The sequence below is a fragment of the Frankia nepalensis genome (genome assembly GCF_016786325.1).
Lineage (GTDB): Bacteria > Actinomycetota > Actinomycetes > Frankiales > Frankiaceae > Pseudofrankia > Pseudofrankia nepalensis.
Genome location: NZ_JADWYU010000245.1, coordinates 1 through 57,042, shown reverse-complemented (window position 1 = coordinate 57,042; position 57,042 = coordinate 1). Strand labels below are relative to the sequence as shown.

Here is a 57,042-nt window from a genome sequence, read left to right as displayed (position 1 = left end):
ACCCCTGTCGTCTTCTGTGGGAAGTCTACGCGCAGCCAGCCAAGACCCCGTGCTCGGGCCGTACTTCGTCTTCAAACGCGTAAAAACGTCGTTGAACTCGTACTCGCGCAGTGCCGCTTCGACGAGCCTGCGAAGCGGCGCCTCGACTCGCCCTGCGCACATGTCTCTGACCATCTCCCGCCAGGCGGAGGCCGGCGTGCCCAGACCGAACCTCCGATGCGCGGGGAGCAGCCCCACAACGTCCAAGATCATGGAGCCGGTGGTGGGCTCCCCGAACAGGGCCGCGAGTTCGATGATCAACTCTTCGCGTTCATCAGGGGTCAACGGCCAGTCAGGGGATGTCGCATCCGGGCTCCGGGGCCTCGTTCGTGGCTCGGACCTGACGCCGTCACGGTCGAGTTGCGCTACAAGCTGCCGGGTCTGAGATACCTGCGTGCGGACCACCTGAACCAGGTCGAGGGCATCGGTCAGCACATCGCGGAACCACTCGCTCAGAGCGCGGTCATCGGCGAACAAACCGCTCTCGATGCTCGCGCCCAGGGCCGCAGTCATGTTCGCCCGAGCGACCTCGACCGCCTTGTGCATCCGCTCTAGCGCAGCCGACATCTGGATCACGGTGCCTTCGACGCCGATGAGAGCGTCGAGGCGGTCGTCCGCGACCGGGAGCGTCGAGCCGGTACCGGTCGTCCGGTTGGAAAGCGATCGGGCGACCGAAGCCGACAAGCTTTCGGCCCGCTGGCGCAGTCGCGCCACGTCTCTCCCGCCGTCCCAGACCCGCAGCTGATAGCGGATCTTCGCGGCGTGGACCAGGTAGCGCGTGAATGGAGCGACCTCGGGCACACCACGAGACCACGCCCACATGCTCACCTGCTCCCTCACAGCGGATGGCGCCACGAGCGCGATCCGACGCTCGGCGCGGTCATCCGGCGCAGACAGGATTTCCCAGACCACGAATCCTGATACCGCAGTCGAGGTTCCCAACCACGCATCGGCGGTGAACGACCCGCCCAGATCCTCGCCCACCTGCTGCGCGAGGGCGCGGCACACTTGCACTCGTGCGTCGTCGGTGCTGGTGACATCGCCGGCCAAGAGTCCGATGTACAGCCGAACCGCTCCGATGAGCTCCGCCGGCGCGGTCGTACCGACCACGCGAGACCACGCCTGGTCGAGAGCACGCCAGCCGTCGGCTCCCGTGCCCTGGGCCGGCGCCAAGGCCGCAGACAGCGTCACCACATCGTGGTGCCTGCCGAAGACAGCCTGGAAGAGGCGCTCGTCCGCGGGTCGCCCAATGGCGGCGAGAAGTACCGGATCCGTGCCGGCGTCGGGCAGCAGGTTCAAGGCCCGCGGAGGTGAGGTCGGCAAGCCGACGCCGTCGACTGGACAGTCCATCCCAAGCTCGTGGCGGCAGGCATCCCACACATCGAGTAGGTGACCGAAGGCTCGGTCGGCGCCAGGTCCGCTCACGGGCGCGAACAGATGCGTGACCAGGAAGTGGAGCCCCACGCCATCAGCACGATCCTCATCTGGACGGGCAGCCGCAGACCCGTTGGGCTCCTCGCCTCGCACGAGCACCCTCCCAGCCACGCGCAGAATCGGGTAGACATCATCGCTCCGACCAGCGCCCGCTGCGCGACCGGACCCCCTTCTGGGAGCGAGACTGTACCCATTCGACACGGCTTACGGGAGGGCCCGCTGGCTTGTGTCAACGGTTTCTGAATCTTGACCCCGTGTGGGTCGGTGGGCTCAAAGGCTCGTCGCAACGCCTGCTAGATCAGGGGCGTGTGGATGGGGCGGCGAGGGCGTAAGCGGCGGCTGAATCTGGAGACGGCGTACTGGCTGTGGCGGGTGGAGGAGTTGGTTGGTTGGGCGGAGCCGCTGCGGGTGCAGCGGCTGCTGACGACGTTCCCGCCCGCCCCGCCTGGCCACGTGCCTGATGGTCGGCGGGCGCATAGTCCGGCGGGTCTGGCTGTGGAGGCGTGGCCGGCGGGGGCGTGGGTGGAGCGGGTGGATTGCCGGCCGTGGCGGGCGAGCCGGGTCCGGGTCGGTGGCGGCGAGCCGGTCAGCTACGGCCGGCTCCTGCATGCCGAGCGGCCGCGGCGGACCTGGAGTTCGGGTGAGGTCCGGGTGGATCTGCGTGGTTGTCGCACAGGTAGAACGCGGCGGCGTAGATCGCGTCGTGGGGGTTGTAGCGCGACGGCGGGCTCGCGCCGCCGGCTGGTAGTGGGTGGCGGGTGACGACCTCGATGAACGTCGGGGCGAGAAACTGCATGGGACCTGCGGCCCCGGCGCTGTTGGTGCCGCTGGCTACACCCGGCAGCCGGCTGCGACCGTGATCAGACTCTTCTCCGGACTAGAACTTGATCGATCACGGACTCGTCGTTCAGACGAGCTTGCGGGCCATGACCCAATGCCGTGAAGCCTAAGTGGATCTTGCTGGAATTTGGTCATGCTGCGCGCGGGTTGAGTGGGTGGAGTCGGATCGTCGGCGGGCCTGGGTGGCGGACCGAGCCTGGGTCGCCGGGTTTCTTGACGCGGTAGCTGTTGTGGCGGGCGCGTTTGATGACTCGTGGGCAGGTGCGGTGGCGCCGGGGCGGGTTGAGCCGGCGGGTGATCTCGGTGTGGATCCGGGGTAGCTGGGTGTGCCAGTCGTCAGGGGGAAATGTCCGCCGTCCCGGTGGCGGAACGGCGGACCAGGCGCAGCGTCCGGGCGAAACCGACCCTGTCCGGGTCGACGTCGGCGGCGTGGGCGGCCTGGGCGATCAGGGCGGTCAGCGCGTACTGGACGATCAGCCAGGACCACATTTCCTGGACCACCAGATCGGGCAGCCGGGAACGCAACACCCGGCCCGGGCCGCGCAGATGGGTCTTGAGCTGGTCGTTCGCGGTCTCTTCCTCCCAGCGCTCGTTGTAGCCGGCGGCGATCTCGTCGGCGCGGGCGTCGGCCGGGTCGAGGATGGTGGTGAGCACGACGACCAGTTCGCCGCTGCCGGCCCGGTCGGGGATGTCGTACTCGACGACCCGCGCCAGGTGCGCCTCGTCCGGGTCGAGGTCGTCGCCGGCGGCCGCGGCGGCCAGCAGCGCGGCGCGCCGCCGGCCGCCGCTGACCCGCGGGTTGATCAGCACGGTGAGGAACGTGCCGTCGGCGAGGACCTTCACGACCGGCAGGCCCAGCCCGGTCGGGGCCCGCCAGATCAGGTCCGCGCCGGTGCCGGCCGCCAGCGTCCAGTTGTCGAACGAGTAGAACCCGCGATCCGCGGTCAGGACCTCGTCACGGCGAAGCCGCATCAGCAGCCCGCGGGCCAGGGTCTTCTCCCCGGCCGAGTACCCGCCGATCTCGGCGGCGCGGAACGCGTGCGTGCCGCACTCCGCCAACGCGACGACCCGCAGCTTCGGGAACGCCGACCGTTTCTCACCCGTCCCGGCGTAGCCGAACTCGGCGGCGTTCTGTTCGGTGTCGGGCACGTCGACGTCGAACCCGTCGACCGCGAGCAGCAGCCGGCCCCGCAGCCACGCCCCCCGCGTCGACATGGTCGCGACCTGTCCCGCGACCCGCTCGAACACCTCGCCCAACACCGCCCGGCCCAGCCGCTTACGCGCCTGCGTGATCCCGGACGCGGACGGCGGCGCCCACGCCGCGTCCCAGCAGCCGAACCGGTCCAGCGACCCGGTCACCTTCGCCGCGACCTCGGCGTAGTCGTCGTCCGGGAACAGGCACATCCCCAACGTCAGATACGACGTCACATGCGGCGGAAGCTTCCCACCCCCGCGCCGCGCGCCCACCCCGCAGACCGCGACCGCCTCGTCCACCGCGTCGCGCGGCACCGCCGTCACCAACACCCCGACCGACACCTGATCCGCAGACACCATCGAAGCCACGAACCGTGACCAAACCACCCACCAGCACCGATGCCACGCCGCCACGCCGCACCAACCCAGAGCAGCCCCCGAACCAGAGATCAACGATTCAAGATCGACTTAAGCTTCACGGCATTGGGCCATGACCACCTCGGTATCGCCTGGACAGTCCCAGAAGATCCCTTCGGCGGAACGGTTCGCGAGCAGCGCACGCACCTCGCCGACGAAGTCTTCCAGGCGATCACCGAAAAGGCGCCGAGAACGAGAGGGACAAGTACCCGCCCTGTCACGGTGTGGACGATGAATGCCAGCGCAACCACCAGGGCTCCAGTGGTCCAGTGGAACGACTTCGGATGGGTGGTCCGGGCGGCGAGTAGCGAGCGGTTCGCGCGTTTGCGGACGCCGGTCTCGGTGAGGCTGTCGAGGCCGACCCCTGCTAGGGCGACCGAGCGTGCGGTGACGACCAAGACAACGATCCCGGCGATGTTCCAGCCGAGGGTGGCGTATTCGAGGCGAAGCCGCAGCGCTTCATGGCCACCAACGTTCTACCGCTTTAAGTGAATCGCGTGTCTGCATCGCAAGCAGCGTATCCTCCGCGTGTGCGATGCGGCCGAGAATGCAGGTGAGTACGAGATCGCGCCCAGATTGCGCGGCGGCTTGCAGTGCCGAGTGCCAGATCTCGATACTTGTCAGGCCGTCGACGCTTTTACCACGAGTGGAGGCCGCGACCAGCACCGCTGCGCGACTACTCGGATCTTCGAATCTTGCAGTGAGAGCGTTGGCGAGTAGGTTCGATGGTAGGTGGGGCACAATCGCTTTCAACATCATCACACGGCTTGGTTCGTCATCAGTGGACAATGTGGCAGCGAGCGCCTTGGTGAGAAGCGCGGGAGGCAGGTGCGGTGCGAGCTGGACGAACGCATACGCTCGCCACGACGGGTTGTCGGCGGGAGCGACAGCGACGGTCAGCGCGTCGGCGAGCAAGTCTGGCGGTAGAAGCGGCGCCAGGTGCTTTAGCGTCTGCGCGCGGAAGTACACGTCGTCATCGGCTGCGGCCTCATCGAGCGCCTGCTTGAGGTCATGCGCGGTCGGGGGCTGCCCCAAATCTGCCAGCACCCTCATCCGGAGCGCGAGGTTGTCGATGGTGGTGACGGCGGTCATCGCCTGGGAAACCAGGTCAGCGGGCAGGCACGGCGCGAGCTGGGCCAGCAGGGCTCCCCGTCGGTGCGGATTGTCGATGGCTGTTACGACGGCGAACCCGTGACGGAGGAGGTGGTCCGGCAAGTGAGGCGCTAGGGCAGCAAGGGCTCCTTGCCCGAAGAACGTCCGTTCGGCAAGGGCGAGCGAAAGGGCGTCGGTAAGGACGTCTTCTGGAAGGTGTGGTGCGAGTGCCGCGAGGCCGTGCGCACGGGCGGTGGGCGAGTGGACCGCGAGAGCAGCGGACTGGGCCTCGGCCAGAGTCCGTGTGCCGTATTCGGCCGGGAGGTGTAGCGCCAGGGCTGTCAGCGCCTTCGCTCGGGAAGAGGGGGATGTGACTCGTACCGCTGCGGCCAGCGCAACGGCGACCAAGTCCGCAGGCAGGCACGGTGAGAGTCCTTGCAAAGTCAGTGTCCGGATAAACGGATCTTCCATGGCTATCGCCGCGTCTAGCGCGTCCGTGAGCAGATCCGGTGGCAGGTAAGGCGCCACTTTCGCCAACGTCTGGCCCTGCACAAGGTGGTCGTCGATGGCGAGCACAGCCGCGACAGCCTCGCGGAGCCGGTCCGGAGGTAGATAGGGCGTGAGGCCCGCCACCGCCCATCCGACGGCGTACGACTGATCGAAGGCGATTCCTGTGGCCAGCGCGTCCGAGAGCAGGTCCGCGGGGAGGTACGGGGCCAACCAGGCTAGCGCCCGCGCCTGGAAGGGCGGATCGTCGAGATTCATGCAAGCGGTCAGTGCCTCCGCCAGGCTCGGGCCGGGGATGTCCTCGGGCAGGTGTGGAGCAAGCCCGGCCCACGCAAGCGCGCGGGAGAAACCATCGTCGAACAGGTCGACGGCGGCTACAGCCTCGACGATCAGGTCCGGGGGCAGGTGAGGTGCCAACTCCGCCAACGCCTCAGCTCGGAAACGCGTTTCGCTGACGGCGGTCGCGGCGGCAAGCGCCTGCTCCAGCACCTGTCCCCGCCTTTCTGCCGGCAGAAGCGGTGCCACCTGCGCCAACGCCCGCGCCCGCAGGTGCGGGTTGTCGACCGCGGACGCGGCAGTCAACGCCTCCTCGACTACCTGCTGGCGTCCGTCCGGCGGCACGTGCGCCGCCAACTCCCTCAAGACCGCCGACCGGTGAGCGGCGTTGACGACCGATCTGCCCGCGGCCACGGCAGCCGGAAGCAAATCCACCGGCAGGTGCGGCACCAACCGTGCCAAGGCCGAGGCAAGCACATGCGACTCGGTAGCGGCTGCCGCCCTCACCGATGCCGTCGCCTCTGCCTGGACCTGCTCATGTTGGTCCGCAGACAGGTAGGGCGACAGCGCGGCCAGTGCTTCCGCGCGAGCTGTCGCAGCGGGGACGCTTTCGGCGTAGGCCAAGGCCCGCCGAGGTTCCCACAATTGTTCCTCGACAGCGCGGACAAGGAGTGCGGGAGGGATGTTTTCCGCGATGCTCGCGACTGAACCGAGCCTCAACGCATAGTGGATCATCCGACCGGTGGTGTCGTTGTTCTCACCGTAGACGACGAGATCAGCCTTCTGCGCGTGGCTCAGCGCCGCCCGGAAGTTTGCGAGGCAAACGGCGGTAGTGCCAAGGTTTTCGTGGACTGTGAACCAGGCGTTATCGGCTCGCCCCGGCGCCGCTGGCCATTCCGCGCACAGCACCGCGTCAAGCACGTCAGCCCGGTCGGCGTCGAGCAGGTGCGCGACCAGGTGGGCTGCACCGTACCGGTCCGCGACGGCGAGGCCGTCGACTGCACGCAGTGCGGGCAGCGCCCGGTCGAGTCGACCCCACCGTTCGAGGAATGCTTGGCACAGCGTCAGGTGGAGCTGGGCGAGTTGTCCGGAAGGCAGGCCGGAGCGAGCATGGTCCAGCAGCAGGTCGTGGATAGTGAAGGTGTCGCTGTGTGGATCGAGCTGGACCAGGCTGCGCCGCGCCAGCATGCGCAGCAGTTCGTCAGCGTCGAGGTCGTCCAGGCCGGCTGTAGCCTGCCACAGCAGGACCGCGACCGCTGAAGGCACCTGCCCACGGCCTTCGAAGACGGCGAGTTCCCGGAAACGGTCGGCCGTCTCGGTGTCGAGGGCCGAGACAGAGACGTCCAGAGCCGCAAGCAGATTCAGGTGAGGGTAGTCGGCGAACCGACCTGACAGGCGTGTCCGATCGGTTCGCTGCAGCCGTTCCGCCACATTGGCCCACGGCCTGCCTTCGGCGATCATCCCGCCGGCCAAGGCGAGCGCGAGAACCAGCCCGCCGCAGCGAGCCGCGACCGTCTCGGCTTCGGGCGGCAACGACGCGACCGGCAAACCTGCGTAGCTGGCCAGCAGCCGCTGGGACAGGTCCGCGTCGACCTGGCCGAGCGGGTGGACCTGGCTGTCGGTAAATAGCGCGTCACGGCTGCGGGTCGTTACCAGTAACCGACTGGCACCGGTGACTGGAAGGGCGCGGAGAACGTCGACCTGCCACACGTTGTCCAGGACAACCAGGCAGGCCGCGCCGTCGAGGAGCCGCCGGAGACGTTCGGACCCGTCGCCGAGGTCTAGCACTGGTGCACGGTCCCCAAACGCGCGCAGTATCTGGGCCACTATGGCCGTCAGGTCGGGGGCGGGGTTGACCTCGACCCACAGCAGGCCGCCGGGAAACGCCTCGCGCACCGCCGGGTCATGGACTACGGCACGTGCCAACGTCGACTTGCCGGCACCCCCCATACCGACCACGCCCACGACCTGACCGACCGTCTTCGTGAGCAGGCCCCGCACGGCCGCGACGTCATCATCACGGCCTACAAACCGAGCTGGTAGCGCTGGCAGCAACCCGAGAGAGGGGCATAGTCGAAACGCTGTCGAGTCGTCCGAGGTTCGGACCGCGCCACGGAACACACTATTGCCTGGATACCAGACCGATGCCTTCGCCAACAATTGGCGCCGCCCATCGACCACTGCCCCGTGCTCGACGAGCTGGGCGACCTCGTGCCAGAACCCGAGTGCCGACCCCGAACCCCACCCGGGCTGTCGCGCGCGTGACATACCAGCTTCGACGAGCAGTTGTCGAGCTGCTGCCTCGTTGCAGAAGGCGCTCGCCAGCGCCGCCACCTCGTCTGCCGCCAACCGCGCATCGGGACCCACACCCCTATCGTCCCGCGCGGGTCGAGGGCGGCTGCGTCGTCCTCCGGCGCAACCGCGCCCGCGTGCAAGGGAGCATCGCCTGCGCGCTGGCGGCGCTGTGAACGAAGTGTGATCATCCGGTACGCTTTGGCGTTTCTCCTCGTATGGGGGAACAGAGGTGCAGGTAGCGATCTCGCTAGGCCCGCCTTACCAAGCCGGACGCTGCGGCCGAGTTGCTGGCGACCCGGACCACGGTGCATCACTGATCGACACAGAAGGGTCCCCAGTCGCGCCGCGGCTCCCGCCGGCGCAACAGCAACAACCAGGACTTGCGCCATCTGTCCTACGAGTTTGCGGGCTGCATAGCTCGCGGAGCACGCCGGAGTGGGCTGACGACGCGGTGAAGTTCCTCCTCCCGCTCACGCAGCCGATCGGTTGTACGGATCCGTGTGCCAAGTCCGAGGACGAACAGCTGGTAGGCCAGGCGGAGGGCGATCTCCTTACGCGAGTCCGGCGCTTCCGGCGGTACCGGAAGGATCTGCTCTCGCCGGAAGCCGACCTTCCGCCAGACATCTCGGATGCGCAGACCATGGTGGCGGTGTGCGACGACCGCGAGCGGAAATGCCCGGGAGTATTTGTCGATCGGTGTCAACCCTTCCTCGACGAGGATTCCGACCTCGTCGACGGTACTAGTCGCGTAGGCGCGCCCAAGTGGTTGGGATGGGTTCGGAATGACCAGCTCCTGTGGAACGCCTTGCTCGACGACGAGCCGTGCGATGTGCTGCGCCTCCGCTTGGTCGCCGACGTCCGCCATCATCTGCCGTTTTCCTGGGCGTCCTGCCACGCAGATCACCCGCATCCGAGGTGCACACTCGGGGTCGAGGCCGGCGTATTCATCGTCGTCACTATCCGAGTTGTGGTGGTGCCAGTAGTCTGCTGCAAGTTGGGCTCGTTCCGCAGCAGCCGGGGAAATCTGCAGGCGACCCTCCGGGTCCAGTCGGGAGCCGGGTGCGCCAAACACCACGATGTCGACAGCCCGAGGAGCATCTACCCAGGCTGGCCTTTTTATCTTCGCGCGCGCCACGAGCGCTTGACGTAGGAGGTCGTGGCGGAACTCGTAGGCGATTCCCGCTTGTCGGAGGACCCCAAGGTCGTGAGCTTCCTCAAGAGATCCAAAAAGATCCGTCGGGAGCTTCTTCCGGAAGGCCAACCATTTCCAGGCGACCGCGTTTCGCGTCGAAGCCGCAAACATCAGGCAAGACGTGATCCCCGCAGGCCAGAAACTAATCCAGGCCGGAGCTAATACTTCATCGCACCAAGACCACGCGATTATCGTCGCGCCGAGCGAGCACGCAAGGACGCCGGCCAGTCCGCGGCGCACTCGTACAAACATCCTGTCTGTCGCAGTGGTGCGCGCCGGCGGACGTAGGACGAGACCCGGCGCTGCGGCTACCGCGTTTGCGACGGCTATCAGAATGATCCACCCAAAGGCGAGCCGGTCGTCAATCCAGAACCAAAGAACCGCGGGCACCACGAAGGCACCAGCAAGTACGCCGGCGAGCGCCGTGCCCGTCCCAGCGTTCTTCAGATCGCGAACGAACGATTCCTTCGCCGACATCGCCGTAGCGCCAGACAGCACCGTGTCCTCGTCGGGGTTCGCCTGGAGACGCAAGCCGATCACGGTCGCCGCCGCGAACCCGGCGAAGGCGGCTGCCAAAGTGCCCGCTGCCAGGCCGATCAGCAGCTGCCGCGGGTTGCGACCCGGCCAGACAAGGTCCGAGGCGGACGGGTCGCTCCACCAGGGCACCCGCATCACCAAGCCGGCGAGCACCGCGGCTGCCAGCACATAGATGACCCCAGCGCCAACTCGCTGCAGGTGAACCACGAATCCGGGATCGTTTCCCGACTCAAGATCCGAGTAGCCAGTCCGCCCCCGCCGTCGCTCTTCTGGATCGTTGGATCGGGACATGGAGTATCCCCGCCCGAACGACACCCCGCAGACCAGGCCGAAGTACAGCGACAAGAGTAGGCCAACCGCGAGCACCGGCTGCCGAGGAGCGAGCAGACCTAGCAACGCCCCCGCTCCGAGCGCTGAGGACAGGCCCAGCCACTGGGTGGGTGCCAGAGCAGTGATCTGCCACCAAGCCACCTCATGCAGCGGGCGCCGTTGCATGCCCTCGGCGAGGAATGACAGCCAACGCAGTGCTGCGCGCGCATCACTTCCTTGCCGCGAACCTCCTTGCTCGGCGCTCACCCGACCGCGCCTGTACAAAGAGGTTACTAGTCCGTCGAGAAGACGGTCTTTGAGGCGATCGCCCGTGGAATCCTTGGTGTCGTTGATGACTCTCCGAGGGTCACCGTCGTGCTCGGCGGCTAGCCAGGCCATGAGCGGAGCGCACAGCACTCTCTCCTGCGCTGCGGTCGTGGCACCCAGAGCGCCAGTGAGCGCTTCGGCCCACCGTCCGTCCGCCTCCACGAGGTACGTTCTCATCACCTCACGTTGAAGCGGTCGAACGATGGCGATGGAACCGCCAGGAAGAGGCTTCCTGCTAAGATACATGAACTCCCTGGTGCGACAGGTGGCAATCACCGGCCGCCCGCCGACAAAAGTATGAGAAATCGCGTCGGAAGCTTCGTCTATCACCTTGCCGCCGGCCTCGTCGAGACCGTCCAGAAGAGGTATGACCAACTTTCTTACGAAGATACGCAGCAGATGGTCGGCGTGAAGCGCGTCGAAATCCTTCTTCATTCCAGGGTATTGAGAAACTATCCGGCGTTCGATCCACTCCTCGATGGTGAAGACTCTCGGACTCCACCCGGCAAGCGAAATGCGTACTGGGACTTTTTCCGCCTTCTCTGTCATGGACCGGAGTATAAGAAGCGCAAGTGTCGTGGTTTTTCCGCAGCCCGGACCACCGATGATCGACAGCTGTTTCGCGCGCCCAGCGCGAAAACTCATAAGAAGATCGTCGACACTGTCGACAACCAGTTCTGGTCGCGCCGCCAGTGGCGTGGAATCGTCCAAGCCGGTCCGCTGGCCACGGAAATGATACGACAGAGGCATGGCCCTGTCTTCACCTCGGGTCAACAAGTCAACAAGCGCACCGATGTCGTGCTCAACGTACATTGCAAGCTTCCGTGCTACGCCCGTGAAATTCTTCGTCAGATCTTGGCGGAGGGCGGCACTCCCGCCGGAGACCCGTTCTGCCGCTGCCAGCACGGCAGAACGGTCTCCGTGCACGCCACCATGTTCGACAATCTCGTTAATCCTGTGCCACAGCGAGAGCCCATCATGTGCCCCTTGCGGGAAACGCCCTCGTGGGAGTCCCAGGCCCCTGAGCACCGGAGCGGCCGACTCAAGGTCCGGGAAGATGTCTGCGAGTGCAGCGAGGTCTTCCCAGGAAAGGCTCTCATGCCCACCTCCGGACGACGCCTCCGCCACAGCATCCCCCGTTGCTTTAGACATCTGATCGCGTGTTTCGCCCTGAACTGTAGCAGACGTCTCCCATCGGGCGAACGGCTACTCATCCCTGGCCGGAGAGCACCAGCATGCGAGAAACCGACCCCAATTGGCCGCAAGAGCCAAGGCTGGATCCCCACCGATGTCATGACTTAAGACATCCTTGAGGACCCCGACGACCGCAGGTTCAGGCCGGTCGGGCTCGCCAGATCAGGTCGGCCCCGGTCCTGGCCGCGGCCGACCAGTTGGCGAACGAGTAGAACCGCGGTCCGCAGTCAGCTCCTCGTCTTGCCGTAGTTACATCAACAACCCGCGCTCCAAGATCTTCTCGCTGGTGATGTCTCATTTCCGGTTCCCGCCCCTACCGCTCGCTGGCGGGTTCGCGCTCGTCCAGGCGGCCTGCGGCGACGCGTCGGTGGGCGGTCATCCGGCCGCGGCTGATGGTAGCCACGACGGTGTCGCGGGATGTTGCGGGTCCGGGCCGCGCGGGCGGGCGCCGCCTCAGTTTGACCGGTGATCACTGTCCGTAGCCCCGGAGGCGTGGCGACCGGGGCCGGACCGAGGCCGAACCGAGGCGTAGCTGACGGCACAGGCCGGCACCGGGAGGCATGCCGCAGGATCACGGCTTGCCGAGAATCCGTACGGGCCGGCCAAACTCGGCACGAGATGACAGGAGGCGTTACGGCGCGGAAGCTGGGAACAGACCGGGGGAGCTGACTCATAATCCTCCAGTCCTCAGCGATGGTGGCTGGATTAGAGATCAAGTTCGGCGGTCGGTGGCGGTGGTGGCGCCGTACCTATGGCCAGGTCAGCGACATCCCGAGGCGCTGGCGTGATCTTGTTGGGGAGGTGGAGGGCGGTGAGGGCGGCGAGGGTGAGGTGGGGTTCCTGGCCGGTCAGGTCTATCCGGTGGGCGATCGTGCCGAGGATGTGTCGGAGGTCGTCGGTGGTGTGGCGCAGGGCGCGGGTGAGGTCGGAGGTCGGGCAGCGCAGTGTGCCGTGGTCGCGGTCGTGGATTTCGGCCCATCGCGGTTCGGTGGAGATGGTTGGTTGTGGTGGTCGGGTGTCGGTGGCTCGCTGAATGTGGCCGGTCGAGGAGGGCCTGGCGGCCTGGGCGCCGAGGTGGGTGGCGAGGTGGGGTCGGGGTTGGGTGCCGGGGAGTTCGGTGAGGCGGGCGACGAGGGTGGTCGAGGCGGTGAGTGCGTCGGTGTAGGCCTGGCCGAGGCGGGCGGCGCGTCGGTGGTCGAGGTGGGTGTAGGTGTTCTTGCTGGCTCGGTAGGTGAGCAGGTCGCTGCCGAGTAGCCGCTTGACGGTGACGGCGCCGCTGACGGCGAGGTCGGGCAGGATCAGGGCGGCGCGGCGGAACGGGGTCAGGCCTTGTGGGTTGCCGGCGGCGAGGGTGGTGGCGAGGTGGTGTCGGGTGTCGTTGGCGAGTCGGATGGCGATGTGGCCTTCGGTTCCCAGGGAGACGGTGTTGGTGAGGACTCGTGCGATGGGTTCCCAGGCTGCGGCGGTGGTGACTGCTTGTTGGCTGGCCTGGTCGTAGGGGGAGGCGGTTCTCCTGCCGGGGTTGCTGTAGGGGCGTAGGGCGAGGTTGGTCTGGCCGGCGACGATCGCGGCGAAGTCGGCGAGGGCGAGCAGGGCGTGGTGGGTGGGGGAGGCGTCGGGTTGGCTGAGGACGAACGCGGCGAGGCGGAGTTGTTCGAGCCTTCGGTCCAGGACGGGCATGTCCTGGCTGGGGAAGAGGGGTTGGAGGTCGTCGAGCGGGCCGGGGCGGTCGGGGCCGCCGCACTGGTCGACGAGGTCGGCGGCTGGGACGGCGAGGCCGGAGATCAGCCACAGGGTTCGCGTTGCGGGGGGTAGTTGGCTGCTGGAGACGACGGGTGTCCGTTCCGGTGAGCCCGGTGGTGCGGTGGTGCGTTGTTCGGTGAGTAGTTCCTGGGCGGTGCCAGCGGCGAGTGCTGTCAGGGTCGCGACCCGGCCTGTTGCCGTGGTGGTGGCGTTGCGGTCGGCAAGGTGGCGGGCGTCGGGGCCGAGGTCCTGGCCGTCGGGGCCGATCTGTTGGGCGAGCAGGTCGTGGGCGAGCGCGAGCTGGTCGGCCGCGGTGTGCCAGGGGCTCGCCATCTGCGTGCCTCGCGGTGGGGGATCAGCTGGTGGGAGGGTGGCGAGTGCCGCCTCGGTGAGGTCGGCGAGGCGCGCCGCGGGGTGGGAGGTGCCGAACCGCTGGGACAATAGCCGGGCGTGGCGGCCGGCGACCCGGACCAGGGCTACGAGCCCGGCGATGTCCGCCTCGACGGGTCGGGGTGCGCGCCGGCCCGCGGCGCGAGCGGCGGTGTGCACAGCCAGGTCGGCGAGGTGGCCGTAGGTGACCGGACTACTCATGGCCCAGGGCCGAAAGCGCCGAGAGGGCCTGGCGGGTGTGGATCGCCGCGAAGGCGACCGGAACCGGATAGGCGACGGTGTCGACCGTCGCGGCCAGTAGGAACGCCGCCCTTTCGAGCAGTGGCCGGACGTCGCTGGTGGTGACCTGCTCCGGGCCGGCCTCGAACGCCGGGGGGACAGTGATCCCGGCGGTGTCGAGTTCGTAGACGGCCAGGTGCACGTCTGCCCGTGCGGTCAGCCCGGCCAGGGTCTCGCGGGCCGGGGCGTGCAGCAGCCCGGACGCGGCGTGTTCGAGCAGTATCAACGCGGCCCGCGCCCCGGCCTCGTCGTCGCCGTTGGTCAGTTCCGCTGCTCGTGTATGCCAGCCCATCGCGTCTCCCTTGGTCTTCCGGGCAGTCAGAGCCCACCGCTGCCGGGGTGTCTGGTCTTCGGTGAATCCACGGCACCATCACCGGGCCCGTGATGGCAGGCCGCGGCGGCTGTCTGTGCACAACCCTGGAATTTCCACACCTCGCAGCGGCCCTCGCGCGAGCCCTCCCGCCGGTCAACCTCTGAGCCGGGTCGCTGTGGGCGCGGCGCCCCGCGATGTCGGCGGCGATGTCCTTCGCGAGGCCGTCGACGATGCCCTCGACGAGTGGGTGTACGAGGCCGTCTGGCTGTCGAACGCATTCGCGACGCCGGACTCTCGCTGTTCGACGAGACCCACAAGATAGTCAACACTGTTGACGCATCCTCACTTGAACGTGATCAAAATGTTTCCTGGGGACTGTCGAGTCGTGAGGCGGCATTGTCGTCAGCCCGGTCATCGTGTCGGCCCTCGCGCATGACACCCGACCACGCATCGCGGAATTCCGTCGTGGTCGGCGGGCCTCGCGGGGCGGGTCCAAACAACACAGTGACGTTGTTCGGGTTGCCCCGACAGACTGTTGTGGAGGGCTGGCCGGTCGCCGTTGGCCCGCGAGACGACAGTGAGACCGGCGTGCCCGCCGGATGTCGGAATGCGCGGCGATGTCCGGGGCGATGGCCTTCGCGGTGTGGGTGGCGATGACATCGGTTCGGATCGTGCGGTGCCATGACGACGATAGGCCGGCCGGTGAGGCCCACCCAGGCGAGGACGCCGGCGCCGCGGACCGATCAGCGGGTGCTGCTGACCCTCGAACAGGTGCTCGCGGAGTTGGGTGGTCCCGCCGGTCCGTTGCCGCGGTCGACCTGGCATGACTGGCAGCGCAAGGGCAGAGGGCCGAAGGTCATCAGGCTGCCGAATGGGCAGGTTCGGGTCGCCCGCGACGATCTGAACGGCTGGCTGGACGGCCTGACGTCTGACCCGGCGGCGTCATGAGTCCCGCTCAGGCCGGTGGACCTTCCTCGGAGGGGGAGGAACGGCGGATTACCTTCGATGTCCGGGTCTGGGCCGTCCGCGAGCGCCGGCTGAAGAACGCGACCAGTTGGCAGGTGCGCTGGCAGGTTGCCGGTCGGCCGAGCCCGAATACCCGCAGCTTCCAGTCGAAGGGGGCCGCGGAGTCTCGCCGGGCGGAGATTCTCACCGCGGTGCGGAAGGGTGAGGCGTTCGATGTCGAGTCCGGCCTGCCGATATCGGAGTGGCGCGCCCTGCCCCAGCCGGAGCCCGAGCCGCCCCCGGTGCGTACCTGGCTCATGGTCGCCCGCGACTTTGTCGACGCGAAGTGGGCCGAGCACCAGGCGCCCGGCACCCGGCGCTCCATCGCCGAGGCGCTGGGTCCGGTCACGGTCGCATTGTTCGACGAGCAGCCGCCGGCCGCGCTCGCCGGCCTGGTGCGTGAGGCGTTGGCGGGTTGGGTGTTCCTCACCGGGGAGCGCACGCGGCTGCGGGCCGACGGCCGCCGGGTCGAGAACCCGCCACCCGAGGGCTGGGTGGAGGTGCTGGCCTGGATGGAGCGGCACAGCCGACCGGTGGGCGATCTGGCGGACGTCGAGGTCACTCGCGCCGCGCTGGTGGCGCTGTCGCACCGTCTGGACGGCAAGCCAGCGGCGCCGAACACGATCACCCGGCGGCGGCTGGTCTTCGGCCAGGTCGTGAAGTTCGCGGTGGCGCGTGGCGACCTGGAGGCCAACCCGATTCCCAGCGCGCAGTGGACACCGCCGCGCAAGGTCGTGGTCGTCGATCGGCGGGTCGTCGTCGATCACCGCCGGGCGCTGCGGCTGTTGGCCGTGGTCGCGCAGATCGCCCCTGACCTGGAGGCGTTCTTCGCGTGTGTCTACTACGCGGCGATCAGGCCGGGGGAGGTCCAGGAGTTGAACATCAGCCAGCTTCGGCTGCCCAGGCGGGGTTGGGGCGAGGTCGCGCTCGAGCGGAGCAATCCGGAGATCTCGCCCCGCTGGTCCGACGCGCCCGACAGGCCGCGACAGGCCCGCGAGCAGCTCAAGCACCGGGAGAAGGGTGAGGTCCGCCCCGTCCCGCTGCACCCCGAACTGGTGACCCTCCTGCGCCGGCACCTCGAACGGTTCGGGACGGCGCCGGATGGCCGGCTGTTCCGCTCGGCCACCGGTGGGCCCGTCAAGACGGCCCGCTACGTCGAGGTGTGGCAGGCTGCCCGCCAGCGGGCGCTGACCGCCGCCGAGGCCGCCAGCCCGCTGGCCAGGCGGCCCTACGACCTGCGCCACGCCGCCGTGTCACGTTGGCTGAACGCCGGCGTGCCGCCCACCCAGATCGCCGAGTGGGCCGGCCACAGCGTTCGGGTCCTGCTCATGGTCTACGCCCGCTGCATTGTCGGCCAGGAACAGCGCGCGCTTGGCCTCATCGACGCCTCCTTCGCCGCCGAGGCGCCCCAGGACGAAACCCTGGAGGCCGACCTCCCGGACGCCGGACAGACCCTCGAGGACCCCGGACAGGCGCTCAAGGACCCCGGGCCGGGACTCGACGGGCCATGATCGTGTCCACGCCCTGTCCACAGACAGCCGGATACAGCCGCTCCGGACCGGCCGCGACCGGACACCTCGTCGATCTTTCGCGGCGAGGTTTGTCGTGCCGCGCAGTACCGCTGACCTGCGCAAACACAGGTGTGATCAGGCCTTCGCGAGGTGGCGGCTGATCACCAGGCGCTGGATCTGGTTGGTGCCTTCGAAGATTTGCATGACCTTGGCCTCGCGCATGTAGCGCTCGACCGGGTAGTCCTTGGTGTAACCGGCGCCCCCGAAGACCTGGACGGCGTCCTCGGTGACCTTCATCGCGGCGTCGGTGGCGACGAGCTTGGCGATGCTCGCGGCCTTGGCGAAGGGCAGGCCGGCGTCGCGCAGCCGGGCCGCGGACAGCGTGGTCGCGCGGGCCGACTCGACGGCGGCGGCCATGTCGGCGAGCAGGAAGCCCAGGCCCTGGTGGTCGATGATCGGCCGGCCGAACGCCTCGCGTTCCTTGGCGTAGGCCACGGCGTCGTCGAGCGCCCGCTGGGCGAGCCCCGTGGCCGCGGCGGCGATCCCGAGCCGGCCGGAGTCGAGCGCCGACAGCGCGATCGTGAGTCCCTGGCCCTCGGTCCCGACGAGCCGGCTCGCCGGGACGGCGGCGTTCTCGAACCCGATCTGGGTGGTCGGGGAGGCGGTGAGGCCCATCTTGCGCTCGGGCGGGTGCGCGGTCAGGCCGGGCGTGCCGGCGTCGACCAGGAAGCAGGAGATCCCGCCGCGGCCCGCGCCGGTGCGGGCGAACACGGTGTAGAAGTCGGCGGCGCCGCCGTGGGTGACCCAGGCCTTGGTCCCGGACAGGACGTAGTCGCCGCCGCTCTCGACCGGCGGGGTGGCGGTGGTCTTCAGCGCGGCGGGGTCGGAGCCGGCGTGTGGCTCGGACAGGCAGTAGGCGCCGAGCAGGTCGCCGGACAGCAGCTTCGGCAGGTGCTGCTCGCGCTGGGCTTCGGTGCCGAAGTTCGCCAGCGGGTAGCAGGACAGCGCGTGCACGCTGACCCCGACGGCGACCGAGGCCGACCGGTAGGCGATCTCTTCTAGCACCTGCAGGTAGACCTCGAACGGCTGCGCGCCGCCGCCGAACCGTTCCGGGTACGGCAGGCTCAGCAGCCCGGCCTGCCCGAGTACGCGGAACACCTCGCGGGGGAAGCGCGCCTCGGCCTCGTCCCGCGCGATGCGCGGTTCCAGTTCCTTGGCGCAGATGTCCGCGGCGAGCGCGACCAGTTCGCGCGCTTCGTCGGACGGCAACAGACGCTCGACCGGCACGGCGACCACCCCTCCCGGAGTCCTGCCCGCGCGGGCGCGAGGAGGCGCCCGGCCGGCCCGAACAGTACCAGGAGCGGTACCCGGGTACTACCGCTGGTTTCAGTCGCCCGCGGCGGGTGGCGCGTCCAGCACCGCCGCGACCGGGGTGCTGGGCAGGCCGTGGGCCTCGGCGACGGGGGCGCAGGTGACCTCGCCGGCCTGGGTGTTCAGGCCGCGGGCGAGGGCCGGGTCGCGGCGCAGCGCCTCGCGCCAGCCGTGGTCGGCCAGCGTCAGCGCGTACGGCAGGGTCGCGTTCGTCAACGCGTGGGTGGAGGTGCGCGGCACCGCGCCGGGCATGTTCGCGACGCAGTAGAACACCGCGTCGTGCACGCGGAAGGTCGGGTCGGCGTGCGTCGTCGGCCGGGTGTCCTCGAAACAGCCGCCCTGGTCGACCGAGATGTCCACGAGCACCGCGCCCGGCCGCATCCGGGCCACCAGCGCGTTGCTGACCAGCTTCGGCGCCCTGCCACCCGGGACGAGCACCGCCCCGATCACCAGGTCCGCGCCGAGCACGGCCTGCTCGATCGCGTAGGCGCTGGAGGCGACCGTGCGCACCCGGCCCTCGAACCGGGCGTCGGCGGCCCGCAGCCTGCCGAGGTCGCGGTCGAGCAGGGTCACCTCGGCGCGCATGCCGACGGCGATCGACGCGGCGCCGAGCCCCGCGACGCCCGCGCCGAGGACGACGACCCTGGCCGGGTCGACGCCGGGCACCCCGCCGAGCAGCACCCCCCGCCCGCCCGCCGCGGCCAGCAGCGCCTGCGCGCCCACCTGCGGGGCGAGCCGGCCCGCGACCTCCGACATCGGCGCGAGCAGCGGCAGCGACCGGTCCGCGAGCTCGACGGTCTCGTAGCCGATCGCGGTCACCCGCGCGTCCAGCAGCGCCCGGGTGCACGGTAGCGACGCGGCCAGGTGCAGGTAGGTGAACAGGACGAGCCCGGGGCGCAGCCGGTGGTACTCCTCCTCGACGGGCTCCTTGACCTTGAGGACCAGGTCGCCGGCCGCCCAGGTGGCGTCCGCGCCGTCGACGATCTTCGCGCCGGCGGCGGTGTACTCGGTGTCCGGGATCATCGAGCCGGTCCCGGCGCCGGCCTGGACGAACACGTCGTGGCCGTGCGTGGTCAGCTCGTGCACGCCCGCCGGGGTGGCCGCCACCCGGTACTCGTGGTTCTTCACCTCGCGGGGAATCGCGATCTTCACGTTCTGCGCTCCATCGTCGACGTCTGGCCCGCGGCGCGGGTCCGCGGGTGAGGCCCGAGTCCGCGGGCCGGCGGTACCCGGGTCGGGGCGGCTCGCTGTCCGGACGCGCCCGGGCTGGTGGCGCCGGGACCACCCGCCCCCGAAGCCCGTTCGCGAGGAAGCGGCCATTCGCCGTCTATGCCCGGCTGTGGTGGCGCAACCCGACATTCGTGCGGCCCGGGGTTACGGGGTCGTTCCGGGTCGTCACGTGGCCGTCCCGCGGTCACGCCGCGCGACGCTCCCGACATCGCGCCGCAACACGGTAACCGTTGTCGAAAAGATCATACCCTTCGGAAACGCTCGTTGAGTGAGCGAGGATCCGCGATAACCGTATGATGATTGCGACCTGGCGACGGATTGCTCGACATCCGCCCGGCCGCGCCCACGCCGGGGCGCGCCGGCGCGGGGCGGGTGCTCGCGCCGCGTCCGCGCGCCGCGGGGCCGTCCGCGAAGGCGCCGCGAGGCAGTAACCGCTGCCGCGAGGCAGTAACCGCTGAAGGGAAGTGGGCCGTGACGACCCTTTCGACCGCGACCGATCTCACCACCGACGCCGACGCGCTCCGCCGGTCGGCCGCTGCCCACCTCTGGCCGCACTTCAGCCGGCTGTCCTCGGTCGTCGCCGGGGAGCTTCCGGTCATCGTTCGCGGCGAGGGCGCGTACGTCTGGGACGCGCGTGGCCACAAGGTCCTCGACGGGCTGGCCGGCCTGTTCGTCGTCCAGGCCGGCCATGGCCGCGGAGAACTCGCCGAGGCGGCCGCCAAGCAGGCCGAGCAGCTCGCCTTCTTCCCTGTCTGGGCGCACGCCCACCCGGCGGCGATCGAGCTCGCCGAGCGGCTCGCGAACCTCACGCCCGGCGACCTCGACCGGGTGTTCTTCACCTCGGGCGGCGGCGAGGCGGTCGAGTCGGCGTGGAAGCTCGCCAAGCAGTACTACAAGCTCGTCGGCAAGCCGCTCAAGCACAAGGTGATCAGCCGGTCCATCGCCTACCACGGCACCACGCAGGGGGCACTCGCGATCACCGGCATCCCGGCGCTCAAGCAGATGTTCGAGCCGCTGGTGCCGGGCGCGTTCCGCGTCCCCAACACGAACATCTACCGGGCGCCGGAGCATGGCGACGACCCGGTGGCCTTCGGCCGCTGGGCGGCCGACCAGATCGCGGTCGCGATCGAGGCCGAGGGGCCGGACACCGTCGCCGCCGTCTTCCTGGAGCCGGTGCAGAACGCCGGCGGCTGCTTCCCGCCGCCGCCCGGCTACTTCCAGCGGGTCCGGGAGATCTGTGACGCCTACGACGTGCTGCTGGTCTCGGACGAGGTCATCTGTGGCTTCGGGCGCACCGGCGCGATGTTCGGCGCGCAGCGCTACGGCTACCAGCCCGACATCATCACCTGCGCGAAGGGGCTGACATCCGGCTACGCGCCGCTCGGCGCGATGATCGTGAGCGACCGGCTCGTCGAGCCGTTCCTGCGCGACACGACCATGTTCGCGCACGGCTACACCTTCGGCGGCCACCCGGTATCGGCGGCCGTGGGCCTGGCGAACCTGGACATCTTCGCGCGCGAGGACCTCGTCGGCCACGTCGCCCGCAACGCGCCCGCGTTCCGCGCCACCCTGGAACGGCTGCTCGACCTGCCGATCGTCGGTGACGTACGCGGGGACGGCTACTTCTACGGCATCGAGCTGGTCAAGGACAAGACGACCAAGGAGAGCTTCACCGCGGCGGAGTCGGAGCGGCTGCTGCGCGGGTTCCTGTCGGGCGCGCTCTACGACGCCGGCCTGTACTGCCGGGCCGACGACCGCGGCGACCCGGTCATCCAGCTGTCCCCGCCGCTGATCTGCGACCAGACCCACTTCGACGAGATCGAGTCCATCCTGCGCTCCGTCCTCACCGAGGCCTGGGCCGGGAACGCCCCGACCGGACAGATCACGTCGGCCGCCGCGCAACGACGGCGGCGGGGGCGACGTCTGACGGGGCGTGGAACCACGCAGGCTGGAGCATTTCCTCGCCGTCGCCGAGGAAGGCGGCTTCACTCGGGCAGCCGCCCGGCTGCACATGGTGCAGTCCGGCGTGTCCGCGTCCATCCGGTCGCTGGAGCGGGAGCTGGGCGTCGAGCTGTTCGAGCGGACGACCCAGCACGTCGCGCTGACCGAGGCCGGCCGGGCGCTGGTCCCCGAGGCCCGACGGGTGCTCGGCGCGGTCCGCCAGGCCCGCCAGGTGGTCACCGAGGTGCGCGACGGCGCGCGGGGCACGCTGTCGGTCGGGATCCCGCACAGCCTGACCCCGCGCACGGTGCTCGCCGCGCTCGCCAGTTTCCGCGCCGACCACCCGCTGGTCCAGGTCCGCCTGGCCCCGCCCGGCCAGGCCGGCTCGCCGGGGCACGCCGAGCAGCTGCGCGACGGCGAGCTCGACCTGGCCGTCGTCGCGACGACCGGCCCCCTGCCGGGCCTGCGCCTCTACCCGCTGCGGACGGAGACCATGGTGCTCGCCTGCGCCGGCGACCACCCGGTCGCGGCGCGGGAGGCGGTCACGCTCGCCGAGGCCGGCACGCTCGAGCTCCTCGAGCTCACGCCGGGCTGGGGGGCGCGGGCGGCCGTCGACCGCGCGTACGCGACCGCCGGGATCGCCCGGCGCCCGGCCCGGCTCGAGCTGAACGACGTCGCGACGATCCTCGAGCTGGTCCGCTACCGCCTCGGCGTCGCGTTCGTCCCCGGTTCGCTCGCGGAAGCGGCCGCCGACCTGCGTTTCGTGCCGGTCGAGCCACGGCCGCCGCGTTACCAGGTGGCGGTCGCCGCCAGCGTCGACCGGCCGCTGTCGACCGTCGCCGCGACGTTCCTGAGCCGCTGCCTGCGCCCGGTCCGCCCGGTGGAGATGTCGGAGCCCGCGCCGCGGGCCATCCCGATCAAACGCGGCGTCGCGGTGCCGTAGCCGTAGCCGTGGCCCGACGGTCCGCCGCGGCCCGCGCGTCCTCCCAGGTCAGCCCGGGTGCCGAGGCCGATCGTGCGCGATCAACATCGCGTAGCGTAGCGGAACGTGGACTCATCGGGTGGAGGTGGGTCACCCGTTCGCGGATGATCCGGACAACCGTCCTATCGTGCGAACATGTCTAAGGCCAACCCTCGCTGGGTCGCCCGCAACGTGGTGCGCCGCGTCCCGGCGGCCAACGCGCGCATGCCCCTGAAGGCATGGGCGAGCCTGTGGGGTGGCGCCGGCGGCCCGGGGATCGACGCGATCTCCCTCGTGAAGCGGATCGCCGACCAGGCCGGCCACCCGCTGACCGTGGTCCAGATCGGCGCGAACGACGGCGAGATGGGCGACCCGCTACACGAGGTCATCGTCGACTACGGCTGGCGCGGAGTGCTCGTCGAACCGATGCCGCACCTGTTCGCCGCGCTGCGCACCAGCTACCGGGACGCGCCGGGCATCGTGTGCGAGCGCGCCGCGATCGGCGACCGGGACGGCACGGCCACGATGTACACCGCGGCCTGGCGGCCGGGCGACCCGCTGTGGGCCATCGGCCTGAGCTCGCTGCGCCGCGAGATCATCGAGGACGCCGCGCAGCTGATCCCGGACATCATCGACCGGATCGAGGAGGTCGAGGTGCCGGTCATGCGGCTGGAGACGCTGCTGACCAAGCACGGGATCAACCACATCGACCTGCTGCAGATCGACGCCGAGGGCTTCGACTTCGAGATCCTCAAGCAGATCGACTTCTCCAGGACCTGGGCGCCCTGGCACCTGATCTACGAGGCCAGGCACCTGGGCGAGTCGCTGGCCGAGGCGCACCGGATGCTGGAGGCCGCGGGCTACACGCTCTTCCCCGCCGGCGACGACGACTACGCCTACCGCTTCTGACGACCCGCCAGCCGCCGCCATGCCCGCTCCCCGCCGCCGTCCACGAACCCGGCCGCCCGTGAGCCGGCCGCCCGTGAGCCGGCCGCCCGTGAGCCGGCCGACCGAAAGGCTGCCGACAGTGAGCCGGCGGGCCGGGAAGCCGGGCGGCCGCGACCGCGTCAGAGCGGCGCGAACTCGCGGTAGTCGTCGGATTCCGCTCTTGTCCGCCACGTTCGCGTCACCTGTGGGATGCTGATCTCGCGCGCTGGAGAGGACTCGATGGGCGACGGGCGGGACTCGGTTGATCTGGCCGACTTGTTCGGTCTGGACGGCGAGCGCATCCAGGTCGGCAGGCTGCTGGGTGCCGCGAGCCAGGGCCAGCGCTACACCCGGGTCGGTGCGCCGGGGATGGCCGTCAAGCTGTTCACCCCCGCCTACCTGTTCCGCGCGGCGCCGGACCTGCGGGCCAGGCTGACCTGGATGATCGATCATCCACCGGCTGGCCCGGCGACCGTCGGCGAGCATCACCGCGTCGCGTGGCCGCGGGAGCTGGTGGTCGACCGCGCCGGCGCGCTCGCCGGCTACACCATGCCGGCGCCACCCGAGACCGTCGAGCTACGCCAGGTCATGAGCCCGGCGCGGCGGGCGTACGCCGGCCGGGGCGCGCCAGGCTGGGTCGCCCGGTTCGACGACTGGCGGCTGCTGGTGGCGACGGCGCGCGACCTCGCCGCGACCGTCGCCGCGCTGCACGAACGTGGATACGTCGTCGGGGACCTGAACGACACCAACGTCCGGGTGACATCCGGCGGGCAGGTCGCCCTCGTCGACTGCGACACGATCCAGGTCGTCGTGGACGGGAAGGCCCACCTGTCCCCGGTCGGCCGGCCAGAGTTCACCCCCGTCGAGCTGCTGGCCCAGCGGGGCCGGCCGATGACGTCGGCGGTGGACGACTACGCGCTGGCGGTCCACTGCTTCGCGTTCCTGCTGGGCGGGCACCGGCCCTACGCGGGCACCTGGCGGGGCGGCGGGGAGCGGCCCTCCGCGCTGGAGCTGGCCCGCCGGGGCAGCTACGCCCTCGCCGGCGACGAGAAGCTCGCCCCGCCGGCCGGCCTGCCGTCCCCGGACGTCCTGCCGGCGGAGCTGCGGGTGATGTTCGACCACGCCTTCGGCCCCGCCCCCGACGGCGCGCCGCGGCGGCCGACGGCGGCGCGGTGGCGCGACGCGCTGGGCGCGCTCGCCGAGGACCTGCGCTCCTGCCCGGCCTCGCCCACCCATCACTTCCGCTCCGGCCTGGACTCCTGCCCGTGGTGCGCGCTGGACGACCTGCCGGGCCGGCCGGGAACGGAACCGGCCGCGCCCGGCGGGCCGTGGGCGCCCCCGGGCCCGCCCGGGACCCCCGCGGGCCCGCCGCCCGCCCCCGCGCCACCCGCCCCCGGGGGCGGGGCGGGGGGGGCGGGGGGGGCGGGGGGCACGGCCGTTCACCCCGTCGGCCCTGCCGACGGCGCCGGACCTACGAGCGCCGGGCCGCGATCCCCTGACCACCAGGGCCCGCGCGGCGGCGCGGCCCTCCGGGACGAGACCCTCCGGTACAAGGAACTCCGGGACGAGGCACTCCGGGACCGGGCGCCCGCCAGGGCCCGCGCGCCCGCGAAGGGCGGCCCAACCGCCGGCGAGGCGATCGCTGGCCCGCCGCTGGACGCGGCGGCTGGCCGCCGCCGGGCTCATCCTGCTGGGCGCGGTGCTGATGGTGTTCACCGTGGTCGGCGCCGTCCGGGAACACCAGCGCGGGTCGACGGAGCGGGGAGGCTCCGCCACGCCGGGGCGCGCCCGGCTCCCGGACGCCACGCCGAGCCACAGCCCACCGGCCGGCGGGCAGATCCCGGCCTGGCCCTGGGTCGGGACCTGGGAGGCCGAGCCCGACTCGCCGCTGCCCGGCTTCGGCCTGGACGTCGTCGACGCCGGGCCCTCGCTCGGCGGGGAACGCTTCACCGCCACCGAGACCTCGCCCGCCTGCCCCGTCCGGTACCGCGGCACGGCCTTCGCCCCGCCCGACCGGGCGAACGGCCCCTCACCACCCGGCCCGTCCGAGCAGCTGGTACTCGACGCCTACATACCGGCCGGGCAGGACCCGGGCGGCTGCACCCTGCTGCCCGCCCCGTCGTACTACTGGCTGGCCGGCGCCGAGCTCACCAGGTCCGGCGCCATCCGGATCCAGCTGGTGGACGCCGACGGCACCCTTGCCCGCGCGTCGGTCACCGTCCGCCCCGGCGAGACCCGCACCATCCTGCTCCGGCGGGTCTGAGCCCGCCGCCGGCCCGCCGGCCGGTCATGGCTTCGCCGGCCGCGGGCGTGACGCCTGACGGGCCGCCTTCTCCAACAGGTAGCGCCGCTCCGGTTCGCTGGCGGTGCGGTCGGCCGCCGCGCGGAAGCCGGCGCCGGCCGCCGCGTGGTCGCCGGCCATCTCGTGCAGGTGGGCCCGCACGGCGAGCAGCCGGTGGTGCGTCGCCATCCGCCGGTCCGCGCCGGCCAGCTCGTCGACCGCGGCGAGCGCCGCCGCCGGGCCGGTGACCTGGGCGAGCGCGACGGCCCGGGACAGCGCCGCCATCGGGTTCGGCGCGAGACGCACCAGCACGTCGTAGAGGCCGAGGATCTGCGGCCAGTCGGTGCTCGCCACCTCTCGAGCCTCCGCGTGCACCGCGGCGATCGCCGCCTGCACCTGGTACACCCCGACCGGCCCCACCGGCAGCGCCCGCTCCACCAGCGCGATCCCCTCGGCGATCAGCTCCTGGTCCCAGCGCGACCGGTCCTGCTCGGTGAGCGGCACCAGCCGGCCGTCGGCGCCGGTGCGCGCCGGGCGGCGGGCGTCGGTGAGCAGCATCAGCGCGAGCAGGCCCAGGACCTCCGAGTGCGCGCCGGCGTCGTCCGGCAGCAGCCGCGCCAGCCAGCGGGTCAGCCGGACCGCCTCGTCCGAGAGGTCCGGCCTGGTCAGGTCCGTGCCCGTGGTGGCCGTGTAACCCTCGTTGAAGATCAGGTAGAGGACGTGCAGGACGGCGCGCAGCCGCTCGTCGTACTCCGCGCCCGCCGCCGGCAGGCGGAACTCGGCACCCGCGGTGCGCACCGCCTGCTTGGCGCGGCTGATCCGCTGCGCCATCGTCGCCTCCGGGACGAAGAACGCGGCGGCGACCTGCGCGGTCGTCAACCCTCCGACGGCGCGCAGCGTCAGCGCCACCTGGCTCGGCGCCGACAGCGCCGGATGGCAGCACAGGAAAAGCAGTCGCAGCGAGTCGTCCCGGTCGGCGGCCCGCTCGGCGTCCGCGGCCCCGGCGACCAGCTCGCTGGCCGGGGTGGCGACGACGAGCCCCTCCTCACGCCGCCGCCGGGCCGCCTCGGACCGGATCGCGTCGATCATCCGCCGGGTGGCGACGGCGACCAGCCACCCGCGCGGGTTGTCCGGCACGCCGTCCACCGGCCAGTCGGTCGCCGCCGCCAGCAGCGCCTCCTGGACGGCGTCCTCGCACAGGTCGAACTGCGTCGGGTAGCGGCGCAACAGCCCACCGAGGACCGGCGGCGCGAGCGCGCGCAGCAGGTCCTCGACGGCCTGGCCGTCCAGCCGTCCAGCCGGCCGACCACCCCGCGGGCCGGAGGGCCCGCTGCCCGGCGGGCCGGGGAGCTGGCCGTCCGGCGGGCCGGGGAGCTGGCCGTCCGGCGGGCCGGGGAGCTGGCCGTCCGGCGGGTTGGCTCGCGGGCTGTCCGGTGGGCTGGCGGGCTGGCTGTTCCCCGGGCGGGGGAGTTGGCTGTCAGGCGGGTTGGCTCGCGGACTGGCGGGCTGGCTGTTCCCGGGGCGGGGGAGCTGACTGTCAGGCGGGCCGGCTCGCGGGCTGTCCGGTGGGCTGGCGGGCTGGTTGTCCGGCCGGACGGCCCGCGGGGTGTCCCGCGGGCCGTCCGCGCCGGAGGAGGCGGGCGGCTCGGTCACGCCACCGCCTGGTTCCGGCTGGCGCCGCCCGTCGCGGCCCTCACCGCTGGGGGGCCGGCGACTCGTGGGGGAGCGGGACCAGCTCGACGGCCTCCTTCGACGCCCACGGCACGTCCGCGGCGATCTCGATCGCCCGGGCCTCGTCGGCGACGTCGAGGATGTAGAACGAGCCCATGAACTCCTTCGTCTCCAGGTAAGGCCCGTCCGTCACCGCGGCCGCCCCGTCGCGCACCCGGATGACCTTCACCTGCGCGGACGTGCCCGACCCGTAGGCGCCGATCAGCTCGCCGGTGTCGAAGTACTTCTTGTTGAACGCCTCCTGCGCGGCGATGGCGGCCGGCCACTCCTCCGCCGGCATCGACGTCCAGGTCTCGTCGGAGCCGTAGATCGTCACCAGGTACTTCATCGCGCTCTCCCTCTGTGATCCGTTCGTGATCCATGGGCCGTCAGGGCGCTGCGAACAACATCCTCGCGCACCACCGGTCCTGGCCCCGGCGCCGCTTCTCGGCGCCGGCACCTTCTGGTCGGAGCCGAGGCGCCGCTCTCTACATCGCCGCAAGGATGTGCCGTGGATCACATGCCGACACCTGTGGGGTCCGCGAGGCTTCCCGTGGGTCGCGCTCCGCGGTCCCGGACCGCCGATCCGCGCACACTATCGGCGATCTTCGTTCCGCCCCGCCTCCGTCTGCCTGGTAGATCGTCAGGTCTGCGCGAAGTTCAGGGACAAAGCGGACGGGAATCGCCGCATGGCGCACACTTCTGGCGATTGAGGGAGTCGCCAGGCCTCCCGCGGACCAGTGATCATCGGATGTGTGCGCGGATCGGTGGTCGAGCAGCGCCAGCAAGATCCACGGGAGGGCCTTGGGTGGACCGGGCACAAGGTCCGAGTGAGCCCGCGGCCTTCTCCTCATGGGCGGACACCTCGACCGTCCCGCGGCCCTGTCATACGCCGTGGTCGCATGGTCGGCCGAATTCGCGACCACGACGTATGACACGGCGCCGAGGAAGGAGCCTGCGCCAAGGGCACGGGATGGCTCCTGGCCGGCCGGCGCGGGGGCAGGGGGGCGGAGGAAGACGCGAGTTGTCAGCCCTGGGCGGGGGGCATCGCGATGAGGACGGACTTGGTCCTTGTGTAGCCCTCGAGGACCTCGGGGCCGTTCTCGCGGCCGTGGCCGGAGCCCTTGACGCCGCCGAAGGGCATCGCCGGGTCGAGCATCGACCAGTCGTTGACCCAGACGATGCCGGCGTGCAGGCGGGAGGCCACCCGGTGGGCGCGAGCCAGGTCGGAGGTCTGCAGGCCGGCGGACAGCCCGTACGGGGTGGAGTTCGCGATCCGGACCGCCTCGTCCTCGTCGTCGAACGGCTGCACCGTCAGGACCGGGCCGAAGACCTCCTCGTGGAGCACCCGGCTCGTCGCGGGCAGGTCGGTGACGACCGTCGGCTCGACGAAGTAGCCGGCACCGGGCCGGCGCGCGCCGCCGGCCACGATCTTGCCCTCGGCCCGCGCCAGGGCCAGGTACTCCTCGACCTTGGCCAGGTGCCGCTCGCCGGCCATCGGGCCGACGACGGTGCCCGGGTCGCGCGGGTCGCCGACGGGGACGCCGGGCACCGCCTGGGCGAGGATGGCGACCACCGTCTCGTACAGCGGCCGCTCGACCAGCAGGCGCGGCCCGGCCATGCAGAACTGGCCGGTGTTGAAGACGAACGCCTTGATGACGGCGCCGATCGCGGCGTCGAGATCGGCGTCCTTGAAGACGAGGTGCGCCCCGTTGCCGCCAAGCTCCAGCGTCACCGGCTTGAGATGCTGACCGGCCACGGCGCCGACGTGCCGGCCGACCTTCGACGAGCCGGTGAAGGCGATCTTGTCGATGCCGGGGTGGCGCAGCATCGCCTCGCCGACGACCGGCCCGGTGCCGGTGACCACGTTGACCACGCCGTCGGGCACGCCGGCCTCGGTGAACAGCCGGGCCATGAACAGCGCGGACAGCGGCGTCTCGTCCGACGGCTTGTGCACGATGGTGTTCCCGGCCGCCAGCGCCGGGCCGATCTTGCTGCTCGAAAGGATGAGCGGGAAGTTGAACGGCGTGATCGCGCCGACGACGCCCACCGGCTCACGCACCGTGTAGGCGAACGCTGGGATCGGTAGGCCCCGGGTCGCGCCGTCGAGCGTCTGCGCGAGCGCGGCCCAGTACTCGTACTGCTCGACCGCGGTGGAGACGTCGACGACCCGGGCCAGGGTGATCGGCTTGCCGACGTTGTAGCTCTCCAGCTCGGCCAGCTCGTCGGCGTGCTCCTGGATCAGCTGGCTGATCCGCAGCAGCACCCGTGAGCGCTCCCGGCCGCTCATCCGCGGCCACGGACCGTTGTCGAATGCAGCCCGCGCCGCGTCGACCGCCGCGTCGACGTCCTCGGCGGCGCTGTCCGGAACGCTGGTCAGCACATGGCCGTCGGCCGGGTCGACGAGCGCGCGTCGCGGGCGCGCGCCCGCGTCCCACACCTTGCCGTTGACGTGGCAGGACTGCGCTTCGAACGTCTTCACGGCCATGAGCCCTCGTCTTTCCTGAGCAATGCCATCGTGCTCGATGATTCCCCCAGATTGTCGACAAGGACGGTTCTTGTCGAGATTCGCTCGGCACGCTCATCGCGTACCGTTTGCCGCCCGAGGCGGGGGTGGCGGCGCCCGTTCGTCGCCTGAAGGCAGCCCTCAAGGCAGCCGTCACGAGGAAGGCCCGCCCATGTCGACGTGGTCACGGACCCGCTGGCCGACGTGGCGCGGCCCGGTCCGCGTAGCGCCTCTGTTGGTGGCCGGCAGCGCCATGGCGGCGGTCCTGAACCGCCCTACCCGCGTAAGCTGGGCCAGCGTGACTGCCAAGTAGGATCTGTGCTGTAGGGCGTGGATACAGGCATCCGGCCCGAGGGCGGCAGTGTTCCGGCGTGGCGTGCGGTAACAACGTGTCTGCGGTGAACATGGCGTCGCTGGCTGGCGGCACACGGGGGCGGAACGGTGAACCTTCTCAGCGATGTCGAGCTGCACGAGCTGGCACGGGTGTATTGGCAGCAGATCAGCGTGTCCCAACTGCTGCAGCGCGCGGGCCTGGACTATCGGCGGCAGCCGCAGATCGCGGGGTCCTACACGTCAGAGGGGTACTGGCAGGCGGTCAACGAGTACCTGGAGGCGAGTCGGGACCCCGACCTGCGTGGTCGGATACTCCAATGCGCGCGCGACCAGTATCCGGCCAACACCGTGTTCAACGCGGGGCTCGCGGCCGGCCGGGTGGCCGCTGCGGCGCGTGGACGGTCCGGCGAGCGTCACCTGGAGCGAGAGTCCGTCGTGCCCCCCGCGGAGGGTTGGTTCGATCTGCCAGTACACGTGACCGTGCTGGCCCTTGATGCTGTGGGCTACAGCAGGCGCGGCATGCTGGTCCAACTAGCGGTCCGTGACGGCCTGCGCGAGATCGTCGCTACGGCACTCGCGCGGGCCGGGATTCCGCAGGACGCGGTGGAGGATCAGGACCGAGGCGACGGTTACCTCGCGATCGTCTCCGCCGCCGTTCCCAAGGCCGTGATCGTCGCCGACCTCGTCCGGGAGCTGGAGATCGCGCTGCGCGCCTACAATCGGCCCCGCGGCGATCTCGGCCGGATCCGGCTGCGGCTCGCACTGCATCAGGGTGACGTGCTGCGCGACGGAACCGGCTGGGCGGGCGACGCGGTCGTTGTTGGCGCCCGGCTGGTCGACGCACAGCAAGTGCGCGACGCGCTCGCCGACGCCCCGGACATGGACCTGGCGCTCATTGTTTCTTCCGAGTTGTTCGACGCGACGGTCCACGAGCGGCTGCGCGGCCTCGACCCGGGCCTGTTCCGCGAGGTCGAGGTGCACACAGAGAAGTTCCGCGGCAACGCGTGGCTGACGCTGCCCGGCCGCATGGCCGGGGTGGCGGCGGACGGTACCGGTTTCCAACCTACTCGGCCTAGTGGCCAGACCAGCGTAACTGTCACCGACGTTCGCTCGGACGTCGCCAAGTGGGACTTTTTCGTCTCGGCCGCCGAGGAGGACAAGGACTGGGGCTCCTGGGTCGCCTGGTATCTGGAGGAGGAGGGCTACCGCATCCACCTGGAGACGTGGGATGTCCAGGCAGGCAACTTCGACGTCGAGGTGCTCGACGACGCGGTGCGGTTCTCGACGCGGACTATCGTCGTGCTCTCACCCGCGTACCTGGAGTCGAGCAAGGTCCGCGCCGCCTGGCAGCACGCCTGGAAACGCGACCCGAACGGCCTACAGCGCACGCTGATCCCCGTCCGGGTCGAAGACTGCGAGCCGGCGGGGCTGCTGAGCGGTATCCGCTACGTCGACCTCGTCGGACTCGACGATGTCGACGCGAAGGAGATTTTCAAGCAACAGATTCGGCGGTCCGTGGAGGGACGCTACCGGCCCACCACGCCACCGCCGTACCCGGGAAAGCGCCGCTGAGCGGCGCGCCGCCACGAGACGGGGGATCGTCATGTTGATGGAGGTGCCGCTTGAGGGCGGCGGTGTCATGGTCGTCGAGGTCGCCAAGACCAACGTGCCTGGCGAGTTGGTGCTTGCGTCTGGCGGCCCCGGCTCGGTGACTGCGCGGGCCCAGCGCACTTTGCAGGAGTCGTTGGCGCATGTTCTCCCAGTCGTGCGCGCGGTGCGCGACGGACTCGTGGCCGTCGCCCCGCATGAGACGACGGTTGAGTTCGGTCTGACTGTTGGCGGCGAGACCGGGTTGGTGTTCGCGAAGGGCACCGCCGAGGTGAACTTCAAGGTCACGATGACTTGGCATCTCGCCGAGGTGCCGAGCGCCAACGGGTCGCCGGCCGGCGCGGGAACTAGTGGCGCGAACGCCTCGGCGGGCGGCACGGGAAATGCCGGCGCCTGACGACGGACACGTCGTGTCGGTCATCAAGTTCCGGACCGGCCTGTCCGAGACGGCGGCCGGGGTGGGCGTGCTGGTAGGCGAGCGGTACGTCGTCACCTGCGCTCATGTGGTCAACACGGCCTTGGGGCTGCGCGACAAACGAGATCAGGCAAGCAAGCTCACTCGGAAGGTGCTTGTCGACTTCCCGCTACTGGACGGCCTTGGCGTATACGAGGCGGAAGTGGTGCGCTGGGAGCCGCCGCCAAGGACAGGCGTGGCCCCCGGCGACCTCGCCGGCCTGGAGATCCGCGGCAAGCGCCTCCCGGCGGCCGCGGTCGCCACCCTCGTGCCCGGCGGCGAGGTCCCGGGCACGAAGGTGGCGATGTTCGGATATCCGGGCGAACCGCCGCGTCCCGGCGGGGGCTGGAGCGACGGCACGGTGAAGGGCCGGGTGGAAAACGGCCTCCTCCAGTTGGACAGGCACCCAAACGCGGCGCTCGCCCCGCAGCCGGGATACAGCGGCGGGCCTGTGTTCGACGAGGCACACCGCGTGGTCGGGTTGTTCTGCGCGGCACCCGAGCCGGACGAGGACGCGCCCGCCGGCCAGCCTTCGGACAGCTATGCGATTCCGGCAGCCCGGCTCGAGGAGTTCTGGCCCGAGATTTGTCGCGTTCGGCGGCCGTCGCCCTACCGCGGGCTTGCCGCCTTCGAGCCTGCGGACGCCGACGTGTTCGTTGGCCGGGAGATTGAGGCCGACCACCTTGTCGACAAGGTGGAGCGGGACGGCCTGACCTGCGTGATCGGTCCATCCGGGGTGGGTAAGTCGTCGCTCCTGCACGCGGGCCTCGTACCGCGGCTGGTGGCCGCTGGCGGTTGGACGGTCATGCGTTATCGGCCGGGCGCCTCCCCGCTGACCAGGCTCGCCGCCGCGTTGCTGCAGGCTGAGAAGAATCTCTCGTCGCCCGATCAGGTGCCCCTCGACCTGCTGCCCGCGCTGGAGGACGAGATCCGCCGAGAAGGGATCTTCGCCCGCGCCGCCCGCCTCGCGTCGACCCGGGATGGACGGATGTTGATCCTCGCCGACCAGTTCGAGGAATGTCTCGCCGTGGACGGGCCCGATGAGCGGGCGCGCCGGGACGCGGCAGCGGTCGTGCGGGCGCTTCTCACCGAACCGCCGGCCGCCGTGGGCTCCGTGCGGGTGCTGGTCGCGTTGCGCTCCGACCGGTTTGGCGAACTGCAGGTCCATCCTGAGGTCCGGGCCAGCCTGGTAGATCGGGTCGTGAGTGTCCAAGCGATGCAGCCCGAGGCGCTGCGTCGAGCGGTCGTTGAGCCGGCCAGGCAACGGGGGGTGGAGTACGATCCCAGCCTGGTCGACCAGCTGATCCGCGATGCGGGGAAGGGCACCGGCCGACTGCCGCTGCTGGAGTTCGCGCTGGGACAGCTGTGGGAGGCCCAACGTGGCGGCCGCATCGAACACAAGGCGTACCAGCATCTCGACGCGGTGTCCGGCGCCCTCGGCCGGTACGCCGAAAGTGTGGTTGAGGATATCCTGCGCTCGGGCGTCGTCGATGAGCCGAGGCTGCGCCGCGCGCTACTAGCGCTGTTCCGCTCGGGCGCCGATGGCACTCCGGCGATGCGGCGTATCGTCCGCCGCGACGATGTAGGCGACTGGTCGGTCATGCGTGTGCTGGCCAGGGCGCGCCTGGTCGTTCTCGATCGTGGCGGTGGTGGCACCCCCACGGCGGAACTCGCGCACGAGGCATTGCTCGACAGTTGGGTGTGGCTGGCTCAGCTCGTCAGCCAGGAAGCAGATCTTGTCCGCTGGCGTACCCGCCTCGACGAGTTCGGACATGGCCCGGACGACCTTCTGCCTGAGAGCTGGCTCGCCGAGGCGCAGCGCTGGCTCGCCGATCGACCTGACGATATCCCCGTCGCCATCCGTGACCTAGTGGAGCGCAGTGCGGCGGCGCACGCGCGTACCGTCGAGCGGCTACGCGATCTGGCACTGCGCAGCGACGCCCTGCGCTTGGCCGCAGAGGCGGAGCTGGCACTCAGTCGGCGCGCCGTCGCGCCGGCCATTCCGGGAATCCTGGCAGCCGAATCCCTTCGGCGTGTCCGGACAGTGCACGGCGACCGTGTGGCCCGTCGGGTGCTGCGTCTGCCTCCCCGCCTTATCCACGGGCTGTACCACCGTAGCGGGGTGGCCTCCGTCGTGTTCTCCCCCGAGGGACGAGCCGTGGCGACGGCCAGCTACGACCACACCGTCCGGATGTTCGACCTAGCCACGGGTTTGGAGGCCGTTCGCGTCAACCACAGCGACCATGTGACGAGCGTCGTGTTCTCGCCGGACGGAAGATGGATCGTTACGGCTGGCCGTGGCGACGGCGCCCGAGTGTCCGACGCCACCACCGGTGAGAATGTCTGCCAGCTCAGATCCCGGGCCGACATCGTCGGAGCGGTGGCGTTCTCGCGGGATGGCGGGTATCTCTCGACCGCAGGCGTCGGCGGCGCCAGTGTGTTCGAGACGGCCGGCTGGACACCGACAGCCCACATTGACGAGGACGGCTTCGTTGCCGAGGCACGCTTCTCGCCCGACGGCCGCATCGTTGCTACGCGGAGCTCGGGCAATCGGCGCCATGCTGTGATGTTGTTCGCGGTGACTGGTGGTACACCAACCATCAGCATCGAGCGTGACTTCGCGGCCACTGCCACCGCGTTCTTGCCGGACGGTCGGCAACTTGTGACCGGCTGGGGTGACGGCGGCGTGCGCGTCATTGACGTCGCCAGTGGTAGCGAGATCGTGCATCGCCACGTGAGGGCCGATGTCCGGTCGGTGGCCTGTTCGCCGACCGGGCTAGTAGTCGCCGTGCTCGGCAACGACGGTGGAATGCGAGTGTTCTCCTCGGATACTTGGTCGCTGGTCGCCGAGTTCGAAGGCGCCGGGACCGTGCAGGCGTTCTCGCCGGACGGCGGGCTCCTTGCGATGGGGACCTCCATCAACCATGTGCGGGTCTTCGACACGGTGACCTGGGCCGAGACCTGCCGGTTGGCGTTTGACGCCCGGTTGTTGCACTCGATGGAGTTCTCCCCGGACGGCCGGTTCCTCGCGGCTGGCAGCGACGACGGCGAGGCCAGGGTCTTCGGCGCGCTGAACGGCGCGGACGCGGTGCACCTTGGCGAGGATCACTGGGTGTCGTCGGTCGCCTTTTCGCCGAATGGCCACTACATCGCCGCCGGCGGCGATGGCGGCGTGCACGTCTTCAGCACGGCCGACAGGACCAGCGTGGGCTCCCTGCGGCACGGGGGTGTGATCCGCTCGGTCGCCTTCTCGCCGGATGGCCAGTATGTCGCCGCCGGCGGCGACGACCCTGACGCCGCGGTGTTCGACGCTGTCGTGTTCGAGGCGGTCGGGGGCGCCGAGGCCGCTCGCGTGCGGCACGACGGCCCTGTACTTTCGGTGGCCTTCTCGCCGGATGGCCGGTGGGTTGCCAGCGGCGGCAACGACGGCCTCGCGATGGTGTTCGAGGCGGTCGGGGGCGCCGAGGTTGGCCAAGTCCGCCATGACGGGCCGGTCTTTTGCGTGGCGTTCTCGCCGACAGACGGCCGATATGTCGCAACGGGTGGCGACGAAGGCACCGTCAGGGTCAGCGAGGCGATAGGCGGCGCCGAGATGATGAACTTCCCACACAAGGAGGCGGTGTGGTCGGTGGCGTTTTCGCCGGACGGCCGCCACATCGCGACCGGCAGCGCCGACCGGACCGCGCGGGTCTTCGAGCTGGCGACGCGCGTGGAGGTCGCCCGCTTCGAGCATCAGGATGCCGTGCGGACGGTGGCGTTCTCGCCCACGGGCCGGCACGTCGCGACTGGAAGCGACGACAACAGCGCGCGGATGTTCGTGATTGTGGGCGCAACGAGGGCGGAGGTCATCCGGGTCGAGCATGAAGGCCCAGTGCGCGCTGTGGCGTTCTCGGTGGATGGACGATACATCGTGACTGGAAGTGAGGACGGCAGCGCACGGGTGCTCGACGCGGAACGCGGGCTGGAGGTCGCTCGTCTCGACCATGAGGAGGCCGTGCGTTCGGTGGCGTTCTCGCCCGACGGGCGGTATGTCGTAACCGGGAGCGAGGACAAGGGTGCGCGCCGTTGGCTCGTCGACCCGACGGCGATTGCCGACGAACTGCGGGCCCGTGCGATCCGGAGGCTGACCGAAGCAGAACAGCGCCTCTACGCGCTGGATACCGAGCCTGACCTCGACCGGCGATAGGTGCATGCCCGCCGCTGTTGGTCTGCCGGCGACCCTGCCAGACGGCCGGCCTGCCAGCCGTCTGGCAGGGTAGAGACGAGCGGTCCGATGCGCTGAGCTCAACTCGCTGCCGCGGCTGGAGAACAGGCGGCCGCCGAGGAAGGTGCCCTCCAAGGAGCGGTAGCCGTGGACGCCGCCGCCGAACCCGGCGACCTCGCCCCGCGACGTACAGGCCGGGCGGCGGTTCGTAGCCGTCCGGGCACAGCACCCGCCTTCGAGGTCGGTCTCCAAAACCGGCCGACCAATGAGGGTCCGGCTGCGGAACCGCCGGTCGGCAGGTTACCTCGATCATCGCCCCACGCGGCCGGCGGCCCGCCGTCGACAGCGTGGGCGAATGGTGACACTATGTGTTAACCGGACGCGGGGGATGGCGCGGGGATGGCGTGGCATGTCTGACTACTCGGTGATGCCGGCGGCGCCTCGGTCGGCCTATGAGGAGAGCTATCTCGCCGGGCCGAGCTGGGGGAGGCGCTCGCGTCCGGGTGGCGGCCACCGCCCCAGCCGCCGACGCTCGCGCTCGGGCGCGGCGAGGCGCTGCTCGCGCAGGGGCCGGTGCGGCTCTGGCAGTATTCCGGCGCCGACGTCACCTACAACCAGGGCTGGTTCGTCTCGTTCGGCAGCCCCCTGACGCTCGGCGCGTCGCTCCTGGGCAGCGCGCTGTACAACAGTCACCAGCGGCAGAAGGCCGCCGCGATGGCCGCCGAGCAGTGGCGGCTGACCGCGCAGGGGCATCTGTTCCTGACGAACCACCGCATCGGGCTGTCGCTGTCGTCCGGCTGGTGGGACATCGACTTCCGGCAGATTCGGTCCTCCGGCGTCGATGGCACCGGGATCATCCTCATGCTCAGCAACCAGGCGCCCATGCGGCTGGAGGTCTGGCCACCGCACTGGTTCTTCGTGCTGCTGCGATTCCTCGCCTACGGCGAGATCATCCGGGTTGAGATCCCGCCACACCTGCGCAGGACGCCGCCAGTTCCGCCGCCGGCCAGGCCCGCCCTGCCGCCGGGCGGCACGACCGGAGACTACCCGACCGGCGGGCCATACGGGGACACGACCGGCGGCCACCCGGGCGGCGGTTTTCAGGGCCACGACTGGTCCGCCAGGCCCTGACGCGCGGCGCCGCCAGAGCCAGTCGGCGCCGCGGGCGGTGCATCCTCGCGCCCGCGGATCCGACGCTGCGCCGGCCGGCCGGCCGGCCGCGTGGCAGTGGCGGGCCCGGCGCCGGCGGACGGCATGGCCGCGCCGGGGCGGGGCGGGGCGGGGCGGCGGGCCAGCCGGCCAGCCGGTCAGCCGGCGGTCGCCGCCGCGGCCGCGCGGCCGGCGGCGCGGCCGGAGAACAGGCAGCCGCCGAGGAAGGTGCCCTCCAGGGAGCGGTAGCCGTGGACGCCGCCGCCGCCGAACCCGGCGACCTCGCCCGCGGCGTACAGGCCGGGCAGCGGCTCACGGCCGTCGGGGCGCAGCACCCGGCCGTCGGGGCGCAGCACCCGGCCGTCGAGGTCGGTCTCCAGTCCGCCAAGGGTCTTGCGGGTCAGCAGGTGCAGCTTCACGCCGATGAGCGGGCCGGCCTTCGGGTCCAGGAACCGGTGCGGCGTGGCGACCCGGATGAGCTTGTCGCCCCGGTAGAGGCGCGCGCCGCGCAGGGCGGCGATCTGCAGGTCCTTGGTGTACGGGTTCGCCATCTCGCGGTCGCGGGCGAGCACCTGGCGTTCGATGTCCTCGAAACGCAGCAGCGGGGCGGGCGTGAGCTCGTTCATCCCGTCGACGAGCGCACGCAGGTCGTCGCGGACGACGAAGTCGACGCCATGCTTCTTGAACGCCTCGATGGGCCCGGGCGCGCCCTCGCCGAATCGGCGCCGCAGCAGCAGCCGGATGTCCTTGCCGGTGACGTCCGGGTTCTGCTCGGAGCCGGAGAGGGCGAACTCCTTCTCGATGATCTTCTGGGTGAGGATGAACCAGGTGTGGTCGTGGCCGGTGCGCTGGATGTGAGCGAGCGTCCCGAGGGTGTCGAAACCGGGAAACAGCGGCGGCGGCAGCAGCCGGCCGGTCGCGTCGAACCACAGCGATGAGGGGCCGGGCAGGATCCGGATGCCGTGGTTCGGCCAGATCGGGTCCCAGTTGGTGATGCCCTCGGTGTAGTGCCACATCCGGTCGCGGTTGATCAGGCTCGCGCCGGCGGCCTCGCTGATGGCGAGCATCCGGCCGTCGACGTGCGCCGGCACCCCGGTGATCATGTGCTTCGGCGGCTCGCCGAGCCGTTCCGGCCAGTTCGCCCGGACGAGTTCATGGTTGCCGCCGATCCCCCCGGACGTGACGATCACCGCCTGGGCGCGCAGCTCGAACTCGCCGGTGCCCGCGCGGGACGAGGCGACGCCGCGCGGCGTCGTGCTCGGCTCCAGCACCATGCCGCGCACGCCGTCGACCGTCCCGCCGGTGAGCGTCAGCGCGTCGACCTGGTGGCGGTAGCGGATCGTGACCAGCCCCTGGTCGACGGCGGCCCGCACCCGTCGCTCGAACGGCGCGACCACCGCCGGCCCGGTGCCCCAGGTCAGGTGGAACCGTGGCACCGAGTTGCCCGGGCCGTCGGCGCCGTAGCCGCCGCGTTCCGCCCATCCGACGATCGGGAACCAGCGAACACCCATCGCGTGCAGCCAGGCCCGCTTCTCGCCGGCCGCCCATTCGACGTAGGCCCGGGCCCACTGCCGCGGCCAGTGGTCCGCGCGCTCCCGGTCGAAGCCGGCGGTGCCCAGCCAGTCCTGCCAGGCCAGCTCGAACGAGTCGCGCACACCCATCCGGCGCTGCTCGGGGGAGTTGACCAGGAACAGACCACCGAGCGACCAGAACGCCTGCCCACCCAGGTTCGCCTCGTTCTCCTGCTCGACGAGGATGACCCGCCGCCCGGCGTCGGCGAGCTCCGCCGTCGCCACCAGCCCGGCGAGCCCCGCCCCAACGACGATCACGTCCGCGTCGTCATGTCGGCCGTCAGCCACGCCCACTCCCGTTCCTGGGGACCTCCGCGGGTGGACCGGCGGCCCACCGGCAGGCCGGCGGCTCCCGCCGGCCCGGGCGGCCCCGTTTCCCACGCCCCGGCTACCTTCCGCCCACGAACATCCGCCCGTCAACCGGACCTTCTCGGGGCTCGACCGGCCCATTCGGTACCTCTGGCGCCCACTCGGACCAGGTGGAACTCCAGGACCGGTCAGGCCTGTGGGGACCGCCGACCTGTCGGCTGATCCGCGAGTCGTGGACCGCGTTTCGACGGACAGGTCCGCAGCGGTGGCGATCTGGGACAGCCAGGGCCGAGCCCGGGTCGCGCCGTCGACCTGTCCGCTGATCTCGCGATGTATGGACCGCGTTTCGACGAGCAGGTTCGGGATCGCGGCCGGCCCAGGGCGGGTGCGGTCAGGCCTGGAGGCGGGCGAGCGCCGGTTCGGTTTCGAGGTCGACGAAGGCGGCGGCGTAGCGTTCGGCGAGGAGCAGGGAGATTTCCTGGCTCTGGTAGCCGTCGGTGCCGAGCGTCGAGAGCCAGATCGCGAGCCCGTAGGCGGCGCAGGCGCGGTAGTGCAGCCAGGCGTCGTCGGCGGACGGGCGGGTCCGCGCCGGCACGTCGAGCGCGGCCAGGTACTCGCCGAGCAGGTCGCGCTCCGCGCGGCGCCGGTCTTCGACGGTGAGCGCGCCGACCAGGAAGTAGGCGACGTCCTGCGGCCAGGCGCCCCGGCGCACGACCTGCCAGTCGAGGAAACCGACGTCGTCCCCGGGCAGGACGTAGGTGTTGCCGATGTGGGCGTCGGCGTGCAGCAGCGTGAGCGGCCCGCGGTCGAGGGTGGCGACGTAGGACGCCCACAGGTCGACGATCCCGTCGCCGTCGTACTTCGTCACCTCGGCCGGCAGGCTGTGCGCGCCGCGTTCGAGCCCGCGTGGCGTGAACCTGCGCAGCCCGATCTGGAAACCCTCGGTGGGCGCCCAGGTCTGGACCCAGGCGAGCTTCGGGCGGGTCGCCGCGGTGAACTCCCAGTACCGGCTGTGCAGCCGGGCGAGGCCCCGCAGGCCGTTCGCGACCTGGTCGACGGTCAGCGGCCGGGTGGAGTCCCGCGGGTCGCCGCCCCGGTCCGTCACGTCCTCCATCACCAGGACGTAGTCGAGCCCCGGGCGGTCGATGACGGCCCGGTAGCACAGCGGGTGGTCGAGGGGGAGGGGCTCGCGGGAGGCGTACAGCTCCGACTCGTTGAACAGGTTGCCGTTGCGGGCGTGCACCTCCCGGTGAATGCCCTCGGCCTTCAGGAACACCCTGGCCGGGCCGGAACCGGCCGCATAGGTGAGTTCGAACCGCGCCCGCCGGTTGGTGCCGTCATCCCGGGTGACCAGGGTGGCGTCGCGGACCTCGGCGTCCGGGTGGTGGTCGGCGAGGGCCGCGGTCATCCACTGGGGCGTCACGTCCGCCCAGTCGGCGGGTACCCGTAACGGGGCCGGTTCCGTCGTCGTGTTCGCCTCACCTGTAGCCATTCCACGGAGTATGCGTTCACTCAGATTCCTGGGTCAACGCGGGTGGCAGCGGGAGGCTGGCGGCCGCCGCTCCGGTGTCGCCGGCCGCCCGGCCAAGCGGCTTCCAGTGCCGCGACCGCCAACGTTGGCCTGCGACATGATCGCCGATAGTGCCCTGGGGAGGTCGCGGACAAGGGCAGGTCGCAACCTCTCCAGGGCAGAAACGGCGATCATGTCCGGCGTCGCGACAGAGCGAACCTTGGCAGGCCGGCATTAGCCCGCGGGGGCGGCGGGCTTCTCCCAGATCGAGACGTGGTGCGGGCTTTCACCAGTGAACGGGCGGCTGGTCCAGTCCTCCCACCGGTCACGCAGGCGCAGGCCGGCGAGCTGCGCCATCAGGTCGAGCTCCGCCGGCCACACATACCGGAACGGCATCGACCAGAACGAGCCGCGGCCGTCGACGACGTCGACGTAGTTGGAGCTCATCCGCTGGGTGGCGACGTCGTAGACGTCGTAGGCCCAGCCGGTCGGGCTCACCTGGAATGGGACGACGTTCTGACCGGGCGGCAGCCCGCGCAGCGCGGGCACGTTGACCTCGACGACGAAACATCCGCCGGGTTCGAGATGCGCGGCGGCGTTGCGGAAGCAGTCGACCTGCCCCTGCTGGGTGGTCACGTTCATGATCGTGTTGAAGACCAGGTACACGACGGCGAAGGCCCCGTCGACGGTGGTCGTGGCGAAGTCGCCGATGGTCACGTCGACCGTCTCGGCGCCGGGCTTCGACCGCAGCCGCGCGACCATCGCCCGCGACAGGTCGACACCGTGCACCGCGACGCCCCGCCGGGCCAGCGGCAGCGCGATCCGCCCCGTACCCACGCCGAACCCCAGCGCCCGACCGGTGCCGGCCAGCCTGGCCAGGACCTCGACCACCGGGTCGACCGCCGCCGCGCTGAACCGCTCGGGCGACATCGCGTCGTAGTCAGCCGCGACCGCCTCGGGAAAGTACCCGTCCTCGTCGATCACCGGCGGACCGTATCCGGAGGCCGCCGGGAGCGCACCCGAGTTTCCGGCGCCTGGCCGGCCAGTCCGGCGAAGGGCTGGACCGCGCGGAGGGCAGGATGGTCGGTATGGGGCGCATCGACTACTACCATGATCCGAACGCGCCGGCGGCGAACGCGCTGGTGGTGGGCGGGTGCGCCGTCGTGCCCGACGGCGACGGGCGGATCCTGCTGCAGCGGCGGGCCGACAACGGCGAGTGGGCGTTGCCCGGAGGCGGGATGGACATCGGCGAGACGCTCGCCGGCTGCGTCATCCGCGAGGTCCGGGAGGAGACCGGGTTCGACATCATCATCGAGCGGATTGTCGGCGTCTACTCCGACCCCGGCCACGTCTTCGCCTATGACAACGGCGAGATCCGCCAGCAGTTCTCCATCTGCCTGGCGGGCCGGATCGTCGGTGGCGCGCCCGCGGTCAGCGACGAGTCGACCGCCGTCGCCTTCTTCACCACCGACGAGATCGAGCGCCTCGACGTGCACGAGAGCCACCGCGTCCGCATCCGCGACTACCTAGCCGCCGCGCCCGCCGTCCTGCGCTGACGCCCCGCCGGCGGTGACCCGCCTGCCGGCGGTGATCCGCCTGCCGGCGGTGATCCGCCCGCCGGCGGTGACCCGCCTGCCGGCGGTGATCCGCCCGCCGGCGGTGAGCCGCCCGGCAGACCGGACGGTCCGGCCGCCAGCGGCCACGTCGACGCGCTTGCCGTCACGCCGGCGTCCCGGCCGACAACGGCTGGCCGACCTTGCAGCCGTCCCGGTAGACCGCGAGCGCCTTCAACCCCAGCCGCCAGCCCTCCAGGAAGATCTGCTCGATGTCGGCCTCGGTCGCCGAGGCCGGCAGGTTCACCGTCTTCGAGATCGCCCCGGACAGGAACGGCTGGACGGCCGCCATCATCCGCACATGGCCCAGTGGGGCGATCGAACGCTCGCCCATCGCGCAGTCGAACACCGCCAGGTGCTCAGGCGCGAGCCCCGGGGCGCCGACGACGTGGCCGTGCTCGGCGACGTGGGCGACGATCGCGCCGGCCGCCGCGTCGTCGTAGCCGAGGGCCCGCAACGCCCTGGGCACGGTCCGGTTGACGATGCGCATGACGGAGCCGGTGGCGCTGTGCTTCGTCTTGACCAGGGCTAGGTCGGGTTCGATCCCCATCGTGTCGCAGTCCATCACCAGGCCGATCGTCCCGGTGGGCGCGAGGAGGCTGACATGGGCGTTGCGCCAGCCGTGGCGCTCGCCGAGCGTCCGCGCCCGCTCCCACTCGCCGGCCGCCGCCGCGAGGATCGCGGCGTCGGTCGGACCCACGGAACGGACCGCGGCGCTCGCCTCGGCGTGGCGGTCGACGACGCGGCGGTGCGCCGCCGCGTTGCGGGCGAAGCCCTCGTACGGCCCGAGCGCGGCGGCGAGCTCGGCCGAACGCCGGTAGGCGACCGCGGTCATCAGCGACGTGACGGCCGCCGCGATCGCCCGGCCCCGCGGCGAGTCGTAGGCATGCCCCATCGCCATGAGCAGCGCGCCCAGGTTCGCGTACCCGATGCCCACCTGCCGGTGGTCCCGGGTCACCTGGGTGATCCGCGGCGTCGGCAGCTCGCCGAAGCTGACCGAGACGTCCAGGGCCAGCATGACGAGCTCGACGGCGGCGACGAACCCCTCGACGTCGAAACCCCCGTCGTCGCGCAGGAAGCGCAGAAGGTTCAGCGACGCGAGCGTCGCGGCGGAGTCGTCCAGATGCAGGTACTCGCTGCACGAGTTGCTCGCCGAGATCGGCCCCGAGGCCGGGCAGGTATGCCAGCCGTCGATCGTGTCGGCGTAGTGCAGGCCGGGGTCGGCGCACTCCCAGGCCGCCCGCGCGATCGCGCGGAACAGCTCGCGGGCGCGCACCGTCTCGACGGTCCGGCCGTCGCGGCGCGTCCGCAGCGCGAAGGGCGCGTCCTCGGTGACCGCGCGCATGAACGCGTCGCTGACCCGTACCGAGTTGTTGGCGTTCTGGAACTGGACCGAGTCGAGGTCGCGCCCGCCGACGCCCATGTCGAACCCGGCGTCCCGCAGCACCCGGATCTTGGCCTCCTCGCGGGCCTTGCAAGCGACGAAGTCGACGATGTCGGGATGGTCGACGTCCAAGAGGACCATCTTCGCGGCGGGCCGGGTGGCGCTGCCGGTCCGGATGGCGCCGGCGGTGGCGTCCGCTCCGCGCATGAAGCTCACCGGGCCCGCCGCCGGGCGGCCCGAGGACAGCGGCTCCCGGGACGACCGCAGCCGGGACACGTTGACCCCGACCCCGGCGCCGCCGCGGAACAGCAGCGTCTCCGCCCGGTACCAGTCCATGATCGATTCGAGGGAGTCGTCCACGGCGAGGATGAAGCAGGACGCCACCTGCTGGGGCGCCGACGTGCCGACGTTGAACCACACCGGGCTGTTGAAGCTGAAGACCTGGCGCAGCAGCATCCAGGTCAGCTCGTGCTCGAACGCGAGCGTGTCCTGTTCGGCGGCGAAGTAGCCGGCCGACCGGCCCGCCGCCGTGTAGGCGCCGACGACCCGGTCGACGAGGTCGCGCAGCGACCGCTCCCGGCCGGCGGCGCCCGGGTCACCCGGGTCACCCGGGTCGCCTGGGTCGCCGCGGAAGTACCTGCTGGTCACGATGTCGGACGCGTGGCTCGACCAGAAGTCCGGGAACTCCACCCCGCGCTCGACGAAGTACGCCACGCCGTCCCGGCCCGTCAGGACCACGTCCCGCCGTTCCCAGGTCGTCTCGTCATAGGGATGGACGCCGGGGGTGGTGTGGCGCCGGCCTACCCGCATCCCGCGGTCGGCGCCCGGCCGGGGTCCCGGGCCGGAGACCGGCGGGTCCTGCGCGGTCCGCCTGGTCTGCCGGGGAAGGTCGCCGACACCGGACAGCCCGGCCGCGGCGGTTTCGGACATGCTGGCTCCTCGAGGGCGTCCGTTCGGCTGAATGGCGAGGAATGGAGAGCCGGCGCCGGTAGGGCGGCTGGCGAGAGAGAGCCACGTCGGGGCTCGCCGTGGGTCTTTCAGCGTAGGCGAATGCGCTCGGGTTCCCGGGGGAATCCTCTCATCTTTCTCGCTGAACTTTTCCGCGCGGCCGCGTGGGGTGACCGCCCGCACACTGATCCCGCCGAGGCCGTTCCCGCCACCCGTCCACCCGCGTTCGGCGGCCCTCGACCGAAAGGGGTGGCTGTCGCGTCGGTCCACGCGGGCCCCTTGGGCCCTGCCCGTCCGGCGACGATCCGTGTGATGCCGGTTTCATTTGCGTGTTGAACGGCCTCGCCGCCCCGAGGGTATGCCGCATTCAGCCGAGGTCCGTCGACCGGGATGGCGACGGTCACGAGACCGCCCTTGCGCGCGGCGCGGGTCGCCTTCGGAGAACCCCGCCGGCCGCCGACGGTATTTGTCGTCGTCCGGTCGCGCGAAATTTAACCAAGCGGGTCTTGACGATCGGCGGCTGTTAATTTTTTCCAGCGGTTTCGGGGTCGAGGAGGATCAGTACAGCCGTTGGCGGTGGCGATGATCCAACGGCTGTGTGGGCGAGCCCGTCGATCGTGTGTCCCTCTGCGCGTCCTGGCGGCCACGCCCCGCGTGTGTCGCCGGAGATGCGTGGGTGGATCAGGCCGGTGTCGCGGTGTCGAGGGGCAGCAGCCGGCGCAGCACGTCGTCGAGGGTGATCACGCCCAGGGTGGCGGTCCCGTCGAGGACGACGGCGAGCTGGTTGCGCGTCTCGCGCATCTGGGCGAGCGCCGTGTGCAGCGGCGTCTGCCCGTCCAGCCGCAACGCCTGCCTGGTCAGGTCACGGATCGGCTCGGCGACGTCCCGGGTGAGGGTGTCGCGCACATGCACGACGCCCCAGTCGGCTTCTCCCTGCCGGACCAGGATCCGCAGGTGACCGGAGGCGCGGCTGGCGGCCTGCACGTCGCCGACGGTCGCGTCCCGTTCGACGGCCGCCAGTTCCCGCCTCGGGGTGACCAGATCGCGCACCCGCAGGTCGCGCAGGTCGAGCGCGCCGGTGAGCGGCGCGGCGTAGCCGGCCTCGAGCGCGCCGACGTTCGCGGAGTGCTCGACGAGGTGGCGCAGCGCCGCGGGGTCCTGGCGGGTGACGACATGGTCGGTGGCCTCGACGCCGACGCGGTGCAGGCACCAGTTCGCCACGCTGTTCAGGGCGCGCAGCGCCGGCCTCGTCACCCACATGAAACCCCGCATCGGCAACGCGAGCAGCATCGCCGAGCGCTCCGGATGCGCGATCGCCCACGACTTCGGGGCCATCTCGCCCACGACGAGGTGCAGGAACGTGACCACCACCAGGGCGAGCACGAAGCTGCCGGCGTCGGCGAACCACGAGGGGCCGCCGAGGTCGGCGAGCGCCGGTTTGAGCCAGTGGTGCACGGCCGGCTTGGTGATCGCGCCGAGCGCGAGCGTGCAGACCGTGATTCCCAGCTGCGCCCCGGCCAGCAGCACCGTCAGCTCGCCGGAGCTGCGCAGCGCGGCGCGGGCCGCGCGGCTGCGGCCGGCCGCGTCCTCGAACCGGTGTCGCTTCGCGGCGAGCAGCGCGAACTCGACCGCCACGAAGAAGGCGCTCAGCCCGATGATCGCGAAGGTGCAGACGGCGACGACCCAGGGGTTCTCCACGTCAGCCCTCCTGATCGTGGGCGGGCTCGTCGCGCAGCTCCAGCCGGATCGCCGCCGGCACGTGGTTGTCGACCTCCATCACGATGGCGCGCAGCACCCGCCGCGGCGCCTCGTCGCGCAGCGCCAGCTCCCCCGGGTCCGGCGGCAGCGTGACGTCGACGACGGTCCCCGCCCTGGGAAGCGCCCCGTGAACGGAGATCACCAGACCGGCGATCGTCTCGTAGTCACCCGGCGGCAGCTGATGCCCGAGCGTCCGTTCGACCTCGTCGACGTGGAAACCGCCCGGCACCAGCCAGGCGCCGTCGCCGATCGGGTTGACTCCCTCGAACGCCGCCGCGGCGTCGTGCTCGTCGGTGATCTCCCCGACGAACTCCTCCGCGAGGTCCTCAATGGTCATGATTCCGGCGAAGCCGCCGAACTCGTCCACGACACAGGCAAGTTGTTCCTTCTTGCCCGTCATCTCCGCGAGGGCGGCCGGAAGCCGCATCAGCGTCGAAATCACGAGCGCCGGCCGCGCGAGCTCACGGGCCGGGATGTCCGGGGCAGGCGCGTCCAGCACGTCGGCGAGGTGGATGACACCGGCCACCTGCCCGTCGTCGTCGACCACCGGGTAGCGCGAGTGCCCGGCGCTCATCAGGATCCTGACCTCCCCGACCGGGAGGTCCCGCTCGACGACGTCCACCTGCGAGCGCGGGATCATCGCGTGCTCGACGTCGCGGCGCGGGAAGTCCAGGATGCGGTCCAACATCAGCGAGAGGTCCACGGGCAGGTCGCCCCGCTCCCGCGACTCGGCGACGATGTGTTCCAGGTCGCGCGCCGAGGCGGCGTGCTCGAGGTCATGCACCGGTTGGATGCCGAGCAGGCGCAGCAGCATGGTGGACGCCTGGTCGAACACCCAGACCAGCCAGCCGAAGATCCTCAGGTAAAGGAGGGTCGACCACGCGAGCCTGCGCGCGATCGGCTCCGGCCGCGCGATCGCGAGGTTCTTCGGGAACAGCTCGCCGAAGATCATCTGAATGAAGGTGGACACCATCAGGGCCAGCACGGTGCCGAGCGCGACGCCGACGGCCGTCGACAGCCCCACGCCCGAGGCGACGTCGCCCAGCGCGCTGCCGATCAGCGGTTCGGCGACGTACCCGACCAGCAGGCCGGTCACCGTGATGCCGAGCTGAGCGCCCGAGAGCATGAACGAGGTGCGTCTGGTCACCTTCAGCGCGCGTCGCGCCGCGGTGTCCCCGGCCTCGGCCATCACTTTCAACCGGGATCGGTCCACCGCCATGTAGGCGAACTCCTGGGCGACGAAGTAGCCGGTCGCCAGGGTGATGAGCAGCACCACCAGAAGACCGAGCAGCAGCGACAGCGCGGTCACCATCCGCGCCGCGCCCGCTGCCCGGGTCTGTGCGGCTCAGCCGCCCCCGCCATTCGCCACCTTCCACGCATCGCGGGCCGTGTGCCGCGAGATGACTCTCCACGCGCCGAGCCGGCCCACGAGATATCCAGGGCGGCCACAGGCGCCAAAACCAGGCGGGAACGACGGGCTCGCCGCCAGCCGCCGACCCCGTGAGCATCCGAAGCGGGACGGCACAGGTCCCGCCGTGCGTCCCGGAGACTCAGGAACTCGCCGCGCGTCGCTCCACGCCGGCGTGCGGCCGCATGCCGGCTGTCATCGCCGTGCACGCCGGCCACTCCGGGATCCCGAGGCGACCGCATGGTGGCCACTGTCAGCACCACGCTGACACCGTCTCCAACGGACGTGCTCCACCTACTCGTTCCGGAAGCCGAACCGCCGGTCGGCGGCACAGCTGCGCGCCCCGGCTCGTCCAGGCCACCATACCGACGCGCAGGTCACCATGTCCGGGCGGCGGACAGCGGCGGGCCGAGCGGCGGGACCGTTGCCCGAAGCGGAGCGCCTGCCGGTGGCTGGCCCTGCCCGGCAGGGCCAGCCACCGGCAGGCCAGATCGGTCAGGAACGAACTGAGCGACGGGTGAACACCCGCCGGAGGAGGACGAGCACGATCGCGCCGAGGATCGAGCCGACAATGCCGGAGGGCTGCAGTGCCCCCTCGCCCAGGTCCTTGTCGAACAGGGCGTACCCGAGGAACCCTCCGACGAAGGAACCAGCTACCCCGAGCAGCACGGTGCTGAGAATGCTCATCGGGTCGGGGCCGGGCACGAGCAGCCGGGCGAGCGCGCCCGCGACGAGACCCAGCACGATCCAGCTCACGATGGTCCAGATCACAGCGTCTCCATTGTCCGAAACGTCGGTGATGATGCCGGACTAGGTGGTACCTCCACGATCACGCCTCAAACGCCCTCCAACTGACCAGGATGTGACACTCACACCTGGTTTCCTCGGCTTCTCTTGAGTCTTGGTCGCCGAGGATAGGGCGATGAATACCGTGCCGCGACCGCGGCCCGGATTTTAGAATCGTGGCCGGCGGGCGGCGGCAGGAGACACGGTCCGCGACCAACGACGACGGCGCGGCAACGCTCTTCAGCGCGTCCGCCGCGGGCACGAGCGCGACCGAAGCGGCCGGCTCCGCCACAGCGCCTGTGGACGCGGCGGTCACGGACGGGTGACGAGCGCCACCACCCCGGCATGGCGAGCCGCGGGTCAGCTGACCGAGCGGCGGGTCAGCTGGCGTGGTGCGTCAGGACCGCGTGCCCGGAGCCGGTCTGCGCGCCGGCGGCGTGGTCGGTGTGCACCGTGGCGCCGGTCAGCCGTGGGACGCCGTGGATCAGGGCATGCTCCGCCTCGACCGCGATCGCGTGCGCCTCGACGACCGTCAGGTGCCCGGCCACCACGATGTCGGCCTCCGCGCGCAGCTGGTGGCCGATCCAACGCAGCCGTATCGCGCCCACCTCCCGCACCCCCGCGGTCCCGGCGAGCGCCGACTCGGCGGCGTCGACCAGCGTCGGGTCGACGGAGTCCATCAGCCGCCGGCAGATCTCCCGCGCCGCGTCCCGCAGCACCGCCAGGATCGCCACCGTGATGAGCAGACCCGCCAACGGATCCGCCAGCCGCCAGCCGAGTGCCACCCCCACCGCGCCGAGTACCACCGCCAGCGACGTGAACCCGTCGGTGCGGGCATGCAGCCCGTCGGCGACCAGCGCGGCCGAACCGATCCGCCGGCCCACGCCGATCCGGTACCGGGCCACCCACTCGTTACCGACGAAGCCCACCACCCCAGCCACACCGACCGCCCATACATGCGTCATGGCGCGCGGGTGCACGAGCCGGTCGACCGCCTCGTAGGCGGCCAGCCCGGCCGACGACGCGATCACCAGCACCACGACGATCCCCGCGAGGTCCTCCGCCCGGCCGTAGCCGTAGGTGAAGCGGCGAGTCGCCGGACGCCGGCCCAGCAGGAACGCCACCCCCAGCGGAACCGCCGTCAGCGCGTCACCCGCGTTGTGGATCGCGTCCGACAGCAGCGCCACCGACCCGCTCAGCACCACGATCACCAGTTGGAAGACGGCCGTCACACCAAGGACCACCAGCGAGATCCACAACGCCCGCATCCCGGCCGCCGACGACGTCACCGCCGAGTCGATCCGATCCGCCGCGTCATGCGAATGCGGCTTCACCAGATGCTTCAGCCAACCGACCACGCCCCGCGCGTGGCCGACACCTTCACCGTGAGAATGCCCGTGGTGAGCGGGATCTCCGTGCGGGTGACCATGGCCGTGGGCATCGTTGTGGTGATGACGACCGCCGTGACTGTGCCCGTTGTCGCCGTGCCGATCGCGCGCTCCATCCTGAGCGCCCGAGGTGGGAGTCGCCGAGGTCGGATCTGCCATGCGCCCACCGTGCCATAGAACAATCAATGCGGCGACGGCGCACAACGGCTATCTGCGCAGCTGCGAAAACCTCGCAGCTCGGAATTCTGTGCATTCACCTGTTGCCGCAACCCGACACACGTTCAACCGGCGTTCTGGAGCGCTCCTCCTCGCTCGACCGGCGTCGGCTGATCTGTCCAGGATCTGCGGGCCGGCGGGCGTGTGCGCCAGCCGCTGGGGCCTCGCGTTCGCCTCCGCGCGCTTCATCCTTTGTCTCGCCCCCCAGGGCCGGGATCAGGAGAGGGTCACCGAGTGCAGCATCTGGCCGGTGCCGTCGCGGGCGAACAGCGACAGCGGCGGCCTGGTCTGCGTCTGCTCAGACGGGTCGATCGCCCTGTTCCAGTAGAGGGCGAACGCGCCCGTGGCACCGATGGGGATGTTGATCGCCTCCCCGTTCGGGATGAAGGCGAACAGTTCCTTCACCTGCGGGGACACCCGCCCGAAGGCCTGCCAGAACCAGGTCGGGCGCTCCCAGTCGACCACGCCATCCTCCGTGGTGCTCGTGTTGAACACGTCGATCGGTGTCTGTGGTGGCAGGGAGAAGTCGGGGGTGCGGTCCGAGGTCCACCACTGGAGCATGGGTTTGTCGGACCAGGAGAAGTCCGGCGGGCCGTCGCGGCTGACCAGTTCGACCAGGCAGGCGGCCAGGCCCTGGCTGTTCTGGACGAGCACGAGGGGGCCGTCGACCGCGACGAGCAGCCGGCCGTCGCCGTCCGGTGGCGCCGGGCGGCCGTTGTTCCCTGGGACGCAGCGGTGGACGACCGCTGCCTGAGCGTCGGCGTCGAGGTCGAGCAGCCGCCGGGTCTCGACGAAGCGAAGCGTGACCGGCTCGCCCGCTGGGCCGGTGGGGAGCGCGACGGGCGGGGGTCCGCCAGGGCTGGCCGACCCGGCCGGTACGGTCGCCGCGCCCCCGTCGCCAGGGTCGCCGCACGCCGCCAGGGCGAGGGCCGCCACGGCGACGATGCCGGCAGACCGCCAGCGCCGTCGGCGGATGGCGCGCGCGACCCGCGGCCCATGGCGGTCCGCGACCCGGCCGTCGCCCTCGATGCGCATCCGACCTCCATGCATGCCCGAACGCCGCCGATCGGTTGCCGGTGGGGCGCGGCCGTCACGTCGATCTTGCCGGGCGCGCGCGACAGTGGCAACCGCGCGACGCGCCGACCGGGCCCACCGCGGGGCGCGGGCGTCAGTCGGAAACGCGACTCCGCCAGCCTCGATCCCCGGTGTCGCGTGGCGGTTGGTCGCTGGCCTCAGGCCGGCCCAGGCGCGGAGGACATCGCGCTGTTCGCCGCGTAGATGATCTGGTTGAGGGCGACGTTGAGCTGCCGCAGCTCCTCGAGGTCGAGGCCGAGGCGAGCGACGACCTGATGGGGGACCTGTTCGGCGCGGGCGCGGAGGTCCCGGCCCGCCTGGGTGAGGCTGACGGCCAGCTGCCGCTCGTCGGTGGTGTTGCGTTCGCGGCGCACCAGGTCGGCGGCCTCGAGCCGCTTGAGCAGGGGAGACAGCGTTCCCGGGTCCAGCTGCAGCAGGGCGCTGAGTTCCTTGACTGACAGGGGCGCGTGCTGCCAGAGCGCGAGCATGACCAGGTACTGCGGGTGCGTGAGCTCGAGCGGCTCCAGGATGGGCCGGTAGAGCGCGAGCACGCTGCGTGACGCGACCACGAGCGCGAAACACGTCTGGTTCTGCAGGGCCAGGGGGTCCTCGACCGCCGGTTCCGCCGCCGAGATCTCACTCACAGGCCCGCCCCGTCCGCTGGATCGTTCGTCCACAGACCAAGATGATACAAACAGTTGGTGCACCAATCGTTGGTGCACAGGGCGGCGTCGTGGCGAGTCCTCGTCGCGGCGTCGTCCACCGGCCCCGCGGGTCGATGACCCGCGCGGGAGCCGGGAACGAGTCGACCAGGTGAGGAGCGGGCCGTGGCGAAGCGCAAGGCCGAGGACGAGGGCTTCCGGCACATCAACTTCTTCCACGCCATGCTGCTCAAGGCCTTTGGCCCACCGGAGCTGGGCGAGAACGGCCCGTTGGCCGGCACGAGGTACGACCCGGCGCTCAAGCGGGCGCGGGCCCAGCGCCAGTGGGAGGAGCGGCGCGCCCGGCAGGCGGGCCGTCAGCGACCGCGATAGCCGGTCCGCGCCGCGAGGATCGATCGCACGGGAGCCTGTCGACCGCTTGGGCGATCTGGTCGGACACCGGCAGTGCCTGGACTTTGGCTCTCAGCGTCGTGCGCGCGCTGGTCGCCGAGGGGGCGCGGGTGACCGCGGCCGCGCGCAAGGTCACCCCGCGGCTCGCCGAGCTCGGTGACGCCGTGACCCAGGTGGCCGTGGATCTCACCACGCCAGCCGGGGCCGACCTCCTCGCCGCCCAGGCTGGCCCGACGGACATCCTCGTCAACAACCTGGGAGGCGTGACCGACGACAGCATGCGTTCCCAGGGTTTCCTCGCGATACCGGACGAGTCCTGGCAGCGGACGTTCGAGCTCAACCTCTTCAGCGCCGTCCGGGTCACCCGGGCGCTCCTGCCGGGACTCCTGGAACGGCGAGGAGTCGTCATCACGATCTCGTCGATCGGCGCCCGAGCCGCGTTCCAGCCGGTCGACTACGGCACAGCCAAGGCAGCGTTGACGAACCTGAGCAAGGCGCTTGCCGAGGAGTTCGGTGCCCGAGGGCTGCGAGCACTGACGGTCAGCCTAGGCCCGACCCGAACCCGCAACTGGGCGGATGAGGACGGGTATGCCGGCCAACTGGCCAGGGCGAACGGAGCGACGCTGGACGAGTTTCTCGCCGAGGTGCCGGCGCGGATGGGCATCACGACCGGCCGGCTCACGGAGCCGGCGGAGACGGCCGCGCTGGTGGCCTTTCTGGCCTAACCACGGGCCGGAAATCTCACCGGTGCCGACTACATCGCCGACGGCGGTGTCCTGAAGGCCGTCTGATGGTGAACCACCGCTGAACAGGCGGCCGGAGTTCCCGCGGGTCACTGTCCCAGCCGCGGCAAGCAGCGCTGTCGATCCTCTCGCGGGAGCCTGACCAGCACGTTTACATGATTCAACGTGGCTACGGCCCCGCCAGGACGGCGCCGCAGCGCACGCACGCCGTCGGCGGTTCCTGCTCGGCGAACAGGCCACACTCCGGGCAGACCCGAGCCAGCCAGCAGGCGGGGTCACCACCTTCGCGCGGGCCGTCGTCGTCCAAAGACTCGGCGTCGTCCAGAGAATCGGCGCCGTCCAACCCTGCGGTGTCGGTCACGAGTGCTCGGCCGGGTGGTGACGGCGCGAGATGGTGACGAGTTCGCTGGCCGGTTCGCCGGCGAGGCGTCGGCGCAGCGAACCCGCTATGCGGGTGGCCTGGAGCTTGGCGCGTTCGGCGAGTTCGCCCTGGTAGAGGTCGTCGATCGTGCCGGCCCACAGCTCGAGCCAGCGGGCGAAATGCGGGGGGGTCAGCGGGGACCGCGCATGGAGAGCGGCGTGGGCGCGCAGCGCGTTGCGATGGTAGGTGCCGGCCCGGAAGAGGACGGTCTCCCAGAAGTCGCACATGATCGGCAGGTGTGCGGCAAGGTCGAGGCGCGCCACGTCGACGAAGATCGGGCCGAGCAGCGGGTCGGCGAACGCCCTGCCGTAGAACGCGGTGACGAGCGCGGCGATGTCCTCCCGGCTCGCGATGTCGCGGACCGGCGCGCATCCCGGGCCGGCGGTCACGCGAGGAGATCCTGAGCGAGCAGGACCCCGAGAGTCGGTAGCAGGATCACTTTGACGGTCTCCAGGAGGATGTAGGCGACGTGGAGATGGGAAGGCGGCGGAGGGCTTCCCGCGATCACCTGTTCGGCCCGCCGGTCGAGGGCGGGGCGCAGGGCCGCCAGCTGGCCGGTGAGAATGATGAGAACCGCGGCGGCTACCCCCCATTCCGGGGCAGCTGGTGAGCGAAGGGCCAAGGCGACCAGAAGGACTGCCGCCAGGACGGCCTCCAGCCGGTTGACCGCGCGGAACACCAGCCGGCCGATGCCCAGGCCCAACGGGATCGTGATCCCGGGCGCGCGGAACTTCAGCGGCGCCTCGAGAAACGAGATCCCGGCGACGAGCCCGAGCCAGGTGAACGGGATGGCTACCTGAAGGATCGCGGCGGCGTCACGCACGGGATCTCCCGGGGGCCGGTCCGGCCGGGGTGGTCAGGTGCGCCACGCACAGGCCGGGCTCGGCGAAGGGCACGAGGCGGGTGTCGAGTGGCGGTGCCGCGAGGTGTTCCAGCGCTCCGCGCAGGAGCCCGAGGTGCAGGGTGCAGACCACCTCGGGGTGAGCCCTGGCGACGCCGATGAACGGGCAGGCATGCAGCAGAATGCGCTGGCCGCCGGATTCGTCGGCGAGTTCGGGGTCGAAGCCCATTTCGGTGAACAACGCCATGACCTGTCGCATGATGTCGCCGAGCGCTCTTAACTCGGGGACCGGTGGCTCGGCGACGTTCGTGGTGGCGTCCGGTGACCGGGTCGGGAAGCGTTCCTCGGCCCAGGCTCGGCCAGCCTGTTCCGCCCGCGCGGCCTTCTCGGCGGCACTGTCCGCCAGGTTCGCCGCGAGCGCGGCGGCAAGCTGTTCGTAGCCGTCTCGGTCGTCGCCGGGGCTGGTGGGCGTGTAGGTGACCCGCGGCCGACCGGGTGTCGAACGCGGCCGCGACCCGGTGACCACGAGCCCGGCGGCGGCCAGCCGGTCCAGGTGGAAGCGGACCGTCGACACGGCCAGGCCACTTTCCTGGGCGAGCTGGCGGGCGTCGAGCGGGCCCGGGGCCGCTCGCAGGAGGCGGAGCAGGTCCAGGCGGCTGGCCACAGCCAGCGCGCCGTGGCGGCGGCCCCGGTCGGCCGCCGGGCCGCTGGCCGCGGCGACGCGCTGCCCGCCCCCGCTCGGCCCGGGGCGCCTGCCGGGGGCGGCAGGGCCGGGGCCGCCGGTCATACCCGCGGCGGGTAGCCGGCGACCAGAGGTGTGTCGGCGCCGACCGGGCCGACCTTGCCCGCTCCACCAGGCGAGCCCAGCGCGGTGTCCCGGCCGGGCAACGGCTCGGCGAAGAACTGGGCGTTGTCGGCGATGAACGGCCGCAGCGCCTCCGGGACATCGTCCTCGTAGGCGATCGCCTCGACCGGGCACACCGGCTCGCACGCCCCACAGTCGACGCACTCGTCGGGCTGGATGTAGAGCGCGCGCCCACCCTCATAGATGCAGTCGACGGGGCACTCGTCGACGCACGCCCGATCCAGGACATCGATGCACGGTTCAGCGATCACATATGTCACGGCGCGCCCTTCGAACGACGACCATCTCCGCGCCAAGTTTACACGACAGACATCGTTTTTATTGTGGTCGAGGCGCGAACGGTGCCCGGACTGGCCGCCCTGGCCGTCTGGCGGCAGCCCGACCACGGGCGCGCGACAGCTCACCAGCGGTGTCAGTGCCTGGGCGGCGGGACCACCCGAGCCGGGCCCGGACCGCCAGACCTTCAGGCATCCCCTAGCGGTCGTCGTTGCCTGGCGCCGGGCCGAGCAGGGACACGAAGACGTCCTCCAGCCAGCGGGTGAGCTGGGTCTGGCTCCAGCCCCGCTCCTCGACGAGCAGCGCCACGGGGTGCCAGCCGACCAGGGCCCACAGGGTGTCGGTCGCGCGGTCGGCGGACAGGCCTGGCCGCAGGCCGCCGGCGTCGGCCACGGCCCGGATCACCCGCCGGGTGTCGGTGTGTCGCCGGCGCTGGTAGTCGCTCCACGCCTCGCGTAGGGCCGGGTCGGTCGCGGCGGCCTGCTCGAAGGCGCGGTAGAGGGGGTAGAGCCGCAGCAGCGTGGGCGCGCCCATGCGGGCGGCGAGCCGGGCCTGCGCGCGGGGGTCGCGGGCGGCGAGCAGCGCGCGCATCTCCGGGCGGTCCAGCAGCGGGACCGGCTCGTCGTCCCCGACGATCGCCCGGTCGACGGCGAGGAGCAGGAGCTGCGGCTTCTCGGCCACCGCGTAGACGGACTTCGGCGTGACGCGTGCCTCTTTCGCGATCGCCGCCATGGTCGTGGCGGCGTAGCCGCGTTCGGCGAACAGCGTCGACGCGGCGGAGATGATCGCGTCACGGGTGGCCGCCGCCTGCTCCGCCCGTCGCGGGGCATGGTAGCGGCGCGCTTCTTTGGCTACAGTCATGCTCACCTCAATTCAGTATCACTGTAGTGAAAGGTCGTCCCGGTGTTCATTGTCACCGCTGTGCTGTCGGGGCTGCTCGCCGCCGCCATGGCGCAGTCCGCGGTCAAGAAGATCAACCCCGACAAGGACTCGCTGGTGCTGCGCGATCGGCTCGGCGTGCCGCCGAGGGTGTGGACCGCCGTCGGTGTCCCGGAGGCGCTGGCCGCGGTCGGCCTCGTCGCCGGGCTCTGGTGGGCGCCCCTCGGCGTCGCCGCGGCCGTCGGCGTCGCGCTCGTGATGGCCGGCGCCGTCGCGTTCCATCTGCGGGCGCGTCTGTTCGGCGCCGCCCTCGCGCCGCCGATCGGCATCGGCGCCGTGGCGATCGCCGCGGCCATCCTGCGCGCCCTGACCGCCTGACCCGGCGCGCGCGGGGGTCGCGCGGGGAGCCGGCCGTGCGGGACGGGTTGTCC

Annotated in this window: 40 protein-coding genes and 2 pseudogenes; 14 read left to right on the top strand and 28 right to left on the bottom strand. The window is 71.1% G+C overall.

The window, feature by feature from the left end:
- From I6A81_RS37990 to I6A81_RS37960, 7 genes and pseudogenes are all read right to left on the bottom strand, one after another.
- Positions 1–1,503, bottom strand: a 1,503-nt coding sequence (locus I6A81_RS37990) for a CATRA conflict system CASPASE/TPR repeat-associated protein (RefSeq protein WP_203005597.1), incomplete at its 3' end; no start/stop codon positions are given.
- 556 nt (positions 1,504–2,059) lie between these two features.
- A pseudogene (locus I6A81_RS44420) lies at positions 2,060–2,341 on the bottom strand (transglycosylase SLT domain-containing protein); the annotation flags it as partial.
- Positions 2,342–2,649: 308 nt separating this feature from the next.
- Entirely contained in the window at positions 2,650–3,867 is a 1,218-nt protein-coding gene (locus tag I6A81_RS37980; RefSeq protein WP_203005596.1) for an IS4 family transposase, read from the bottom strand.
- A gap of 516 nt (positions 3,868–4,383) precedes the next feature.
- Positions 4,384–8,166, bottom strand: a complete 3,783-nt coding sequence (locus tag I6A81_RS37975; protein WP_203005595.1) for an NB-ARC domain-containing protein — start codon at positions 8,164–8,166, stop codon at positions 4,384–4,386.
- Positions 8,167–8,488: 322 nt separating this feature from the next.
- On the bottom strand, positions 8,489–11,365 hold the full coding sequence (locus I6A81_RS37970; RefSeq protein ID WP_203005594.1) for an NACHT domain-containing protein: 2,877 nt from the start codon (positions 11,363–11,365) through the stop codon (positions 8,489–8,491).
- 993 nt (positions 11,366–12,358) lie between these two features.
- The gene (locus tag I6A81_RS37965; protein WP_203005593.1) at positions 12,359–13,987 is read right to left on the bottom strand and encodes a hypothetical protein; all 1,629 of its coding nucleotides are present in this window, start codon (positions 13,985–13,987) and stop codon (positions 12,359–12,361) included.
- A complete protein-coding gene (locus tag I6A81_RS37960; RefSeq protein ID WP_203005592.1) occupies positions 13,980–14,357 on the bottom strand; it encodes a hypothetical protein in 378 nt (125 codons plus the stop codon). Before I6A81_RS37960 ends, I6A81_RS37965 begins: the two co-directional genes overlap by 8 nt.
- Positions 14,358–15,059: 702 nt before the next feature.
- On the opposite strand from I6A81_RS37960, the gene I6A81_RS37955 reads away from it, so the two are divergent.
- A complete protein-coding gene (locus I6A81_RS37955; protein WP_238430077.1) occupies positions 15,060–15,326 on the top strand; it encodes a helix-turn-helix transcriptional regulator in 267 nt (88 codons plus the stop codon).
- A gap of 209 nt (positions 15,327–15,535) precedes the next feature.
- The gene (locus I6A81_RS37950; protein WP_307875186.1) at positions 15,536–16,894 is read left to right on the top strand and encodes a tyrosine-type recombinase/integrase; all 1,359 of its coding nucleotides are present in this window, start codon (positions 15,536–15,538) and stop codon (positions 16,892–16,894) included.
- 135 nt (positions 16,895–17,029) lie between these two features.
- On the opposite strand, the gene I6A81_RS37945 is transcribed toward I6A81_RS37950, so the two are convergent.
- Together I6A81_RS37945 and ald are read right to left on the bottom strand one after the other, a co-directional pair.
- Positions 17,030–18,181 (bottom strand): acyl-CoA dehydrogenase family protein, encoded by a 1,152-nt coding sequence (locus I6A81_RS37945; protein WP_203005590.1) that lies wholly within the window; start codon positions 18,179–18,181, stop codon positions 17,030–17,032.
- A 99-nt stretch (positions 18,182–18,280) separates the two neighbouring features.
- A complete protein-coding gene (gene ald / locus I6A81_RS37940; protein ID WP_203005589.1) occupies positions 18,281–19,417 on the bottom strand; it encodes an alanine dehydrogenase in 1,137 nt (378 codons plus the stop codon).
- Between the two features lie 549 nt (positions 19,418–19,966).
- Here ald and I6A81_RS37935 point away from each other — a divergent pair.
- The 4 genes and pseudogenes from I6A81_RS37935 to I6A81_RS37920 form a co-directional block, all read left to right on the top strand.
- A pseudogene (locus I6A81_RS37935) lies at positions 19,967–21,352 on the top strand (aspartate aminotransferase family protein); the annotation flags it as partial.
- 76 nt (positions 21,353–21,428) lie between these two features.
- Positions 21,429–22,379 carry a LysR family transcriptional regulator gene (locus I6A81_RS37930; RefSeq protein WP_307875185.1) on the top strand — a complete coding sequence of 317 codons (951 nt, stop codon included), beginning with the start codon at positions 21,429–21,431 and terminating at the stop codon, positions 22,377–22,379.
- A gap of 174 nt (positions 22,380–22,553) precedes the next feature.
- On the top strand, positions 22,554–23,306 hold the full coding sequence (locus tag I6A81_RS37925) for an FkbM family methyltransferase (RefSeq protein WP_203008163.1): 753 nt from the start codon (positions 22,554–22,556) through the stop codon (positions 23,304–23,306).
- Positions 23,307–25,023: 1,717 nt separating this feature from the next.
- Complete coding sequence (locus I6A81_RS37920; protein ID WP_203006857.1) at positions 25,024–25,587, top strand: hypothetical protein; 564 nt, start codon at positions 25,024–25,026, stop codon at positions 25,585–25,587.
- A 24-nt stretch (positions 25,588–25,611) separates the two neighbouring features.
- On the opposite strand, the gene I6A81_RS37915 is transcribed toward I6A81_RS37920, so the two are convergent.
- The 3 genes from I6A81_RS37915 to I6A81_RS37905 all read right to left on the bottom strand — a co-directional run bounded on the left by I6A81_RS37915 (position 25,612) and on the right by I6A81_RS37905 (position 29,803).
- Entirely contained in the window at positions 25,612–26,895 is a 1,284-nt protein-coding gene (locus I6A81_RS37915) for an RNA polymerase sigma factor (protein ID WP_203006864.1), read from the bottom strand.
- A 403-nt stretch (positions 26,896–27,298) separates the two neighbouring features.
- Complete coding sequence (locus I6A81_RS37910; RefSeq protein WP_203006858.1) at positions 27,299–27,664, bottom strand: YciI family protein; 366 nt, start codon at positions 27,662–27,664, stop codon at positions 27,299–27,301.
- A 678-nt stretch (positions 27,665–28,342) separates the two neighbouring features.
- Entirely contained in the window at positions 28,343–29,803 is a 1,461-nt protein-coding gene (locus I6A81_RS37905) for an aldehyde dehydrogenase family protein (protein ID WP_203006859.1), read from the bottom strand.
- Between the two features lie 459 nt (positions 29,804–30,262).
- On the opposite strand from I6A81_RS37905, the gene I6A81_RS37900 reads away from it, so the two are divergent.
- The 4 genes from I6A81_RS37900 to I6A81_RS37885 all read left to right on the top strand — a co-directional run bounded on the left by I6A81_RS37900 (position 30,263) and on the right by I6A81_RS37885 (position 37,551).
- Complete coding sequence (locus I6A81_RS37900; protein ID WP_203006860.1) at positions 30,263–31,726, top strand: TIR domain-containing protein; 1,464 nt, start codon at positions 30,263–30,265, stop codon at positions 31,724–31,726.
- Positions 31,727–31,763: 37 nt separating this feature from the next.
- A complete protein-coding gene (locus tag I6A81_RS37895; protein ID WP_203006861.1) occupies positions 31,764–32,159 on the top strand; it encodes a CU044_2847 family protein in 396 nt (131 codons plus the stop codon).
- Between the two features lie 13 nt (positions 32,160–32,172).
- Complete coding sequence (locus tag I6A81_RS37890) at positions 32,173–36,402, top strand: nSTAND1 domain-containing NTPase (RefSeq protein ID WP_203006862.1); 4,230 nt, start codon at positions 32,173–32,175, stop codon at positions 36,400–36,402.
- 591 nt (positions 36,403–36,993) lie between these two features.
- Positions 36,994–37,551 (top strand): hypothetical protein, encoded by a 558-nt coding sequence (locus I6A81_RS37885; RefSeq protein WP_203010460.1) that lies wholly within the window; start codon positions 36,994–36,996, stop codon positions 37,549–37,551.
- A gap of 176 nt (positions 37,552–37,727) precedes the next feature.
- Here the strand turns inward: I6A81_RS37885 and I6A81_RS37880 are convergent, their stop codons facing one another.
- The 3 genes from I6A81_RS37880 to I6A81_RS37870 form a co-directional block, all read right to left on the bottom strand.
- Complete coding sequence (locus I6A81_RS37880) at positions 37,728–39,428, bottom strand: FAD-binding dehydrogenase (protein WP_203010459.1); 1,701 nt, start codon at positions 39,426–39,428, stop codon at positions 37,728–37,730.
- A gap of 412 nt (positions 39,429–39,840) precedes the next feature.
- The gene (locus I6A81_RS37875) at positions 39,841–40,941 is read right to left on the bottom strand and encodes a protein kinase family protein (RefSeq protein ID WP_203006203.1); all 1,101 of its coding nucleotides are present in this window, start codon (positions 40,939–40,941) and stop codon (positions 39,841–39,843) included.
- 252 nt (positions 40,942–41,193) lie between these two features.
- Entirely contained in the window at positions 41,194–41,943 is a 750-nt protein-coding gene (locus I6A81_RS37870) for a class I SAM-dependent DNA methyltransferase (protein WP_203006202.1), read from the bottom strand.
- Positions 41,944–42,047: 104 nt separating this feature from the next.
- On the opposite strand from I6A81_RS37870, the gene I6A81_RS37865 reads away from it, so the two are divergent.
- Positions 42,048–42,515 (top strand): NUDIX domain-containing protein, encoded by a 468-nt coding sequence (locus I6A81_RS37865; protein WP_203006205.1) that lies wholly within the window; start codon positions 42,048–42,050, stop codon positions 42,513–42,515.
- A 163-nt stretch (positions 42,516–42,678) separates the two neighbouring features.
- On the opposite strand, the gene I6A81_RS37860 is transcribed toward I6A81_RS37865, so the two are convergent.
- The 7 genes from I6A81_RS37860 to I6A81_RS37830 form a co-directional block, all read right to left on the bottom strand.
- Positions 42,679–44,886: a vitamin B12-dependent ribonucleotide reductase gene (locus I6A81_RS37860; RefSeq protein ID WP_203006201.1), complete on the bottom strand. Its 2,208-nt coding sequence runs from the start codon at positions 44,884–44,886 to the stop codon at positions 42,679–42,681.
- A 699-nt stretch (positions 44,887–45,585) separates the two neighbouring features.
- A complete protein-coding gene (locus I6A81_RS45915) occupies positions 45,586–46,602 on the bottom strand; it encodes a hemolysin family protein (protein WP_203006200.1) in 1,017 nt (338 codons plus the stop codon).
- Between the two features lies 1 nt (position 46,603).
- Positions 46,604–47,974: a hemolysin family protein gene (locus I6A81_RS37850; RefSeq protein ID WP_203006199.1), complete on the bottom strand. Its 1,371-nt coding sequence runs from the start codon at positions 47,972–47,974 to the stop codon at positions 46,604–46,606.
- Between the two features lie 591 nt (positions 47,975–48,565).
- Positions 48,566–48,841: a GlsB/YeaQ/YmgE family stress response membrane protein gene (locus I6A81_RS37845; RefSeq protein ID WP_203006198.1), complete on the bottom strand. Its 276-nt coding sequence runs from the start codon at positions 48,839–48,841 to the stop codon at positions 48,566–48,568.
- 395 nt (positions 48,842–49,236) lie between these two features.
- Complete coding sequence (locus tag I6A81_RS37840) at positions 49,237–50,403, bottom strand: cation diffusion facilitator family transporter (RefSeq protein ID WP_203006197.1); 1,167 nt, start codon at positions 50,401–50,403, stop codon at positions 49,237–49,239.
- 273 nt (positions 50,404–50,676) lie between these two features.
- A complete protein-coding gene (locus tag I6A81_RS37835) occupies positions 50,677–51,495 on the bottom strand; it encodes a hypothetical protein (RefSeq protein ID WP_203006196.1) in 819 nt (272 codons plus the stop codon).
- Between the two features lie 197 nt (positions 51,496–51,692).
- Positions 51,693–52,169 carry a MarR family winged helix-turn-helix transcriptional regulator gene (locus I6A81_RS37830; protein ID WP_407661445.1) on the bottom strand — a complete coding sequence of 159 codons (477 nt, stop codon included), beginning with the start codon at positions 52,167–52,169 and terminating at the stop codon, positions 51,693–51,695.
- Between the two features lie 192 nt (positions 52,170–52,361).
- Between I6A81_RS37830 and I6A81_RS37825 the strand changes: the two genes are divergently transcribed.
- Positions 52,362–52,568, top strand: a complete 207-nt coding sequence (locus I6A81_RS37825; protein ID WP_203006194.1) for a hypothetical protein — start codon at positions 52,362–52,364, stop codon at positions 52,566–52,568.
- Positions 52,520–53,311, top strand: a complete 792-nt coding sequence (locus I6A81_RS37820) for an SDR family oxidoreductase (protein WP_307875182.1) — start codon at positions 52,520–52,522, stop codon at positions 53,309–53,311. The genes I6A81_RS37825 and I6A81_RS37820 overlap by 49 nt, the downstream gene beginning before the upstream one ends.
- Positions 53,312–53,498: 187 nt before the next feature.
- Here the strand turns inward: I6A81_RS37820 and I6A81_RS37815 are convergent, their stop codons facing one another.
- The 6 genes from I6A81_RS37815 to I6A81_RS37790 form a co-directional block, all read right to left on the bottom strand.
- The gene (locus I6A81_RS37815) at positions 53,499–53,690 is read right to left on the bottom strand and encodes a hypothetical protein (RefSeq protein ID WP_203006192.1); all 192 of its coding nucleotides are present in this window, start codon (positions 53,688–53,690) and stop codon (positions 53,499–53,501) included.
- Positions 53,687–54,139 (bottom strand): group III truncated hemoglobin, encoded by a 453-nt coding sequence (locus tag I6A81_RS37810; RefSeq protein WP_203006191.1) that lies wholly within the window; start codon positions 54,137–54,139, stop codon positions 53,687–53,689. Before I6A81_RS37810 ends, I6A81_RS37815 begins: the two co-directional genes overlap by 4 nt.
- On the bottom strand, positions 54,136–54,573 hold the full coding sequence (locus I6A81_RS37805; protein ID WP_203006190.1) for a hypothetical protein: 438 nt from the start codon (positions 54,571–54,573) through the stop codon (positions 54,136–54,138). Before I6A81_RS37805 ends, I6A81_RS37810 begins: the two co-directional genes overlap by 4 nt.
- Complete coding sequence (locus tag I6A81_RS37800) at positions 54,566–55,378, bottom strand: helix-turn-helix transcriptional regulator (RefSeq protein ID WP_203010458.1); 813 nt, start codon at positions 55,376–55,378, stop codon at positions 54,566–54,568. The genes I6A81_RS37805 and I6A81_RS37800 overlap by 8 nt, the downstream gene beginning before the upstream one ends.
- Complete coding sequence (gene fdxA, locus I6A81_RS37795; protein WP_203008437.1) at positions 55,375–55,716, bottom strand: ferredoxin; 342 nt, start codon at positions 55,714–55,716, stop codon at positions 55,375–55,377. The genes I6A81_RS37800 and fdxA overlap by 4 nt, the downstream gene beginning before the upstream one ends.
- 214 nt (positions 55,717–55,930) lie before the next feature.
- Positions 55,931–56,593 carry a TetR/AcrR family transcriptional regulator gene (locus I6A81_RS37790; RefSeq protein WP_203029869.1) on the bottom strand — a complete coding sequence of 221 codons (663 nt, stop codon included), beginning with the start codon at positions 56,591–56,593 and terminating at the stop codon, positions 55,931–55,933.
- Between the two features lie 42 nt (positions 56,594–56,635).
- Here I6A81_RS37790 and I6A81_RS37785 point away from each other — a divergent pair, with 42 nt between their 5' ends.
- Positions 56,636–56,989, top strand: a complete 354-nt coding sequence (locus I6A81_RS37785; protein ID WP_203008439.1) for a DoxX family protein — start codon at positions 56,636–56,638, stop codon at positions 56,987–56,989.
- The last annotated feature ends 53 nt before the right edge of the window (positions 56,990–57,042 follow it).

What these genes read in the sequence shown, in the direction of transcription:
- I6A81_RS37835 (WP_203006196.1), bottom strand. Translation starts at nt 51,495, where the DNA reads ATGCGCATCGAGGGCGACGGCCGGGTCGCGGACCGCCATGGGCCGCGG.
- I6A81_RS37850 (WP_203006199.1), bottom strand. Translation starts at nt 47,974, where the DNA reads ATGGTGACCGCGCTGTCGCTGCTGCTCGGTCTTCTGGTGGTGCTGCTC.
- I6A81_RS37800 (WP_203010458.1), bottom strand. Translation starts at nt 55,378, where the DNA reads ATGACCGGCGGCCCCGGCCCTGCCGCCCCCGGCAGGCGCCCCGGGCCG.
- I6A81_RS37925 (WP_203008163.1), top strand. Translation starts at nt 22,554, where the DNA reads ATGTCTAAGGCCAACCCTCGCTGGGTCGCCCGCAACGTGGTGCGCCGC.
- I6A81_RS37905 (WP_203006859.1), bottom strand. Translation starts at nt 29,803, where the DNA reads ATGGCCGTGAAGACGTTCGAAGCGCAGTCCTGCCACGTCAACGGCAAG.
- I6A81_RS37980 (WP_203005596.1), bottom strand. Translation starts at nt 3,867, where the DNA reads ATGGTGTCTGCGGATCAGGTGTCGGTCGGGGTGTTGGTGACGGCGGTG.
- I6A81_RS37960 (WP_203005592.1), bottom strand. Translation starts at nt 14,357, where the DNA reads ATGGGCTGGCATACACGAGCAGCGGAACTGACCAACGGCGACGACGAG.
- I6A81_RS37955 (WP_238430077.1), top strand. Translation starts at nt 15,060, where the DNA reads ATGACGACGATAGGCCGGCCGGTGAGGCCCACCCAGGCGAGGACGCCG.
- I6A81_RS37840 (WP_203006197.1), bottom strand. Translation starts at nt 50,403, where the DNA reads ATGGCAGATCCGACCTCGGCGACTCCCACCTCGGGCGCTCAGGATGGA.
- I6A81_RS37790 (WP_203029869.1), bottom strand. Translation starts at nt 56,593, where the DNA reads ATGACTGTAGCCAAAGAAGCGCGCCGCTACCATGCCCCGCGACGGGCG.
- I6A81_RS37895 (WP_203006861.1), top strand. Translation starts at nt 31,764, where the DNA reads ATGGAGGTGCCGCTTGAGGGCGGCGGTGTCATGGTCGTCGAGGTCGCC.
- I6A81_RS37965 (WP_203005593.1), bottom strand. Translation starts at nt 13,987, where the DNA reads ATGAGTAGTCCGGTCACCTACGGCCACCTCGCCGACCTGGCTGTGCAC.
- I6A81_RS37875 (WP_203006203.1), bottom strand. Translation starts at nt 40,941, where the DNA reads ATGGCTACAGGTGAGGCGAACACGACGACGGAACCGGCCCCGTTACGG.
- I6A81_RS37910 (WP_203006858.1), bottom strand. Translation starts at nt 27,664, where the DNA reads ATGAAGTACCTGGTGACGATCTACGGCTCCGACGAGACCTGGACGTCG.
- I6A81_RS37860 (WP_203006201.1), bottom strand. Translation starts at nt 44,886, where the DNA reads ATGTCCGAAACCGCCGCGGCCGGGCTGTCCGGTGTCGGCGACCTTCCC.
- I6A81_RS37865 (WP_203006205.1), top strand. Translation starts at nt 42,048, where the DNA reads ATGGGGCGCATCGACTACTACCATGATCCGAACGCGCCGGCGGCGAAC.